General features: G+C 72.0%; 51 protein-coding genes and 1 pseudogene (1 of these 52 running past the window's edge). 28 read left to right on the top strand and 24 right to left on the bottom strand.

All coding sequences use genetic code 11. The features are described from left to right. Window positions 1-375: 375 nt before the first annotated feature. Window positions 376-579 carry a hypothetical protein gene (locus tag ACIBCT_RS22820; protein WP_399191571.1) on the top strand — a complete coding sequence of 68 codons (204 nt, stop codon included), beginning with the start codon at window positions 376-378 and terminating at the stop codon, window positions 577-579. Between the two features lie 31 nt (window positions 580-610). On the opposite strand, the gene ACIBCT_RS22815 is transcribed toward ACIBCT_RS22820, so the two are convergent. Continuing rightward, window positions 611-2,473, bottom strand: a complete 1,863-nt coding sequence (locus ACIBCT_RS22815) for a serine hydrolase domain-containing protein (protein WP_399191570.1) — start codon at window positions 2,471-2,473, stop codon at window positions 611-613. Between the two features lie 167 nt (window positions 2,474-2,640). Here ACIBCT_RS22815 and ACIBCT_RS22810 point away from each other — a divergent pair, with 167 nt between their 5' ends. Both ACIBCT_RS22810 and ACIBCT_RS22805 read left to right on the top strand, forming a co-directional pair. Then, a complete protein-coding gene (locus tag ACIBCT_RS22810) occupies window positions 2,641-3,789 on the top strand; it encodes a sensor histidine kinase (RefSeq protein ID WP_399191568.1) in 1,149 nt (382 codons plus the stop codon). Further along, entirely contained in the window at window positions 3,767-4,420 is a 654-nt protein-coding gene (locus ACIBCT_RS22805) for a response regulator (RefSeq protein ID WP_399191566.1), read from the top strand. The genes ACIBCT_RS22810 and ACIBCT_RS22805 overlap by 23 nt, the downstream gene beginning before the upstream one ends. 70 nt (window positions 4,421-4,490) lie before the next feature. Here the strand turns inward: ACIBCT_RS22805 and ACIBCT_RS22800 are convergent, their stop codons facing one another. Beyond that, the gene (locus tag ACIBCT_RS22800; RefSeq protein ID WP_399191564.1) at window positions 4,491-5,138 is read right to left on the bottom strand and encodes a TetR/AcrR family transcriptional regulator; all 648 of its coding nucleotides are present in this window, start codon (window positions 5,136-5,138) and stop codon (window positions 4,491-4,493) included. A 77-nt stretch (window positions 5,139-5,215) separates the two neighbouring features. Between ACIBCT_RS22800 and ACIBCT_RS22795 the strand changes: the two genes are divergently transcribed. Beyond that, window positions 5,216-6,652, top strand: coding sequence for a DHA2 family efflux MFS transporter permease subunit (locus ACIBCT_RS22795; RefSeq protein WP_399191562.1), 1,437 nt, complete (start codon window positions 5,216-5,218; stop codon window positions 6,650-6,652). Next, window positions 6,652-7,149, top strand: coding sequence for an SDR family NAD(P)-dependent oxidoreductase (locus tag ACIBCT_RS22790; protein WP_399191560.1), 498 nt, complete (start codon window positions 6,652-6,654; stop codon window positions 7,147-7,149). Before ACIBCT_RS22795 ends, ACIBCT_RS22790 begins: the two co-directional genes overlap by 1 nt. 81 nt (window positions 7,150-7,230) lie before the next feature. Here ACIBCT_RS22790 and ACIBCT_RS22785 read toward each other — a convergent pair. After that, window positions 7,231-7,431 (bottom strand): annotated as a pseudogene (locus ACIBCT_RS22785) (permease); the annotation flags it as partial. 46 nt (window positions 7,432-7,477) lie between these two features. Beyond that, window positions 7,478-9,511 (bottom strand): heavy metal translocating P-type ATPase, encoded by a 2,034-nt coding sequence (locus ACIBCT_RS22780; RefSeq protein WP_399191558.1) that lies wholly within the window; start codon window positions 9,509-9,511, stop codon window positions 7,478-7,480. A gap of 66 nt (window positions 9,512-9,577) precedes the next feature. Between ACIBCT_RS22780 and ACIBCT_RS22775 the strand changes: the two genes are divergently transcribed. The 6 genes from ACIBCT_RS22775 (at window position 9,578) to ACIBCT_RS22750 (ending at window position 16,491) form a co-directional block, all read left to right on the top strand. Beyond that, window positions 9,578-9,958: an ArsR/SmtB family transcription factor gene (locus ACIBCT_RS22775; protein WP_399191556.1), complete on the top strand. Its 381-nt coding sequence runs from the start codon at window positions 9,578-9,580 to the stop codon at window positions 9,956-9,958. Window positions 9,959-10,155: 197 nt separating this feature from the next. Further along, a complete protein-coding gene (locus ACIBCT_RS22770) occupies window positions 10,156-11,484 on the top strand; it encodes a YibE/F family protein (protein ID WP_399191554.1) in 1,329 nt (442 codons plus the stop codon). 271 nt (window positions 11,485-11,755) lie between these two features. Beyond that, a complete protein-coding gene (locus ACIBCT_RS22765) occupies window positions 11,756-13,321 on the top strand; it encodes an ABC transporter substrate-binding protein (RefSeq protein ID WP_399191552.1) in 1,566 nt (521 codons plus the stop codon). Next, complete coding sequence (locus tag ACIBCT_RS22760; RefSeq protein ID WP_399191550.1) at window positions 13,311-14,273, top strand: ABC transporter permease; 963 nt, start codon at window positions 13,311-13,313, stop codon at window positions 14,271-14,273. Before ACIBCT_RS22765 ends, ACIBCT_RS22760 begins: the two co-directional genes overlap by 11 nt. Then, window positions 14,270-15,058 carry an ABC transporter permease subunit gene (locus ACIBCT_RS22755; protein ID WP_399191548.1) on the top strand — a complete coding sequence of 263 codons (789 nt, stop codon included), beginning with the start codon at window positions 14,270-14,272 and terminating at the stop codon, window positions 15,056-15,058. The genes ACIBCT_RS22760 and ACIBCT_RS22755 overlap by 4 nt, the downstream gene beginning before the upstream one ends. Beyond that, entirely contained in the window at window positions 15,055-16,491 is a 1,437-nt protein-coding gene (locus tag ACIBCT_RS22750; protein ID WP_399191546.1) for an ABC transporter ATP-binding protein, read from the top strand. The genes ACIBCT_RS22755 and ACIBCT_RS22750 overlap by 4 nt, the downstream gene beginning before the upstream one ends. Before the next feature lie 95 nt (window positions 16,492-16,586). On the opposite strand, the gene ACIBCT_RS22745 is transcribed toward ACIBCT_RS22750, so the two are convergent. Beyond that, the gene (locus ACIBCT_RS22745; protein ID WP_399191544.1) at window positions 16,587-17,306 is read right to left on the bottom strand and encodes a class I SAM-dependent methyltransferase; all 720 of its coding nucleotides are present in this window, start codon (window positions 17,304-17,306) and stop codon (window positions 16,587-16,589) included. A 521-nt stretch (window positions 17,307-17,827) separates the two neighbouring features. Between ACIBCT_RS22745 and ACIBCT_RS22740 the strand changes: the two genes are divergently transcribed. Beyond that, on the top strand, window positions 17,828-18,430 hold the full coding sequence (locus ACIBCT_RS22740; protein ID WP_399191542.1) for a hypothetical protein: 603 nt from the start codon (window positions 17,828-17,830) through the stop codon (window positions 18,428-18,430). 28 nt (window positions 18,431-18,458) lie between these two features. Beyond that, window positions 18,459-18,683, top strand: a complete 225-nt coding sequence (locus ACIBCT_RS22735) for a hypothetical protein (protein ID WP_399191540.1) — start codon at window positions 18,459-18,461, stop codon at window positions 18,681-18,683. Between the two features lie 80 nt (window positions 18,684-18,763). Here ACIBCT_RS22735 and ACIBCT_RS22730 read toward each other — a convergent pair whose 3' ends face one another. Further along, window positions 18,764-19,123 (bottom strand): ArsR/SmtB family transcription factor, encoded by a 360-nt coding sequence (locus ACIBCT_RS22730; protein WP_399191538.1) that lies wholly within the window; start codon window positions 19,121-19,123, stop codon window positions 18,764-18,766. A 48-nt stretch (window positions 19,124-19,171) separates the two neighbouring features. Between ACIBCT_RS22730 and ACIBCT_RS22725 the strand changes: the two genes are divergently transcribed. After that, window positions 19,172-20,320, top strand: a complete 1,149-nt coding sequence (locus tag ACIBCT_RS22725; protein WP_399191536.1) for a cation diffusion facilitator family transporter — start codon at window positions 19,172-19,174, stop codon at window positions 20,318-20,320. A gap of 238 nt (window positions 20,321-20,558) precedes the next feature. Here the strand turns inward: ACIBCT_RS22725 and ACIBCT_RS22720 are convergent, their stop codons facing one another. From ACIBCT_RS22720 to ACIBCT_RS22690, 7 genes are read right to left on the bottom strand one after another with little or no spacing between them, the layout of a single operon-like run. Beyond that, window positions 20,559-21,767: a GTP-binding protein gene (locus ACIBCT_RS22720; RefSeq protein WP_399191534.1), complete on the bottom strand. Its 1,209-nt coding sequence runs from the start codon at window positions 21,765-21,767 to the stop codon at window positions 20,559-20,561. Further along, the gene (locus ACIBCT_RS22715) at window positions 21,764-22,117 is read right to left on the bottom strand and encodes a hypothetical protein (RefSeq protein WP_399191532.1); all 354 of its coding nucleotides are present in this window, start codon (window positions 22,115-22,117) and stop codon (window positions 21,764-21,766) included. Before ACIBCT_RS22715 ends, ACIBCT_RS22720 begins: the two co-directional genes overlap by 4 nt. Beyond that, window positions 22,114-22,944 carry an ABC transporter ATP-binding protein gene (locus ACIBCT_RS22710; RefSeq protein WP_399191530.1) on the bottom strand — a complete coding sequence of 277 codons (831 nt, stop codon included), beginning with the start codon at window positions 22,942-22,944 and terminating at the stop codon, window positions 22,114-22,116. The genes ACIBCT_RS22715 and ACIBCT_RS22710 overlap by 4 nt, the downstream gene beginning before the upstream one ends. Then, window positions 22,941-23,930: a FecCD family ABC transporter permease gene (locus ACIBCT_RS22705; protein WP_399191528.1), complete on the bottom strand. Its 990-nt coding sequence runs from the start codon at window positions 23,928-23,930 to the stop codon at window positions 22,941-22,943. The genes ACIBCT_RS22710 and ACIBCT_RS22705 overlap by 4 nt, the downstream gene beginning before the upstream one ends. Continuing rightward, window positions 23,927-24,934: an iron chelate uptake ABC transporter family permease subunit gene (locus ACIBCT_RS22700; RefSeq protein ID WP_399191526.1), complete on the bottom strand. Its 1,008-nt coding sequence runs from the start codon at window positions 24,932-24,934 to the stop codon at window positions 23,927-23,929. The genes ACIBCT_RS22705 and ACIBCT_RS22700 overlap by 4 nt, the downstream gene beginning before the upstream one ends. Next, window positions 24,931-25,926: an ABC transporter substrate-binding protein gene (locus tag ACIBCT_RS22695; RefSeq protein ID WP_399191839.1), complete on the bottom strand. Its 996-nt coding sequence runs from the start codon at window positions 25,924-25,926 to the stop codon at window positions 24,931-24,933. The genes ACIBCT_RS22700 and ACIBCT_RS22695 overlap by 4 nt, the downstream gene beginning before the upstream one ends. Continuing rightward, a complete protein-coding gene (locus ACIBCT_RS22690; protein WP_399191524.1) occupies window positions 25,926-27,260 on the bottom strand; it encodes a hypothetical protein in 1,335 nt (444 codons plus the stop codon). Before ACIBCT_RS22690 ends, ACIBCT_RS22695 begins: the two co-directional genes overlap by 1 nt. Window positions 27,261-27,626: 366 nt before the next feature. On the opposite strand from ACIBCT_RS22690, the gene ACIBCT_RS22685 reads away from it, so the two are divergent. The 6 genes from ACIBCT_RS22685 to ACIBCT_RS22660 are packed head-to-tail and all read left to right on the top strand — an operon-like array spanning window position 27,627 to window position 35,607. Next, window positions 27,627-28,388, top strand: coding sequence for a hypothetical protein (locus ACIBCT_RS22685; protein WP_399191522.1), 762 nt, complete (start codon window positions 27,627-27,629; stop codon window positions 28,386-28,388). Then, a complete protein-coding gene (locus ACIBCT_RS22680) occupies window positions 28,385-29,764 on the top strand; it encodes a CocE/NonD family hydrolase (RefSeq protein WP_399191520.1) in 1,380 nt (459 codons plus the stop codon). Before ACIBCT_RS22685 ends, ACIBCT_RS22680 begins: the two co-directional genes overlap by 4 nt. Next, window positions 29,761-31,062, top strand: a complete 1,302-nt coding sequence (locus tag ACIBCT_RS22675) for a YcaO-like family protein (protein ID WP_399191518.1) — start codon at window positions 29,761-29,763, stop codon at window positions 31,060-31,062. The genes ACIBCT_RS22680 and ACIBCT_RS22675 overlap by 4 nt, the downstream gene beginning before the upstream one ends. Next, window positions 31,062-32,177, top strand: a complete 1,116-nt coding sequence (locus ACIBCT_RS22670; protein ID WP_399191516.1) for a nitroreductase family protein — start codon at window positions 31,062-31,064, stop codon at window positions 32,175-32,177. The genes ACIBCT_RS22675 and ACIBCT_RS22670 overlap by 1 nt, the downstream gene beginning before the upstream one ends. Then, window positions 32,174-33,874 (top strand): ABC transporter ATP-binding protein/permease, encoded by a 1,701-nt coding sequence (locus ACIBCT_RS22665; protein WP_399191514.1) that lies wholly within the window; start codon window positions 32,174-32,176, stop codon window positions 33,872-33,874. The genes ACIBCT_RS22670 and ACIBCT_RS22665 overlap by 4 nt, the downstream gene beginning before the upstream one ends. Before the next feature lie 56 nt (window positions 33,875-33,930). Then, on the top strand, window positions 33,931-35,607 hold the full coding sequence (locus tag ACIBCT_RS22660) for an ABC transporter ATP-binding protein (protein ID WP_399191837.1): 1,677 nt from the start codon (window positions 33,931-33,933) through the stop codon (window positions 35,605-35,607). 230 nt (window positions 35,608-35,837) lie between these two features. On the opposite strand, the gene ACIBCT_RS22655 is transcribed toward ACIBCT_RS22660, so the two are convergent. Both ACIBCT_RS22655 and ACIBCT_RS22650 read right to left on the bottom strand, forming a co-directional pair. Continuing rightward, complete coding sequence (locus tag ACIBCT_RS22655; protein WP_399191512.1) at window positions 35,838-35,975, bottom strand: hypothetical protein; 138 nt, start codon at window positions 35,973-35,975, stop codon at window positions 35,838-35,840. Then, the gene (locus ACIBCT_RS22650; protein WP_399191510.1) at window positions 35,966-36,967 is read right to left on the bottom strand and encodes a magnesium and cobalt transport protein CorA; all 1,002 of its coding nucleotides are present in this window, start codon (window positions 36,965-36,967) and stop codon (window positions 35,966-35,968) included. The genes ACIBCT_RS22655 and ACIBCT_RS22650 overlap by 10 nt, the downstream gene beginning before the upstream one ends. 185 nt (window positions 36,968-37,152) lie before the next feature. Between ACIBCT_RS22650 and ACIBCT_RS22645 the strand changes: the two genes are divergently transcribed. Continuing rightward, the gene (locus ACIBCT_RS22645) at window positions 37,153-37,422 is read left to right on the top strand and encodes a response regulator transcription factor (RefSeq protein ID WP_399191508.1); all 270 of its coding nucleotides are present in this window, start codon (window positions 37,153-37,155) and stop codon (window positions 37,420-37,422) included. A 259-nt stretch (window positions 37,423-37,681) separates the two neighbouring features. On the opposite strand, the gene ACIBCT_RS22640 is transcribed toward ACIBCT_RS22645, so the two are convergent. From ACIBCT_RS22640 to ACIBCT_RS22620, 5 genes are all read right to left on the bottom strand, one after another. Next, window positions 37,682-38,698, bottom strand: coding sequence for a zinc-dependent alcohol dehydrogenase family protein (locus ACIBCT_RS22640; RefSeq protein ID WP_399191505.1), 1,017 nt, complete (start codon window positions 38,696-38,698; stop codon window positions 37,682-37,684). Between the two features lie 414 nt (window positions 38,699-39,112). Further along, window positions 39,113-40,210 (bottom strand): family 1 glycosylhydrolase, encoded by a 1,098-nt coding sequence (locus ACIBCT_RS22635; RefSeq protein ID WP_399191835.1) that lies wholly within the window; start codon window positions 40,208-40,210, stop codon window positions 39,113-39,115. Between the two features lie 52 nt (window positions 40,211-40,262). Then, entirely contained in the window at window positions 40,263-41,531 is a 1,269-nt protein-coding gene (locus ACIBCT_RS22630; RefSeq protein WP_399191503.1) for an MFS transporter, read from the bottom strand. A gap of 77 nt (window positions 41,532-41,608) precedes the next feature. Further along, window positions 41,609-42,637, bottom strand: coding sequence for an alpha/beta hydrolase (locus tag ACIBCT_RS22625; protein WP_399191501.1), 1,029 nt, complete (start codon window positions 42,635-42,637; stop codon window positions 41,609-41,611). Next, window positions 42,634-43,668: an alpha/beta hydrolase gene (locus ACIBCT_RS22620; protein ID WP_399191500.1), complete on the bottom strand. Its 1,035-nt coding sequence runs from the start codon at window positions 43,666-43,668 to the stop codon at window positions 42,634-42,636. Before ACIBCT_RS22620 ends, ACIBCT_RS22625 begins: the two co-directional genes overlap by 4 nt. 100 nt (window positions 43,669-43,768) lie before the next feature. On the opposite strand from ACIBCT_RS22620, the gene ACIBCT_RS22615 reads away from it, so the two are divergent. Beyond that, window positions 43,769-44,746 (top strand): LacI family DNA-binding transcriptional regulator, encoded by a 978-nt coding sequence (locus tag ACIBCT_RS22615; RefSeq protein ID WP_399191498.1) that lies wholly within the window; start codon window positions 43,769-43,771, stop codon window positions 44,744-44,746. A gap of 144 nt (window positions 44,747-44,890) precedes the next feature. Here the strand turns inward: ACIBCT_RS22615 and ACIBCT_RS22610 are convergent, their stop codons facing one another. Then, complete coding sequence (locus ACIBCT_RS22610) at window positions 44,891-46,225, bottom strand: ricin-type beta-trefoil lectin domain protein (protein ID WP_399191496.1); 1,335 nt, start codon at window positions 46,223-46,225, stop codon at window positions 44,891-44,893. A gap of 1,007 nt (window positions 46,226-47,232) precedes the next feature. Here ACIBCT_RS22610 and ACIBCT_RS22605 point away from each other — a divergent pair. Further along, complete coding sequence (locus ACIBCT_RS22605) at window positions 47,233-47,661, top strand: ATP-binding protein (protein WP_399191494.1); 429 nt, start codon at window positions 47,233-47,235, stop codon at window positions 47,659-47,661. 117 nt (window positions 47,662-47,778) lie between these two features. Here the strand turns inward: ACIBCT_RS22605 and ACIBCT_RS22600 are convergent, their stop codons facing one another. From ACIBCT_RS22600 to ACIBCT_RS22590, 3 genes are all read right to left on the bottom strand, one after another. Then, window positions 47,779-48,195 carry an SgcJ/EcaC family oxidoreductase gene (locus ACIBCT_RS22600; protein WP_399191492.1) on the bottom strand — a complete coding sequence of 139 codons (417 nt, stop codon included), beginning with the start codon at window positions 48,193-48,195 and terminating at the stop codon, window positions 47,779-47,781. 270 nt (window positions 48,196-48,465) lie between these two features. Further along, window positions 48,466-48,756 carry a hypothetical protein gene (locus ACIBCT_RS22595; protein ID WP_399191491.1) on the bottom strand — a complete coding sequence of 97 codons (291 nt, stop codon included), beginning with the start codon at window positions 48,754-48,756 and terminating at the stop codon, window positions 48,466-48,468. Between the two features lie 31 nt (window positions 48,757-48,787). Further along, window positions 48,788-49,240 (bottom strand): carboxymuconolactone decarboxylase family protein, encoded by a 453-nt coding sequence (locus tag ACIBCT_RS22590; protein WP_399191489.1) that lies wholly within the window; start codon window positions 49,238-49,240, stop codon window positions 48,788-48,790. A gap of 95 nt (window positions 49,241-49,335) precedes the next feature. On the opposite strand from ACIBCT_RS22590, the gene ACIBCT_RS22585 reads away from it, so the two are divergent. The 5 genes from ACIBCT_RS22585 to ACIBCT_RS22565 form a co-directional block, all read left to right on the top strand. Continuing rightward, the gene (locus ACIBCT_RS22585) at window positions 49,336-52,176 is read left to right on the top strand and encodes a BTAD domain-containing putative transcriptional regulator (RefSeq protein WP_399191487.1); all 2,841 of its coding nucleotides are present in this window, start codon (window positions 49,336-49,338) and stop codon (window positions 52,174-52,176) included. Between the two features lie 84 nt (window positions 52,177-52,260). Beyond that, a complete protein-coding gene (locus tag ACIBCT_RS22580) occupies window positions 52,261-52,461 on the top strand; it encodes a hypothetical protein (RefSeq protein ID WP_399191485.1) in 201 nt (66 codons plus the stop codon). A 72-nt stretch (window positions 52,462-52,533) separates the two neighbouring features. Continuing rightward, the gene (gene lanL, locus ACIBCT_RS22575) at window positions 52,534-55,380 is read left to right on the top strand and encodes a class IV lanthionine synthetase LanL (protein WP_399191483.1); all 2,847 of its coding nucleotides are present in this window, start codon (window positions 52,534-52,536) and stop codon (window positions 55,378-55,380) included. 77 nt (window positions 55,381-55,457) lie between these two features. After that, window positions 55,458-55,580 (top strand): ALQxL family class IV lanthipeptide, encoded by a 123-nt coding sequence (locus ACIBCT_RS22570; protein WP_399191481.1) that lies wholly within the window; start codon window positions 55,458-55,460, stop codon window positions 55,578-55,580. Window positions 55,581-55,763: 183 nt separating this feature from the next. Then, window positions 55,764-56,185, top strand: the beginning of a protein-coding gene (locus tag ACIBCT_RS22565) for an alpha/beta hydrolase family protein (RefSeq protein WP_399191479.1). Its footprint extends 1,369 nt past the window's final position; the window shows 422 of its 1,791 coding nt (coding positions 1-422); it begins with the start codon at window positions 55,764-55,766; its stop codon lies off the right edge, out of view.

The raw sequence follows: 56,185 nt of genomic DNA, 5'->3' as shown, positions 1-56,185 counted from the left end.
GAGGAGGCCTGATCCACCCCTCCACCCACCGGGTGGCCGCGGGGCAGGGGCAGCGCCCCGGCGTCGACGAGCGCGGGTCGTGGACGAGCGTTTCGACGTCCTGGACTGCAACGACGCCTGTCGCGCCTTCTGGGGCGTCCCGGGGAGCGTGGCGGTCGGACGGCGCAATCTTCCGATCATGTTCGCCTTGGCCGGGGGCCGTCCGGTGGAGGTGGAGCCGGTGCTGCGGGGCTGTACGAGCGGTTCCGCGCCGACACCGGTCACGCCCCCGGCGACCCGAGCGCCGCCGTCGTCGCCGCGGTGTGGCATCCAGGCTCTGGCAACTCGACACATTCCTGCCATGGGTTGTCAGGTACGGGTGCCATGCTGTCGCCCATGACGCGCGTTTATCTGGAGATCGGCCCGAAGAAGGTCTTCGCCTGCTCGGTGGAGTGGCCGGGGTGGTGCCGGATCGGCCGGTCCGAGGAGGAGGCGCTCGAGGCGCTGGCGACGTACGCCCGTTCGGACGCCCCTACCGGGACGATGAGGAGACTTCAGCCTGTTCTCGCAGGTGGGACGGCCGGTGTGGTGGCGGGGTGAGATCACGGAGGTGGATCGTCTGCGGCGGCGGTCAGCCGAACCGCCAGCCGAGCAGGTTCCAGTGCAGGCAGAACCAGACGAGGGCCGACATCCCGGCCAGTACGGTCACCTGGTGACCGCGGGCCAGGACGCCGATGGGCCGGTGTCTCCAGCCGATCACGGTGGTCGCGGTCGCGGCGACGGTGAGGGCGAGGAACAGCGGGGGGAGAAGCAGCAGCATGCGGAGGCTCACCGGCACGCCGTACAGGATGCTCGTGTCACCGGTCAGCATCAGCGCGAACATGACGACGAACGCCAGCCCGACGGCGCCGGCCAGGCCGGAGAGGAGACGGGCGGCGCGCCAGGCGCGAGGCGCTGGAGCGGGACGTCCGCGCAGTCGCCGGAGCGCGGCGGCCGACGGCAGGCCGAGCACGGCCGTCAGGGCGGTGACGGCGAACACCGAGACGACGACGAGGTTGACCGGAGGCGTCTCCCACCAGGGGATGAGCTCGTAGGTGGGCCCGTCGGTGGCCGCGTACGTGACGCCGGCGCTGTTCGTGACGAACGCCAGCCGCTGAGAGCCGCCGTCCTGCTCATAGAGCCCCGGCGCCAGCGGGCTCCAGGTCATGCCCTTGAAGGCGAGTCTTCCGTCGTCGGTGACCCGCAGCCGAAAGGAGCCGGTGAGGGTGAGCACCTTCTCGATGGTCGACTCGACGGTGCGGGCCGGCTTGTAGAAGCCCGCCACGGGCGTGGCCGTCCTGCCGGGCGGGGCGGAGGGCGCGGCGCGGTCGCCGGGGAGGAAACGGTCGAAGAAGGCGGGTACGAGCTTGGAGACGGTGTCGATGCCGCCCGTGCCGTTGGTGGAGACGAACAGGCCGACGCCGGCGCCGGGCACCAGCAGCAGCGCGCTCTGGAAGCCCTCCCAGCTGCCGTCGTGCATGATCACGCGATGCCCGTTGACGGTCTGCTCCTTGAACCCGTGGGCGTACCCGTCGATGCGGGGGTCGGCGGCGAAGGAGCGCCGGTGCATGAGGCGGGCGGTGGGCTCGTCGAGGATGGGCCCGTTCCCCAGGTGGGCGATCATGAAGCGGGCCATGTCGTCCGCGGTGGCGCTGATCGACCCGTCGGGCGGGAGGTTGTCGAAGACGAAGGGCTTGCGCCGGTAGGTCCCGTCCTCGTGGTCATAGCTGCGTGCCTGGCCCGCGGCCAGACGGGCGGGGACGGGCTCGGAGGCCGTGCTGTGCCGCATGCCGAGCGGGTCCAGGATGTGGTCCTGGACGTACCGGTCGTAGGGCTTCCCGCTCACCTGCGACACGATGTGCCCGGCCAGCGCCGCGCCGTAGTTCGAGTAGGCCGACACCTCTCCGGGCGGGCGTATCCGCGCCGGCACGTGCTCGGCGAGATACGTGCCCAGGGGCGGCACGTCGGCCTTGCGCCGCGCGCCCACGCCGATGGCGCTGTCCTCGAACCCGGCGGTGTGGTCCATCAGATGCGCCGGCGTGATCGGCCGGGGGTACGTCGCGGGGATGCGGAACGTGGTGAGGTAGCGGTTCACGTCCGCGTTCAGGTCGAGCCTGCCCCGCTGCACCTGTTGCATCACCGCGGTCCAGGTGAACAGTTTGGTGATGGAGGCGATCCGCACCAGCGAGGTGGCGGGGTCGAACGGCGTCCCGTTCTCGCGGTCGGCCAGGCCGTACCCCTTGCTGAAGAGGGTCTTCCCGGCGCCCACCACCGAGACCACCGCGCCCGGCACGTGGTCGGCCTCCAGCGCCGCCGGCATGGTGGCGTCGAAGAAGTCCGCCAGCCGGCGGGTGTCGGGAACGGCCGCCGAGGCCGCGGCCGCGGAGGGCGGCCAGAGGGCCCCCAGGGACAGGGCGATGATGAGCAGCAGGCGTGGAAGGGGGGCTGGCCACATGGCGTGACTCCTGACGTGGTCGGGGTCATCAACGGTGCCGCCGGTGAGGGCGGGGCCGCATCGCCGTCGCGGTCATGGCCGCATCACACTTAAGCCGGAGATTCTCGGGCGGACGGCATCGACGTTCGTAGGAGGTGACGCGCCGCCGTCCTGGTTACGCTGGGCCGATGGTGACGTACCGGAACACGTCGCGGTGGGTCGTCACGCTCGGCCCGCACGCGGTGAGCGCGGCCTCCGTGGTGTTCTGCCTGGTGCTGACCGTCGTGGCGGTCAAGGTGCCGTGGGCGCCGCTGCCGCGCGTGGTCATCGCGGCCGCCGGGCTGGTCGCCACGGGTGCGGTGTGGTTCCGCGATCGGTGGCCGATCGCGGTCACCGCCGCCGGGGCGGGCGCGTACGCGCTGTCGGGCAACCCCGGGCCGCTGCTGATCGGCCTGTTCTGCGGTGCGGGTGTGCGGCCGGGCCCGCGGTTCGCGGCGCTGGCGGCGATCGGCGTGGCGGGATTCCTGGCGCAGCAGTGGGTCGACGGCGGCGGGTCCGGCACGGACGCGCTGCTCTCCGCGACGGCCGCCACCGCCGCCGTGCTGGTGGCCGGCGGGTACACCGCCACCCGCCGCGAGCTGACCAGGTCACTGCGGGAACGCGCGGAGCGCGCCGAGACCGAACGGCACCTGCGCGACGAACAGGCGAAGGCCGCCGAACGCGGCCGGATCGCACGGGAGATGCACGACGTGCTCGCGCACAAGGTCACCCTCATCTCGCTGCACGCCGGCGGGCTGGAGGTCAACCCCGGCGCGGGACCGGCACGCGTCGAGCGGGAGGCGGCGCTGATCCGGGTCACCGCGCAGGAGGCCCTCGAAGAGCTGCGGACGATCGTGGGCGTGCTGCGGGCCGGACATGACGACGCCTTTCCCGACCTGCGGCGACTGGTGGAGTCCTGGACATCGGCCGGCAACGCCGTCACGCTGCACGGCGACCTCGGCACGTTGCCGGTGGCGACCGCCCGGGCCGCCTATCGGCTCGTGCAGGAAGGGCTGACCAACGCGCACAGGCACGCCGCCGGAGCACCGGTCACCGTCCGCGTGACCGGGAGCCCGGAGGACGGCGTCACGATCACGGTCGTCAACGAGCGGTCGCCCCGGCCCGCCGCGGGCCCTTCCGGCGCCCGGGCGGGTCTCGTGGGCCTGGAAGAACGTTTCCGGTTGATCGGCGGAACGGTGCGCGGCATGCCCGGCGATGCGGGAGGCTGGCGTCTCGAGGGCCGGTTGCCGTGGGACGCGTCCGCGAGGGGCATACATGATCAGGACGCTGCTGGTTGACGACGAACTGCTGATCCGCGCCGGGCTGCGGTTCATCCTCGAATCCGCGCCCGACGTGGAGGTCGCAGGAGAGGCCGCGGACGGGGGCGAGGCGGTCGACGCCGTGCGCCGCCTGAAGCCGGACGTCGTCCTGATGGACATCAGGATGCCGCGGACCGACGGCCTGGCCGCCACCGAGGCCGTCCGCGGGCTTCCCCGTGCGCCCGCGGTCGTGATCCTCACCACGTTCGACACCGACGAGCACGTCTTCACCGCCCTGGAGGCCGGGGCCTGCGGATTCCTCCTCAAGGACACCTCGCCGCACGACCTGATCCGTGCCGTACGCCTCGCGCACAGCGGTGACGCGATACTGTCCCCGCAGGTGACCCGGCGGCTGATCCACCGGGTCACCACCGACGTGCCCGTCCGGCGCCGCCGTGACGCGCTCGCCCGGCTGGAGACCCTCACCGGCCGCGAGCGCGAGGTGCTCGTCGAGGTGGGACTCGGCCGCTCCAACACCGAGATCGCGGCCGGCCTGCACATGAGCGAGGCAACGGTCAAAAGTCACGTGTCCCACCTGTTCGACAAGCTCGCCGTGACCAACCGGGTACAGGTGGCCATCGCCGCCTACCGCGCCGGCCTGGTGGACTGAACGTTCCCTCACGTGGACGCGGGATGGAAGACCCGTCTCGCGCCATGGACGGGACCGCGTCCGGCGGCGATCACGTCGCGGGCTGCCGCGCGTCCGCGTTCTCGGGGCCGAAGGCCTGGAGGAAGGTGTGGACGGCGGCGCGGGCGATCTCCTGCAGTTCGGTGTCGTCGAGCCGGCGGGTGCCCATCTGGGAGCGTGACTCCAGGGGGCCGACGAGCAGGGACAGGAGGTGTTCGGCGGCCTGGTCGGGGTCGGCGGCGCGGAGACGTCCGGTGAGGACGAGCCGCGCCAGCCGGTCGGCCAGCGCCTGGTTGAGACGGTGCGGACCGCTCTCGACGGCGATGTCGAGGATGTCGGGGAAGTGGGTGAGTTCCGCGTAGAGCAGGCGCCGCAGTGCGCAGGAGCGGTCGTCGGCGTGCAGCCGCACCAAGTGGTGGCCGACCTCCTCCAGGGTGGTCCGGAGGTCGGTGCCGGGCTCGGTGAGCGGTTGCAGCGCGGTGAGCCGCTGGTCCAGCACGCTCCGGGCCGCGGCCTGGATCGCGTGCCGGAAGAGGGTCGCCTTGTCGGTGAGGTGGTTGTAGACCGTCGGTTTGGCCACGCCGGCCTCGTCGGCGATCTCCTGCACGCAGGCCTGGGCGTAGCCCTGACGGGCGAACACGGCGAAGGCGCCGTCCAGGATCGCCTGCCGTTTGTCGATGCGTCCGCGTGCGGTGGCCATGGCTTCATTGTACTGGCTGGTTCAACCGAGTGAACGAATCGGTTGCATTGGATTACTCAGATAATTACTTTGAACCCATGAGTTCAATTCCTCCGGACGGCCGTCTCGACCGGCCACTGCTGACCTTGATCGGCGTCGTCCTGCTCGGCGGCCTGCTGGGCATCCTCAACAGCACGATGGCCGCGGTCGCCACCACGACACTGGTGGGCGCCCTGGACGCCTCGCTCAGCACGGTCGGCTGGGCCTCCACCGGCTTCCTGCTCGCCGTCACCACCACCATCCCCTTCACCACCTGGGCCGTCGACAGGTACGGTGGCCGACGGCTGTGGCTGGCCGGCCTGGCGGTGTTCGTCGCAGGATCGCTGGCCGCCGGGCTGGCCTGGAACGCCGGCAGCCTGATCGCCTTCCGTACCCTGCAGGGCTTCGGCGCCGGGGTACTCGACCCGCTCGTGCTGATCCTGCTGGCCCGCGCGGCCGGACCGGCGCGCGCGGGCCGCGTCATGGGCCTGATGGGCGTGGTGCTGTCCCTCGGCCCGGTCCTGGGCCCGATCGTGGGCGGCGCGGTGCTGGGCGGCCTGTCGTGGCGATGGATGTTCCTGCTCAGCGTGCCCGTCGGCCTGATCGCGTACCTGCTGGCCGTACGCGTGCTGCCCACGGACCCCCCGGCCGTACGACGGTCGGCGGTCCGGCTCGACGTCCTGGGACTGGCCCTGCTCGGGCCGGGGTTCTCCGCGATGGTCCTGGCCCTGTCGCAGACGGCCGAGCACGGAGCGTTCACCGTCTGGCAGGCGCTGCTGCCGCTGGCCGCGGGCATCGTGCTGATCACCGGCTACGTCCTGCGTGCGCTCGGCTCCCGCCGCACGCCACCGCTGATCGACGTGCGGCTGTTCGCCGACCGGGGGTTCGCCGCCGGCGTCACCATCATGGGCCTGGGCGGGCTGGCCACCTTCGCGACCCTGTTCACGCTTCCGCTGTACCACCAGCAGGCACACGGCCACGGAGTGCTCGCCGCCGGGCTGCTGATGGCTCCGGCGGGTCTGGGCAGCGCCGTCGCCATGCCGCTGGCCGGACGGCTGTCCGACAGGATCGGCACCCGCGGCCTGGCCGCCGGGGGCGCGCTCGTGGCCGGGCTCAGCGCCCTGGCCTTCACCCGGATCACCGCCGACACCGGCCAGGGGTGGCCGGTACTGGCGGCGCTGACCATCGGCTTGGGCATGGGCTGTTTCAGCGCGCCGACGATGGGCTCGCTCTACCGGAGCCTGCCCGGCCCGCTGGTCGCGCAGGGAAGTTCGGTCCTCTACATGCTCAACCAGCTCGGCGCCGCACTCGGCATCGCCCTGGTCACCCTCATCCTGCAGACCTCCGCAGACGTGATCACCGGCCTCCACGGTGTCTTCTGGCTCGTCACCGTGCTCATCGTGGCCGTGCTCGCCGCGATCCCGCTGCTGCCCGGCCGCACCCACGCGCCGTCCACCCACCCCGAACCCGCCACCACCGGAGCAAAGGAGTCCTGATGACCGGTACCGCGAAGACCATCGTGATCAGCGGCGGCACCGACGGCATGGGCCGGGCCCTGGCCTCGACCTACCTGGGCCGGGGTGACACCGTGGTGATCATCGGCCGTGATGCCGCCAAAGCGGCCACGCTGCCCGGGGCCCACTTCATCCCCGCGGACCTGAGCCTGGTCGGCGAGAACAGAAGAGTTCTCAGGGAGATCAACGCCCGCCACCCCGCCGTGGACGCGCTGGTGCTGTGCGCCCGCTACTTCCGGTCGAGCCGGTTCGTCACCACCGAGGGCGTCGAGGGCGTCTTCGCGCTGGAGTACCTGAGCCGGTTCGTCCTCAGCCACGGCCTGGACCGGCCACGCGTCATCGTCAACGTCTCCGGGCCCGCACCCGGCGTCCCCGTCGCGCCACCTACCACCCGTTCGCCCTGCGGACCGGCTACGAGCGGGAGCGGACGATCCCGGGGGAGGGGCCGTCGTCGATCTCGCGATGACGGTCGCCACTGACGACGAGAACGAGCCGGCGGGGCACCGGCACCACGCGCAGCGTCGATCCTCAACCCGCTCCCGGCAGGGACCGTAGGAACACAGGACGAAGGTGAGCGGGACGAACCTGAGCGCGAAGGCCCGGCCGAACGTGCCGGTCTGCAGCGCGATCAGTTTGAGGTCGACCATCGGGCCGACCACCAGGAAGGCCGGCTTCGCGGTCGGGGAGAACGCGGTCATCGAGGCCGCCACGAACGCGTCGGCCTCCGAGCAGATCGACAGCAGCACCGCCAGCAGCGCCATGGGCGGGCAGGTGACGGGAGACGGTACCCGACGGCTCCGGGGGCGTTCACTTCTGAACGCGGGTGGGGTCGGCGGCGCGGCGCCAGGCGGCATCGCGAAGCAGGCGCAGCCCGTTGAGGGCGACGATGACGGTGGAGCCTTCGTGACCGGCCACGCCGAGCGGCAGCGGCAGGTCGCCGAACAGGTCCCAGGCGACCAGGACGGCGATGAAGGTGGCGGCGATGACGAGATTGGCGATCATGATGCGGCGGGCGCGCCGGGCCAGCGCGATGACGGCGGGAACGGTGGCCAACTCGTCGCGGGTGATGACCGCGTCAGCGGTGTCCAGGGCGAGGTCGGACCCGGCGCGGCCCATCGCGATACCGACGTGGGCGGACGCCAGCGCGGGGGCGTCGTTGACGCCGTCGCCGACCAGCGCCACCCGGGCACCGCGGCGCTGCAGTTCGGCCACGGCGCTCACCTTGTCCTCGGGCAGCAGCCCGGCGCGCACGTCGGCGATACCGGCCTGGCCGGCCAGCCGGGTGGCGGCCGGTGCGTTGTCGCCGGTCAGCAGCACCGGCGCGGCACCGGTCAGGGTGGTCAGATGGGCGACGGCGTCGGCGGCGCCGGGGCGGATCCGGTCGGCCAGCGCCAGCACGCCGACCGCCGTGCCGTCGATGCGGACCACGACGGCGGTGTGGCCGCCGTCCTGCAGGTCGGCGACCGCCCGGCGGGCGGCCCGATCGCGGTCGCCGGGCAGCAGGCAGGCGGGACCTGCGACCTCGACGAGCATGCCCTCGACGCGGGCGCGCACGCCCCGGCCGGGCTCGGAGGCGAACTCGTCCGCCGGTGCGATCACCAGACCGGCCGTGCGGGCGGCCCGCACCACGGCGCGGCCCAGGGGATGCTCCGAGGACTGCTCGGCGGCGGCCGCCAGTGCCAGCAGCCGCTCCCTGCCCGGATCCCTGCCCGGATCCGCGGCCGGATCCCTGAGGCCGCCGGGCAGCAGGCGGACCTCGGCCAGGTAGGGACGGCCCTCGGTCAGCGTGCCGGTCTTGTCGAAGGCCACCCGGGTGGCGGTGCCGAGGCGCTCCATCACCACCGCGGACTTGACCAGCACCCCGTGACGGCCGGCGGTGGCGATCGCGGCCAGCAGCGGCGGCATGGTGGCCAGGACCACCGCGCACGGCGAAGCGACGATCATGAAGGTCATCGCGCGCAGCAGGCTGTCCTGCACGTCCGTGCCCCACAGCAGCGGCAGCGTGAACAGCGCCACCGTGGCGGCGACCATGACGACGGAGTAGCGCTGCTCGACCTTCTCGATGAACAGCTGGGTGCGCGCCTTGGTGGCGCTGGCCTGCTCCACCAGGGCCACGATCCGGGCGATCACGCTCTCGGCGGCCGGACGCGTCACCTGCACGCGCAGTACGCCGGTGCCGTTCAGGGTTCCGGCGAACACCTCGTCGCCGGCCTGCTTGTCGACCGGCAGGCCCTCGCCGGTGATGCTCGCCTGGTCGACGTCGCTGTGCCCGGCGACGACGCGGCCGTCGGCGCCGATCCGCTCACCCGGCCGTACCAGGATCACCTCGCCGGCCCGCAGGGCGGACGCCTCCACCACCTCCTCCCTGTTGCGGCCGCCATCGACGGTGAGCCGGGTGGCCCGCTCGGGGGCCAGGTGCAGCAGGCCGCGTACCGAGTCGGCGGTGCGTTTGGTGGCCACCGCCTCCAGCGCGCCGGAGGTGGCGAAGATGACGATCAGCAAGGCGCCGTCGAGGACCTGCCCGATCGCGGCGGCGCCGATCGCGGCGGCGACCATCAGCAGGTCCACGTCCAGCGTGCGCTCGCGCAGCGCCCGCACTCCGGCCAGGCCCGGTTCCCAGCCACCGGCGGCGTAGCAGGCCAGGTACAGGCCCCACCACAGCCACGGTGGAGTCCCGGCCAGCTGGCACAGGCCACCGGCGGCGAACAGCGCGGTGGCGGCCACCGCCCAGCGCACCTCGGGCAGCGACCAGATGTCCGATCGCCAGGAGGCCGCCCCCGGCGTCGTCGCGGTGGCGGTGGTCTCGGCGGCGGGAGAGGTGGAGGTTCTCAGCTCGGTCACCGAAGTATCGTATATGCGCATTCACGCAAGTAAGCAAGTAGGTGGGGTGAAGGTTATGCTGGCGCCATGCACAGCTCGCTGCCCGACTTCGAGATGCCCACCGAGGAGCAGGTGCACCTGGCCGCCGAGTCGTTTCGGCTGCTGTGCGACCCCACCCGCATCAAGATCCTCTGGGCGTTGCTGCAGGGAGAGTCGTCCGTGGCCTGCCTGGCCGAGCTCGCCGACGCCGCCCCCGCCGCGGTCAGCCAGCACCTGGCCAAGCTCCGCCTCGCGGGGCTGGTCAAGGGCCGCCGCGAGGGCACCTTCGTCTACTACAGCGCCGCCGACGAGCACGTGCGCCGACTGCTCACCCAGGGCCTCTACCACGCCGACCACCTCGACCGGGAGGACGCGCCCGCCGCCCCCGGCCACGCGAACGGCACCCGGCCGGTCCACCGCACCTCCTGAACCTCCGCCCCCGCAAGGATCGCCTCCTGATGCCCGGCTCCTCGTGCGGCCCGCGGAAGGAGGCCGGGTGAGGGTTCGACCGGCTCGGCGCCGCCGGGCCCTCGCCTCCGGCGGCCGGTGGCCACGACCGCCTGCCCGGCCCGCGTCACCGCGTGGCACCTCGTCCCGTCCGCACGTGCCTCAGGAGAGTCCCGCCCATGGGCGCCAACCATTCCCACGGCCCGCACGCTCCCGCCCCGGCCGGCTCGCGAGCGGCGCTGTGGGCCATCCTGGCCGTGATCGTCCCGCTGGCGGTCGTCACCGTGGCGGCACTGGTCCATCTGTGGCCGGGAGAACCGGTCTCCACCGCCCAGCAGGGGGCACTGCAGCGGGTGAACGGGACCATCACCGCCATCACCCTCACCCCCTGCCCGAAGGAACCCCCGCTCGAAGGGGAGGCGCAGGCGGCCCCGCCGCCACCGGACCCGGCCACCTGCGGTGACGCCCGCATCCAGCTGACCGGCGGCCCGCAGGCCGGCCGGCACGTCACCTCCGCGCTGCCCAGCGGCCCGGGTGCGCAGCGCTTCACCACGGGCGACGACGTGGTGCTCATCCATTCCCCCGGCGGTGAGCCGGAGGTGGCGCCGTACCAGATCTCCGATCACGACCGGTCCTCACCGTTGTCGCTGGCCGGTGCCGCCTTCGCGCTGGCGGTGATCGCCTTCGGCCGCTGGCGCGGGCTGATGGCCTTGATCGGCCTGGGCATCACCTTCGTGCTGCTGCTGACCTTCGTCATCCCGGCGATCCTGGCCGGGAGCCCGCCGCTGCCGGTGGCCGTCGTCGGCGCCGCGGCGATCATGCTGACCGTGCTGTATCTCACCCACGGATTCACCCTCACCACCTCGGTGGCGATCGTGGGCACCGTGGCCAGCCTGAGCCTGACCGGCGCGCTGGCCTACGCCGCGATCGACCTGGTGCGGCTGAACGGCATCACCGACGAGAGCTCCTTCTACCTCGACACCAGCCATCGCATCAACACCCAGGGGCTGCTGCTGGCCAGCATCATCATCGGGTCCCTGGGTGTGCTGGACGACGTCACCGTCACCCAGGCCGCCACCGTCGGCGAGCTGGCCCGCGCCAATCCCGGCTACGGGTTCGGCCGGCTGTACCGGGCCGCGGCCCGGGTCGGGCGCTCCCACATCGCCTCGGTGATCAACACGATCGTGCTGGCCTATGCCGGCGCGTCGCTGCCGCTGCTGTTGCTGATCAGTGTGGGGGAGCAGCCCCTGGGGGACACGGTGACCAACCCGGTGCTCGCCCAGGAGATCGTCCGAAGCGTGGTGGGCACCCTGGGACTGATCGCGGCCGTGCCGATCACGACCGCGCTGGCCGCACTGGCCGTCACCCGCCGTACCGGGCCCGACCACGACCGCGACCACGACCGCGGCAGTGATCACGGCGGTGGTTCCGGCGATGGCCGCGGGATCCCGCGGCGCCGGGCCCGCCACCGGCGTCCGTCGCAGGCGCTGCCCGACCCGGCCGTCTGAAACGCCGTCGTCGCCGCCCCCGGCGCCGGCGCCGGCGCGCGTTCCGGCGCCCGGCACCCGCTACCGAGGGCGGCGGCCGTCGTCGGGCCGGACGGGAACAACGTGATCATTTTCAGCGATTGGACATGTCCGAAACTTACTGCAAAAATGAAAACCGTTTTCTCGGTTGGAGGGACTCGGCGCCGGGCGACGGCCGGTCTCCACCCATCGATCATCGGCCCGCCCGACCGGCCCACGACGAGCTCGACCGAGTGCTCCCCTGAGAAAGGTCATGATGTTCCCCCGACTCTCCCGCCGGATCACCGTGGCGGCCGCGGCCGCGACGCTGCTGACCGGTTGTTCTTCCGGCGGTACGGGCACGGCCGCATCACCGGCCGCATCCTCGCCCGCCGGGTCCGGCACCGCGTCCGGCGCGGCATCGGACACGGTCCGCTACGCCGCCCCCGGTTCCCCGTCCAACGCCACAGGCGACCCGCACGGCCTGCTGCCGGGGGAGAGCGATCTGGTGCGGATGGCCTTGACCTACGACGTGCTGACCCTGCCCGGGCCCGACGGGCGCACGCTGCCCAGGCTCGCGACCGCCTGGAAGCCCGACACGTCCCTCACCCGCTGGAAGATCACGATCCGCGGTGATGCGGCGTTCCCCGACGGACGGGCCGTCACGGCGGCGGACGCGCTGTTCTCCCTGCGGCGGATGGGGGAGAAGACGGCCGAGAACTTCGGCCGGATGGAGATGTTCGACCTGGGCGCCTCCAAGGTGCTCGATGACACCACCTTCGAACTGGTCACCAAGAAGCCCTACGCCGAGGTCGGCAAGGCCCTGGAGGGCGCGACGTTCGTCGTTCCCGCCGGCAGCACCGACTTCACCAGGCCCGTCCCCGGTTCCGGGCCGTTCCGCCCCGCCGGTGGTGACGCGCAGGCCACGACGTTCGAGCGCAACGACGACTGGTGGGGGCCGAAGCCGCCGAGCCGCCGCATCGAGGTCCGCGCGGTTCCCGACCCCCAGGCGCGCGGTGAGGCGCTGCTGTCGGGCCAGGTGGACCTGGCCGCGGCGGTACCGGCCGCGCTGGTGAAGCAGCACGCCGGCAACCCCGCGGTGAAGCTGGTCCGCAGGCCCGGGGCGACCCTCTACCCGCTGGTCATGCGCACCGACACCAAGCCCTTCGACGACCGGCGCGTGCGCGAGGCCGTACGGCTGACGCTCGACCGCGAGCAGCTGCTGCAGGTCGCCTTCCTCGGGTTCGGCGAGGTGGGCAACGACCTGCTCACCCCCAAGGACCCCACCAGCCCCGGCGGGCTGGCGCAGCGCACCCGCGACGTCGAACGCGCCAGGAGGCTGATGACCGAGGCCGGATACGCCGACGGCGTCGACCTCACCCTTCACAGCACCACCGCCTACCCGGGAATGGACTCCGCCGCGACGCTGATCGCCCAGCAGCTGGCGGAGGTCGGAATCCGGGCGAAGGTCAAACTCGCCCCCGCCGACACCTACTTCTCGACGGTATGGGGCAAGGAGCCCTTCTACGTCGGCTACCTGGGAGGCATCCCCTTCCTCGACGTGGTCCGGGTCGCGCTGAAGCCGGGCTCTCCCACCAACGAGACGGCCTGGGAGGATGAGACCTGGCACGCCGGCCTGGAAGCGGCCCTGGCCGAGGCGGACGAACCTGAGCGCCGTACCCGCCTGGGCGAGCTGCAGTCCCGGCTGCGCGACGAGGGCGGGTACGCCGTGTGGGCGCTCAGCGACAGGCTCGACCTGGCCAGGCCCGGCCTGACGGGAGTCCCCGAGGGGATCGGTTTCTCGGCGGGCTTCATCGACCAGGTGGCTCTTGGCGGCTGACCGGGCGCGGCTCGGCGGCGTCCTGCGGCTGATCGTCCGAGCCGGGGCACTGCTGACCTGCGCCTCCATGGCGATCTTCCTGCTCACCGAGGCGCTTCCGGGAGACGCCGCCGTCGTGCTGGGCGGCGGACGGGCCGACGCCGAGCAGCTGGCGCGGTTGCGCGCCGCCGCCGGGCTGGACCGGCCCCTCGCCGAACGCTACGTGAGCTGGCTCGCCGGGATGCTGTCCGGCGAGCCGGGACACTCCCTTCTCACCGGCCGGCCGGTCGCCGAGCTGATCGGCCCGCGCATCCCGGTGACCCTCACCCTGGCCGTGGCAGCGCTGGCGCTCACCGTACCGCTCATGGCGGCCCTGGCCTGGTCGGCCGTACGGGGGCCGAAGCCGTTGCGGCCGGTGATCACGGGGCTCGTCGTGGGCGGAGCGGCGCTGCCCCAGGTCGCCGTGGCGGCGTTGCTGGTGGCGGCACTGTCGGCGGGCTGGAGGCTCGTGCCGCCCGTCTCGTTGCTTCCCGTCGGCGAGCCCGCGTGGAGCCGTCCCGAGCTGCTGGTGCTGCCGGTGCTGACCCTCGCCCTGCCGGCCGCCGCCTACGGTGCCGCCCTGCTGCGCGGTGCGATCGCCGACGCCGTCGCCCGGCCCTTCGTGCGCGACGCCGAGCTGCGGGGGATGTCCACGGCGGCCGTCGCGCTCCGGTACGTGCTCCCCGTCGTCGCGCCCGCCGTCGCCCGGCTGCTCGCCGTGGTCGGGGGCGGGCTGGTCGCCGGGACGGCCGTGGTGGAGACGCTGTTCGGCCTGGCGGGGCTGGGGGAGCTGCTGGTCTCGGCGATCGGCGGCCGGGACCTGCCCGTGGTACAGGCCACGGCCATGCTCGCCGGCGTGGTGGTCGGGGCCGGCCTGACGGCCGCCGACACCGTCGCGTGGGCCGTGGACCCCCGGGGCGGAGCGGTCCGGTGAGAGCCGTCCGCGCACGTACGGCCGTGGCCGCGGTCGCCGCCGGCTGCGTGCTGGTGGTCGCCCTGGGGGGAGAGGCGCTGGCCGGCCAGGACCCGATCCGCACCGTGGCCGTGCCGTGGGCGGCCCCGGGGCCGGGCCTGCCACTGGGCGCCGACACCCTGGGCCGTGACGTCCTCTCCCGGGTGCTGGCCGGTGGCCGCGAACTGACCCTGGTCGCGCTGGCCGCGGCCGCCGCCGCCTGCGCCCTGGGAGTGGCGGGCGGGCTGTGGGCGGGGTGGAGCCGAAGCCGTGCCACCCGCGTGGTCGCGGCCCTGTCGGATCTGCTGCTGGTGCTTCCCCTGCTCCTGGTGGCGATGCTGGCGGTGGTGGTGCTGCCCGGCCCGGCGGCGGTCGTCGCCGGGACGGTGCTCGGCGGAGCCCCGCTCACCGTGCGGGTGGTGGCCGACGCCACCGCGCAGGCCCGGCACGCCGGGTATGTCGAAGCCGCGTTGTCCAGGGGGGAGCGCGGCCTGTCGGTCCTGTGCAGGGAGGTGCTGCCCGCGCACGCCGGGCTGATCGGCGCCGATCTCGGCCAGCGGACGGTGCTCGCGGTGCAGCTGGCCGCCGCGCTGAACGTCCTCGGTTTCGGGCCGGCTCCACCGGCTCCCGACTGGGCGGCGATGCTCCGGGAGAACCTGCCGGGAATCGGTCTCAACCCGGCCGCGCTGCTCGCTCCCGCCGTGGCGCTGGCCCTGCTGGCCGCCACCGTGGCAGGGCTCTCGCACGTCCTGGCGGGACGCTCGTGAGCGGGCTGGTCGTGAGCGGGCTGACCGTCGTCGGTCCCGCCGGGGTCCTCGTCGCCGACGATGTCGCCCTAAGCGCCGCGCGTGGCGAGGTGCTCGCCCTGACGGGCCCTTCCGGCGCGGGCAAGACTACGGTCCTGCGTGCCGTCCTGGGAGAGCTGCCGCCCGGCCTGACCCGGGTCGCGGGTCGCGTCGAATGGGATCGCGCGCCCCTGCACGCCACCCGGCGCTGGCGTCGCCGGCACGTCGGCTACCTCGGACAGGACCCCGCCTCCGCCCTGCATCCGCTGCTGAGCGCGCGGGCCGCGGTGCTCGAACCCCTGCGGGCGATCGGGTGGCCCCGCGCCGGACGGCAGGCGCGTGCCGAGCGGATGCTCGCCGAGGTCGGGCTGGATCCGGCGGAGTTCGCCGAGCGTCTGCCGCACCAGCTCTCCGGCGGGCAGGCGCAACGGGTCGCCCTGGCCAGGGCGCTCGTCACCGATCCCGACCTGCTCGTCCTCGACGAACCCACCAGCGCGCTCGACCCGCAGGCACTGGAGACCGCCGTCGCCCTGATACGCCGCCGCCGGGCCGAAGGCCGTTCGGTGACGCTGATCGTCTCGCACGACGACGCCGTGGTGACCGGGCTGGCCGACCGGGTCGTACGGCTGGGCGCGCTCCCCGCGCCGAGGTCCCCCGGGAGCGCCGGTGGCAGGGCCGGGACGCGGGCGGCCGGCGCGGTGCTCGCGGTGGACGGCCTGAGCCTCGACCGGCCGGACGGCACCCCCCTGCTCGGCGGGGTCGAGGTGACGATCGCACCGGGGGAGTTCGTCGCCGTGCTCGGCCCCTCCGGGTGCGGCAAGAGCACGCTTCTGCGGGCCCTGGCCGGGCTCCATCCGGTCCGGGCGGGCAGCGCCACGCTGCTGGGTGAACCACTGCCCTGGCCGGTACGCGACAGGAACGTCCGCGCCCTGCGCGCCCTGGCCCTGGTCGGGCAGGACCCGCTGGCCGCGCTCAACCCGGCGCGGCCGGTCGCGGCCGCGCTGCGGCGTCCCCTGCGCCTGCTCGGAGGGCTCGGCCGCGCGGCGGCCACCATCGAGGCGGAGCGCCTGCTCGCCGCAGTGGGACTGCCCGCCGGCACGGCGCACCGCTACCCCGCGGCCCTGTCCGGCGGACAGCGGCAGCGGGTCGCCCTGGCCAGAGCGCTGGCGGCCGGCCCGGCACTGCTGCTGGCCGACGAGATCACCGCCGCCCTCGACACCGAGACCGCCGAGCGGGTGCTCGACCTGCTCGACAGGCTGCGCCAGGACGGCCGGGGCGGCCAGGGCGGCCAGGACACGGCCCTGGCCGTCCTGGCGGTCACCCATGACGCGACGGTGGCGGCCCGGGCCGACCGCGTCCTGCGGATCGACCACTCCATGATCGATGATCGGAGGAAGGTCACCGATGTCCGGTGAACGGGTCGGGCAACGCTGCTCGCTCACGTGACCTGCCCGACATCGGTGATCCGCTCCCTTCCGGGCCGCCTCGGCCCGGAAGGGAGCGGATCACCTCACACGTGCGTGCCCTCCTCGATGACGTACATCCCGAGGTCGCTCGGCCCGGCGGCGGTCAGGCCCAGTCCGTGCCCGGCGAGTTCCTCGCGCAGCGTCCGCTCCTGCAGCACCCGCCAGGGGTAGCCGGTCTCGACCTCACGGACGAGCCGCTCTCCCTCGTAGACCCGGTAGGACATGTGCCAGGTGACGCTGTCGGGTCCCGCGGGTTCGGCCCTGCCCCACCCTTCGTAGCGGAGGCGTCCCAGCCGCAGGTCGGTGAAGCGGGTCAGCGGCATCGCGACCGGTTCGGCGGGGGGTTGCAGGTTCAGCACCGCCCTGCCGCCGGGCACCAGCAGATCCCACAGCCCGTGCCGTTCGGCGGGGGTGAGGTGGCCGATGACGTTCATCGCGACCACCGTACCCAGGTCGGAGGGGAGCGTGGCCTGCAGCAGCCCGTCGGGCAGCACGGTCACCCGGTCACGCAGGCCGGGGCGTTCGAACACGCGGGCCGTCAGCACCGACCGCAGCGCGAGGGAGGGTTCGATGGCGATGATCTCGGCGTCCGGCAGCGCCTCGGCGATCACCAGGGTGCCCAGCCCGCCGCCCGCGCCCAGGTCGACGACAGGGCCCGGGCGGCCCTGCTGCAGCGCCTTCGTGAGCACGGGGCCCAAGACGTCCCAGTGGGGGGCCATCATGGCGTCGACGAACTCGGCCGACCACTCGTACGGATCAGTCACGCGCACACGTCCTCACTGAGTTTGATAATGGTTCCTATTTCCATTCGGTGTCGAGCGTAGCGTCAAGTGAAGCCATGAGGAAAATGAGGGCCGGTCCGACGAGGGTCACGTCGAGCCCGTCAGCGGGTGAGTGGGTGGCGTGGCTCGCCGCGGTGGCCGTTACTCAGGATCGTGGCCCGGCGCTCAGGTCCGGCGCGAAAGGACCGGCGGGCATGCGACAGCGGACCCCGGCTCGTCGCAGGAGACCGGTAGGAATTTCATGAATCGACATTTTCGAGGTGATCAATGATTGAAAATCGACCAAGGCGAGAAACGACTAAAGGCAACGCAGGAGAACGAAAGGATGAGCCGAGCCGAAACGGAGCGCGTGGACGTAGATCGTTGAAAGCGGTAACGTCGGTCACACGACCGCACTCGGGGTTGTAAGGGTGAACGGGAGCCGCTGGATGTCCTCGAAAACGGCCAGGCCATCCCCCCTGGCTCGGCCGAGCACTCGTTCGTCCGGCAGGGTGCGCCACATCGTGACCATCCTCGTCGCCGTCGCGATAGCCGGATCACTGGGTTACCTTTTCGCTCTCCCCGATGCCGGCCAGGCCGCCATCGCCGACATGCGGGAGGCGGAGGCGAAACGGGATGTCCGGCAAATCAGCGAGTTGACCACCACGGCGCGTGTGACCGCCGTTGATCTGAACGGGGTGCTGTCCGGCCTCACCAAGGCGCTTCCTCAGGACAGAACCCTCACCGCGCAACCGGCGCAGCCGGCGGAGATCGATGGGTGGCAGCGTGTTCTGCGGCAGGCTGTCGACAGGCATGCGGAGACTCCCTCCGGGACGACCGCGACCAACGTGGCTCGCATGGGGTTTCGTAACGCGGTGAACGCCGTGGCGATCGCGGTCGATGCGTACGCGGCCGGACAGCGGCTTCCCGTAGATCTTCGCCGGGACTTCCTCGATCTGGCGGCCCGCCAACGGTCCGCCGCTGTCGCGACGTGGTCTGTCGCGGCGACACAACTCGACCAGATCAATGTCAGCGCCGGCAACGGCCACCAACATGTCTACCTGACGAGTGCTCCAGGAGAAGGGGCGATGTCCGCGGACACCGTTCCGGAAGGTGCGCCCGGTTAATTCCGCCGGGGGTTCTTCTGGGTGAGCGGTGTGGGTCGTTCACGAGGCCGGGGCCGACGAACTGAGGCTCGGGAGTGGCGTGGGTGCCGGCTGGATGGAATGGCCTTCCCGTTCTGAGGCCACCGTTCGCATCTCCAAAACCGACAAGGACGGCCGCGGTGAGAGCATTGCGGTCGTGCCCGCTCTGCTGGCCGAACAGGGGGTCGACTCGGTCGACGTCACGTCGCTGGTCGGGATCGGCACGGTGACCTGACCCGGCGCGGACCGGCACCGGAGTCACCGCCACCCGCGGCCCTGGACCGGGGTGGCCGCAGCGAGATCTACGCGCTGTGGTCAGTCGGGGTGGCGAGGGATGCCGGAGACCTCGTGATCGGCGTGGAAGAGAGCCTCGCCGATGAGGGTGCGGACATGGACGTCGCGGGCCCGATACAGCACGCGGCGGCCGTCCCGGCGAGTGCTGACCAGACCGGCCAGGCGCAGTTTGGCCAGATGCTGGGAGACCGAGGGGCGCGCGACCGCGACGGCCTCGGCCAGGGAGCCGACGTCGTACTCCCCGGAGGCCAGCAGCCACATCAGGCGCAGCCGGGTGGCGTCGCTGAGCATCCGGAAGGCCCCGACGGCGGCCTCCACCTGGGCGCCGGTGGGTTGCTCCTGCGAAGGGTTGGTATCTGAGACGTTGTCGCGTGCGCACATGGATACATATGCTGTGTGACATGGCCGTCGTTCGCAAGTGAGGTAGCGATGTCTGAACAGCCCAAGGACGGTTCTTTGTCCTCCCAGGAGCCTGACGACCACGACCACCAGCACGACCACGACCACGGACGCGACCACGGGCACGGCCACGGACGCGACCACGGGCACGGCCACGGGCATGGGCACGGGCGCCAAGGAAAATCCGCGCGCGGCCGACTCGGGCGCCTGATCGGGCGCGTCGGCCACGCTTTCACCCCGCACAGCCATGACAGCGCCGACAAGAGCGACGCGGCGCTGGAGTCCAGCGACCAGGGGATGCGGGTGGTGGCGATCTCTTTCGCCGCCCTCATGGTGACCGCCGTCGTCCAGATGGTCGTCGTGGCCTTCTCCGGGTCGGTCGCCCTGCTGGGCGACACCCTGCACAACGTCGCCGACGCGCTGACCGCGATCCCGCTGGCGATCGCGTTCTCCCTCGGGCGCCGGGCGGCCACCCGCCGTTTCACCTACGGGTACGGCAGGGCCGAGGACCTGGCGGGCATCGCCATCGTGATGATCATCGCCGCCTCCGCCGCGTTCGCCGGGTATGAGGCCTTGCAGCGCTTGATCGCTCCCCAGCAGGTGCAGGCACTGGGCTGGGTGGCCGGTGCCGGGCTGATCGGGTTCCTCGGCAACGAGTGGGTGGCCCGTTACCGGATCAGAGTCGGCAGGGAGATCGGCTCGGCCGCTCTGGTCGCCGACGGGCTGCACGCCCGCACCGACGGCTTCACCTCACTGGCCGTGCTGCTGAGCGCGGGCGGCGCGGCGCTGGGGTACCCGATCGCCGACCCGATCGTCGGCCTGGCCATCACGGTGGCCATCTGCTTCGTGCTGCGCCAGGCGGCCCGGGAGATCTACCACCGGCTGATGGACGCGGTCGACCCGGCCCTTCTGGCCCGGGGCGAGCAGATCCTCACCGCCACTCCGGGCGTACGGCGGGTCGGGTCGATGCGACTGCGCTGGGTCGGTCACACACTGCGCGCCGAGGTCGACATCGTCGTCGACCCCGCCCTGTCGCTGCTGCAGGCGCACGCCGTGGCGGTGCAGGCCGAGCACCGGCTGATCCACCATCTGCCCCGCCTGGGCGCCGCCACCGTCCACGCCGACCCCGATCATCTCGACGGCGCCGACCATCACGCCCTGCTGGCCACCCACCGCTGACCGGACGGAGTCGCCGGCACGATCCGGCCGGCACCACCGGCCTATCACCTGCACACACCCTTCGGCCTGGACAGGCCACTCGTCCTGCGCGCGGCCGCGCACGCGCTGCGCTCGGGCGGCCGGTTGCTGGTCGTCGACCACCGCTCGACCGCGCCGTGGTCGTGGAATCAGGATCCCGACGCCCGGTACCCGACGCCGCGCGAGGTCGTCGCGGGCAACCGGCAGGCGGGGTGGTTCCTCAGTGGGCCGGAGCGTGCGAGTGGAGGTCGCCGGTGTCCCACTCGGGGAAGGGGTCGACCAGGTGCGCGGGACCGGGAGCGAGTTCGGCGTCGGTGCACAGGCAGGCGTCCAGGTCCGCGAACAACCCTGCCCGGTCCAGATCGATCCCGATGAAGGCGATCTCCTGGAGGGCGGACCTGTCCAGGGACGCCGCGTCGGCGAACGGCTCGAAGGACGCGACGGGACCGGCCTGCGACCACAGCCCTGTCACCGAGGGGCGGCTGGCCAGCAGGAAGAACCCCTTGGAGCGCAGCAGGGTCCCGTCGGCGACGATGCCGCGCTCCACCAGGTCCCACAGGCGCGCCGGGTGGAACGGGCGGTCCGCCCGGTAGACCATGCTCGCGATGCCGTACTCCTCGGTCTCCGGGACGTGTTCTCCATTGATCTCCTTGACCCAGCCCGGCGCCTGCTGGGCGCGCTCCAGATCGAACAGGCCCGTTCCCACCAGTTCCGCGACGGGGACGCGCCCGAAGGTGGCCCGCAGCACGCGCGCCTGGGGATTGAGCCCGCGCAGCGCCGCCTCGATCCTGCCGGCCTGTGCCGCGGTGACCGTGTCGGTCTTGTTGACGACGATGACATCGGCGAACTCGATCTGATCCACCAGCAGGTCGGTGACCGTGCGCTCGTCGTCGTCGAAGGCCGCGATACCGCGGGCCGCGAGCTCGTCGCCGGCCTGCAGTTCGGTGAGCAGGCCGCCGGCGTCGACGACGGTGACCATCGTGTCCAGCCGGGTGATGTCCGCCAGCATCTGCCCGCCCTGCTCACCGAACGCGAACGTCGCCGCCACGGGCATCGGCTCGGAGATGCCGCTGGACTCGATCAGCAGGTAGTCGAATCGTCCCTCGCGCGCCAGGCGGCCCACCTCCTCCAGCAGGTCGTCGCGCAGCGTGCAGCAGATGCATCCGTTGGTCATCTCCACCAGCCGCTCGTCGGTGCGGGCGAGCGCTCCTCCGCGGACGAGTTCGGCGTCGATGTTGATCTCGCTCATGTCGTTGACGATGACCGCGACCCTGAGCCCTTCGACGTTGCCCAGCACGTGGTTCAGCAGGGTGCTCTTGCCCGCGCCGAGGAATCCCGACAGGACGGTCACCGGCAGTGGCGCGGCCGGAATCCGGTCGGCTTGGGAAACGGACAACACGACCTCCTGGAGCAGGGACGTCTTCTTCATGGGATGGTGCGCAGTCTCGGGGCGAGACCTTCGGCGTCCAGGACGCTGCCGGCCAGCCAGGACGTCACGGCCCGGGCGTCCTGGGGGGTGAGGATCGGGCCGACCGGGATCGCCGTGCCGCGAGGCCTGCGGTTCACGTCACAGGGCTGCACCACCAGGTGGCATCCGCTGTCGTGCGCTGCGCCCGTCCGGCAACGCGGTGCGTTCAACAGGCATCCGGTACGGACGAGGACGCCGTGCGGACTGTGCCGCACGGTGGCGGCGAGCCGTGTCAGGACGTCCAGGCCCGGCTCCCCGGAGCGGCACGGGCCGGCCTGGCAGACGAGCACGGTGAAAGGCCTGCCGGTCACGACACGCTCCCCACCGGTCCGGGACGGGCGCCGGCCGGGCCGGTGGGGAGAGGGTCGTCGGGGATGCAGCGGGGATGGTGGCGCACCTCGTCGAGGACGACCCTGCCGGTCACGCCGAAGACCTCGCTCAGCAGGTCCGGGGTGAGCACGTCGATCGGCCGGCCGTCGGCGTGAACCGTTCCCCGGTGAAGGGCGACGATGCGGTCGGTGAAACGTGCGGCATGGTCGAGTTCGTGCAGCACGGTGACGACGGTCAGCCCGCGGGCGGTGCGCACCTCCCGGACGAGTTCGAGGACCTCCAGCTGGTGGCGGATGTCGAGGTGCGCGGTGGGCTCGTCGAGCAGGAGGACGTCGCTCTCCTGGGCGAGGGCGAGCGCGAGGCGGGCGCGTTGCCGTTCTCCGCCGGACAGGGTGTCCAGGACCCGATCGGCCAGAGCGGCCAGGCCGGTGAGGGCGAGGGCCTCCTCGGTGGCGGGGTCGTGTCCGGTGGTGCGGAGCATCCCGAGCGGGCCCTGGCCCGGATAACGGCCCTGGTGAACGAGCTGGCGGACGGTGAGACCGGGGACCGGGGGAAGCGTCTGGTGCATGATGGCCACGCGGCGGGCGATCTGCCTGCGCGACATTCGGGCCAGGGGACGGCCGTCGAGCTCGACGGTGCCGGCGTGCGGGGTCAGGATCCCCGAGAGCAGCCTCAACAGCGTGCTCTTCCCGCTGCCGTTGACTCCGACCAGCGCGACCGACTCGCCTTTTCCGACGGTCAGGTCGATTCCGCGGAGAAGGCGGCGGCCGTCGTGCCCGAAGCTCAGGCCGAGGGTTCTCAGAGTCACGGGTGCTTCTCCCTGGAGACGATGACGACGAGGATCACTGCTCCGGCCAGTGCGGTGACGACACCGGTCGGCAGACCCAGGCGGTGGCCGAGCTCGGTGCCGGCGATGAGGCGGGTGAGGGACTGGGCGGCGGCGTCGGTCGCGACGAGGACCGCGGCTCCCAGCAGGGCCGCCGCGGGCACGTGGCGGCGGGGGCCGGTGCCGGGCAGGCGCCGTGCGGCGTGCGGGATGACCAGCCCGACGAACGCCAGGGCTCCGGCGAGGCTCGCCGCGCAGGCGGTGAGGGCGACGGCGATGCCGAGGACCGTGAGGCGGGCACGCCGCGGCGCCAGCCCGAGGGAGGCGGCGTGCTGGTCCCCGCCCTGCAGGATGGTGGTGACGGCGGTCGCCGCCCACGCGGCGCAGATCCACAGGGGGATCCACCACACGGCGATGACCAGGTGGTCCCAGACCCGGCCTTCGACGGATCCGACGAGCCAGCGCAGGACGTTGCCGAACCGGCTGGGCTGGTAGGCGAGCAGCAGCGTGGTGACCCCGCCCATGAGCGCCGATCCGAGCAGGCCGGCGATCACCGCGCGGCCGGGTCCTCCGCCCGCCGCGAGCAGCCAGGTCACCACCCCTCCCACAACGCCGCCGACGAGCGCCGCTCCCAGGCCGCCGAGTGCCGAGTCCGCGGGCGCCAGCCCGAAGGTGGCGGCGGCGAGCACGCCGAGGACCGCTCCCGGGTTGACGGCGGTGAGCTCGGGGGCGGCCAGCTCGTTGCCCAGTGAGGTCTGCAGAAGGTGACCGGCGACGCCGAGCGCCGAACCCGCGAGCGCCGCCGTGACGAGACGGGGCAGGCCCAGTTCCCACAGGATGCGCTCCTCCAGCGTCCGCGGCCGGGCGACGGCGAGCAGGTCGTCGACGGAGGCCCCTCCCGCCCACAGGTGAAGGCATGCCGCCAGCGCCACCAGCGCCGCCAGAAGCGGAAGCAGTGCCCTTCTCATCGCGCACCCCGGCGCAGCAGGGCGGTCCCGGCGAGGACGCCGATGAGGACGGTCCAGGCGCCGAGCGGCGTCTCGACGGGGGCGAGGGCCAGCCGGGCGACCTGGTCGGCGGCCACGGTGATCGTCGCGCCGAGAACGGCCGTCCAGCACGTCCAGGAACGGGCGTCGCCGTCCGGCCGGATCCTGCGGGCCAGGAGGGGGGCGACGAATCCGACCCAGGCGATCGGGCCGCAGGGGCCGGTGACCGCTCCGACCAGCAGTGCCGCGACGGCCAGGACACCGGTGCGCGCGGCGGTGACCCCGGCACCGAGGGAGGTCGCGGCCTCGTCCCCGAGGCGGAGCAGCCCGAGCGCGGGTACGGCCAGCACGACGAGGGGGACGGCCAGGACGAGCCACGGGAGGGTGCGGGAGACCTGCTCCCACAGGATGCCGTTGAGACTGCCCACGAGGTAGCGGAAGAGCAGGTCGTACTGGAGCCGGTCGGCCGTCGCCATGATGGCCAGCAGGAGGGCCTGGATGGCCGCGGTGACCGCGGATCCGATGAGCAGGACCCCACCGGCGGTACGGGCCGTGCGGGCGGCGGCGAGGGTGATCCCGCCTCCGGCGGCGGCGCCCGCGAGGCCGACGAGCGGATGGAGCGAGGGGGAGACGGGCAGCGCCCAGATGACGCAGGCGGCGACGGCGACGGCCGCGCCGGAGGAGACGCCGAGGAGCTCGGGGACGGCGAGCGGGTTGCGCAGCGCCTCCTGGAGCAACAACCCGGCCACGGCGACGGCGGCGCCGCCGAGCAGCCCGAGCAGGAGGCGGGGCAGCCGCAGTTCCCAGAGCACCACGTACTCCAGGGAGGCGTGGTCGGCCAGGACCGCGGGGAGGTGATGGGGCGCGATCACCGGGGTGCCCAGGCACAGACCGCACAGGGCCAGCAGCGCCAGCACGGCTGCCGGAAGGACGAAGCGGAGCGGGGGCACGGCCGAGCCGTGCCCCCTGACGTGCGAGGAGGTCACCCGGTGGCCTTCGCCAGGGCCTCTTCGAGGATGATGCCGAACGCGCGGGTGCCGCGACCGGACGCCCACAGCTCGGGCTGGACCTCGTAGATCTTGCCCGTGGTGACCGCCGGGATCCGCTTCCACACGGGGTTGTCCCGGTAGGTCTCGGTGACGGGCTTGGCGTTGCCGAAGGAGAACGACTGCACGAAGATCACCTGTGGTGCCTTGGCCAGGATCTCCTCGATGCTGTAGGCCTGCGCGGTCTCGAACCCGCCGCCCTTGCTCGGCCACGGGTAGCCGAAGTACTGCGACAGGAAGTTGCCGAGCACGTCGTCGGTGGTGTTGACGCCGATGGAGCTGCCGCCGTACATGGCCAGGACGGTCTTGTCCTTCAGCCCCGCGGCCTGGGCCCTGGTGGCGCCGTCGGCGAGTTTGGCGGTGAAGGCGTTCTCCGCCTTCGTCTGCTGCTCGCCCCGGCCGGTGAGCGCGGCCATGTTGCGGAGGTAGCCGATGGAGTCCCTGTAGGACTTCACCTGGACGTTCCACAGCGGCGCGAACTTCTCCACCGCGGGGGCCAGACCCTCGTGCACGCCGGCCAGGCCGATCACCAGGTCGGGCTTCGCCCTGGCGATGGCGGCGACGTCCTCGCCGCCGAAGCTACCGGGGATGACGGGGACGTCCTTTCCGGCGGGACCGAGGTAGTCGGGCCGGGTCAGCAGCTTGGGAGTGGTGGTGCCGACGGGGACCAGGCCGAGTTCGACGAGCATGTCGTCGCAGATCCCGGTCAGGCAGACGACGCGTTCGGGGACCTTCTTCAGCGTGAGGGTCTTGCCGGTGGGGTCGGTGACGGTCAGGGACGCCGCGACCGCGGTGGCGGAGGCGACCGGGGCCGCGGAGGCGACCGGGGCCGCCGGGGCGGAGGCGGCGGCGGGCTCCTTGGCGTCCGAGCCGCCGCACCCGGTGGCGGTGGTGAGCGCGAGGAGCACGGTCGCGGCGATCAGCTTTCTCATCAACGACCGATCTTGTCCACGGAGTCGGCACCGGGGGTGACGACGGTGACGGCTCCGCCGCCGTCGAGCGAGGTCGGGACGTTGATGGTCCCGACGACCCGTCCGAGGTCGGGCGAGATGACGGTGATCTTGCCGGTGCCTCCGCCCGTCACGTAGGCGAGGGAGCCGTTCGGCTGCAGGGCGATGCGCCTGAACTGGGCGCTCCAGGGCGACGTGCCGACGACGGGGCCGCCGGGCAGGCGCGGCAGGGTGACGGTCGAGCTGACCGTTCCGTAACCGGGAACGCCGGGACGCACCTTGACGAAGGAGACGATGTCGTTGGCCGGACGCTGCATCACGTATCCGGCGTGCCGGTCGGACAGGCCGTGCCGGAAGAGGAAGCCGGTGCCCAGCGGCGCCGTCACCGAGCTCCCGGTGACCGGGTCGACGAGGAACGACTCGTGCCGCCAGTTCTGCCAGTCGTCGCCGGACTCGTCGGAGGAGTAGGCCGCCAGGCGGCGGCCGTCGGCGCTGACCCGCAGGTAGTAGGCGCGTCCGGTCGCGGGCCAGGCGACGGTCCGGACCGGGGACAGGACGCCGCCGGTCAGGCGCGCGGTGTCGAGCCCGGCGTTCGTCGCGCTCAGGACGAGGCCGCCGGTGTAGGCCTCACCGTGGCCGCCGGCGCCGATCGGGACCGTGCTGGTCGGCTCGACCTCGCCGCCGCCCGCCGCGACGATGTCGGCGATCGGATAGGTCTCGAAGGTGTTGTCGGCGTCGTTGCGGTGGACGACGGTGCCCTCACCGAAGGCCACGCCCGGGTGACCGGTGTGGATCTCGGCGGTCCAGGCGCCGTAGGTGCGCAGGTCGACGACGGTCAGCGTGCCGTGGCCGTCCTCCTCCTCGGCCTCCTCGGCCTTCGTGGCCTTCGCGGCCTCCTGGCGCTCCTTGGACGCCTCTTCCTCCTCATGGTCGTGTTCCTCGGCCGCGGCGACGACCGCGTGCCGGCCGGACGGATCGGCGGCCAGGTGGGTGAACTCACCCTCGGGCAGGGGAGCCGTCCCGACGATCCGCGGGGAGCCGCTGGTCTGCAGGGCGACGAGCTGCCGGTTCGCCTCGTCGACGAACAGGACCCGGCCGTCCTTCAGCGGGAGCATCCCGGTGTGGTCGGCGAAGGTCCGGCCGGTGAAGGTCGCCAGCAGCCGGTGGGAGGGGACGGCGTACACGTACAGCCGGTCGGCGGCCGCGTCCGCGACGACCAGCCGGGAGCCGGAACTCGCGGCAGTGGCCGGAAGGGCCGGGACCAGGCCGAGGGCCAGGACGGCGGCCGTACCGAGGGAGAGCGCTGCTAAACGCACGAAGCCTCCAAAATGATGATCGTTGTCAACTCGTGGACATTGATAATGATTACCATTACCCTGATCGCTGTGCCAAGGGGCGTTATGTGAAGGATGCGCAACTTCGCCGGCGCGCCGTGTTCGGCACACCTCACCGAACGAAGGAGTCACCATGTCCGAGAGCAACGAGCTGCCCGTGTTCAGCCCGGCGGTCGAGCAGCGTCCCGTCGCGGCCGCGCACCCGACCTGCAACCACGCCCTCGTCGCCGACCTGTTCGACGACGAGGCCTGATGTCCCCGGTGCCGCGCGGTCCTCCGGGCCGCGCGGCACCACCCCTCCCTCCAGGACACACGAGCTTCCAGGACACACGAGCAAAGGCGACCGGCGTGCCAGGCATTGACGAACAGGAGCGCGGGCTCGCGGCGGGCACCGCGATCTACACCAAAGACGGCCACCCTGTCCTGCGGACCTCCTCGGGAGAGTTCCTGGACCTGAACATCGACCTCAAGGGGGGCCTCGGGGACCTCCCCGAACGCGCCGTCCTGGCGTTCGAGGAACGTGGCCTGCTGGCGGCCCCCGCCGGGGCGCCGGAGCGGACGGTACTCGTCGTCGGCGACGGCCTGATCGCCACCGCCCTGCACGACCTGCTCCGGCAGGCGGGGTTCGTGACGCGGACGGCGCGGCCGGACGAGGCGCTCACGAACGTCGTTCCGGGCCGCACGGTGCTGACCTGGTGCTGCGACGACCTGCCGCCCCCTGACTGGGAACCGTTCGGCGTCGCGGCGGTGCAGGCCGGAGCCGTCTGGCAGCGCTGCTCCGTCGAGGGTGCGACGGCGGTGCTGGAACCGCTGACCCTGACCGGCGCCGACCTGTCTCACTCGCACGTACGCGCCCGCAGGCTCGCCGCCTCCGAGAGCCCCGACCACCTGGCCGCCTACTGGACGGCCCGGCCCGAGCACGCCTCCACGGCCGTCGGGACGATCGAGGCGCACCTGGTCGCGGGGTTGCTCGCCGCGGACCTGGCGGTGCTCGAGGCCGGCCGTCCCCGGACCCGTACGCTGCGGATGGTCGACCTGCTCACCCAGAGGGTCTCCGACCACCCGATCCTGCCGTTGCCGGCCTTTCATCCCCGCCCGGAACGCCGGTGACGGCCCTGCTCACCGATCTGGCCGCGCCGGACGGCCTGGCCTGCGACGTCGTCCTCCCGCACGCCTCGGGGCGGCATCCGCTGCTGGTGATCCGCACCCCCTACGGCAAGGCACGGCATCTGGCCGAGGCGCACGGCTGGGCGCGCCGCGGGATCGGCGTGGTCGTGCAGGACGTCCGCGGACGGCACGAGTCGCCGGGGACGTGGCGGCCCTACGAGACGGAACGGGCCGACGGCCTCGCACTGGCCGCCTGGCTGCCCGGGCAGCCGTGGTGCGACGGCCGCCTCATCGGCTACGGGTCGTCCTACGCCGCGTTCTGCGCCCTCCAGATCGCCGACTCCCTCACCGGCGTCATCGCCGCCGTCCCGGCGCTCGGCCTGCGCGAGACGACCCGGGAGCCCGCGGGGCCTGCCAAGCTGTACTCCCACGCCTGGTGGTGGAGCACGTATGCGGCCTGCCGCACCGAACGCACCGGGCTGCTCGATCTGCGACTGGCCGACGATCCGCAAGCCCTCACGCACCTGCCCGTCACCGGGATCCCGGAACGCCTCGGTATCGCGCTGCCCGGCTGGGAGGCCGCCTGGAACGCGGCGCCCGAGCCCGCACCCGTCTCGCGCACGCCGCTGCTCGCGGTCGCCGGGTTGTACGATCCGTTCCTCGATGCCGCGATCGACCTGTGGCGAGGATGGCAGGGGCCGGCCGAGCTGCTCGTCGGGCCCTGGCAGCACGACCTCGGCCTCATCCACCGCGACCGCAACGGCGCTCGCCCGCTCCTGCACCCCGAGCGCGCGTCCGGATTCCTCACCGCCTGGACGACCGCGGTACTGTCGGGCGAACCGCCCAGGTCCGGCGCGCGACTTGCCGTGGAGTCGACCCGGGACTGGATCGAGGGGTTCGGCGAAGGCCGCCTGGAACTCGAACTGAAGGGCTCGGGCGCCTTCACCGCCGATCCGCGTGACCCCTTCCCCTCCCGCATGGGCCCGGTCGACGTGGCGGGCGACGCGGACCGGACCGACGTCGTCGTCGCGGTGAGCGAGCCGCTGGCCGGGGATCTGACCGTCGCGGGCCGTCCGCGCATCCGGTTCGCCGGCACCAAGGACGGCCCGGGGGACTGGGTGGCCAGACTGTCGGAGGAACGCCCCGACGGCACCGCGATCCAGCTCGGGCACGCCCTGTGCGAACAGGCCGACCTGACGCTCCCGACCGTGGTCCACCGGTTCCCGGCCGGGACCCGGCTGCGCGCGGAGATCGCCGCGCACCACTTCCCCCTGCACGTCCGCCACCCCCACACCGACACCGACCCGCTGATCGCGACCGTGCTCCGCCCTTCCCGCCGCGAGGTGTCGGACGTGCGGCTGACCTTGGAGACCGCATGAACAGGCTCGTCGATCCCGTCTGCGGGGTGATCCGGCAGATCACTCCGTATCCGCATCTCGACGGCATGCCGGACCGCTACCGGTGCATGATCGCCGACGTCGGCGACACCCGCCGGTTCGGCCTCTGGCTCGCCGACCTCATCGCCGCGGGAACGTCCTTCGGCGACGAGGAGTCCGCCCGGGTCGGTGCCATCGGCGAGGCCGTGGAACGCTACTGCGGCAACAACATCCCCGACACGCTCCTGCGCGCCCGCGCCTCCGAGCTGACGACCGCCCACCAGGGCCCCGACGACCTGCCCGGTTTCTCCGACGAGCAGTACGGCCGGCCGGGATTCCCCTACCGGCCCTGGCGTCACGACGACCCGATCCTGTGGGCCGAGGGCCGCACGCACGAGGGAGAGAAGGTACTGGTCCCCGGTTCGTGGACGTACCTGAACTGGCATCAGGGCCCGCGCCGCGGCGAGGTGCGCCACCACCACCTCAACTACGCGGGGGTGGCCTGCGGGCAAGGTCTGGAGGATGCGTCCCACCGGGCGCTGCTGGAGGTCGTCGAGCGCGACGCGGTCACCGTGTGGTGGGGACTCGGCCTGCCCGCGCGAGGCATCGACGTCGCCTCCGTCCCCGGCCTCGCCGACGCCTGGCGAGGCAGCCGGCTCACCCTCCACCTGGTCGAGGTGCCGAGCGAGTTCGGCACCCCGGTGGTCGCGGCCCTGGCCTTCGACCCGGAGAAGAGGATCGCGGCGGCCGGGTTCGCGTGCCGCGCCGATCCGGCCGAGGCCTGCATGAAGGCCGCGCAGGAAGCGGTCCAGGTATGGATCGCCGCGCTGGGCCTCATCGACGAGGACGGCGCCGCCTACGACGCGATCCGCCGCGGAGTCCTGGCCCGGCACTCCTACCTGCCATGGCGCGCCGACCGCGCCTATCTGGACTCCGCCGGAACCGACTTCCGCGCGGTCAAGGACCTCGCGGCCCAGGCCCAGGTCTGGCTCGACGAGCGCATGCATCCCCTGCTCGCCCGGTTCACCGACCCCGGTGTGGTCGTGGACGTCGCCGACGTCGCCCGGGGAGGGGACCTCGTCGGTGAGATCACCGCCACGGGCAGACGGGTCATCACCGTCGACCTCACCACCTCCGACATCCGGGAGACCGGCCTGCGGGTGGCCAGGACGTCCGTGGACGGCCTGATCCCCAACAGTCCCGCCGCCTACCCCTACCTGGGCTCGCCCCGGTGGAAGCACCTGGCCGACCTGTACGGAGTCGACGGGAACATCACCCTGGCCCCGCCACCCCACCTGTGATGACGTCCATGATGCCGCCCGCCGTCCGGCGCGCCGACGACGCCGCCCGCGGCCCCTACGACGGCCACCTCCCCGCCCCCGGCACCCAGCCGCCCACCCACCACGACGACCGGGGCACGCCCCTGCCGCGCCACCCCGGTCAGGGACGGATCGGCCCGCTGCTGGACCTCGCCCTGGCGGCGGTCCCCGGCAGGGTCCGCCCACGGCGGGTCCCGTCGGCCGGCGCCCTCTACCCCGTGGACGCCTACGTCGTGCACCGCGGCCGGGCCCACCGCTACGACCCGGTCGACCACGCCCTCGCCGGCTGGACCGAGGGGTCCGACCCCGCGGACTTCGCCATCGTGCTGTCCCTCACGCCGGAACGGACCCTGTGGAAGTACGGCGCGCGCAGCCTCCCCAGCCTGCTTCTGGACACCGGTCACGCCATCGGCGCCATCGCCGCGGCGGCGTCCGCCCTCGGCCTCGACTGCCACCTCCAGCGGGAGGCGGACGCCGCGACGCTGAACGGGCTCACCGGCGGGCGCTACGGCCTGGCGGCGCTGGCGATCGGCGAACCCCCCGGCTGGCCGGCGACACCCGGCGCCTTCCCCAGGCCCGGCGACCTCGTCCTGGACGCGCTCGCCGAACTGCTGTCGGTCGTCCGCGTGCCCACCTGGGCGCCTCTCACGACACCGCGTCACCCTGCCGAGCTGCTCCTGGGACGGCGTAGCGGCGACGACTTCTCCGGTGTCCCCGCCGCTGCGGACCTGCGGCGGCTGCTGGACGGCACCGGCCTCATGGCCGCCACAGAAACGGGGATCCTCAGCGCCGCCGGACCCGTGGCCCGGGGCGACGCGCGCCCGGTCCTCGCCTCCTGGGCCGCGGGTCAGGACCTGCTGTCCAGTGCCGCCGCCGTGCTCCTGTACACGGCGCCGCGGCGCGACTACCTCACCGAGCACCTCCATGCCGGACTCACCGTGCATCTGGCCCTGCTGGAAGCCGCGGCCCGCGGCCTGCCCGCCCGCGCGATCGGCAGCTGGGGCCCGGCGGACCTCGGGGCGGCCCTCGGCCAGGAGGCCGGCACGGCCGTGATCGTGCACGGAGCCGTCATCGGCGCCAGAAAGGAAGCATCATGATCGTCCATCGTCGCCTCCTGCAACTGTCCGGCGCCGTCAAGGCCCCCCTGGCCGCGTGCGTCGGCCTCGGCCTGGCGGTCTCGGCCGCCTACGTCGGGCAGGCGCTCCTGCTCGCGGGGGCGCTGGCCGCCCTGGCCCGGGGCGACCACGACACCACCGTCACGCTTCTGGTCTGGGCGTTCGTGGTCATCGCCGGCCGGGCCGTGCTGCTGTGGGCGCGCGAGACCGTCACCGTCTGGGCAGGGGCCCACATCCGCGCCCGGCTGCGCGACCGCCTGGTCGAACGGCTCGAACTGCTCGGCCCGGCCCACCTCACCGAGGCCCGCACCGGTTCGGTGCAGACCACCGTCGTGGACGGTGTCGAGGGCCTGGACGCCTACTTCAGCCGCTACCTGCCACAGGTCGTCGTCACGATCTGCGTCCCCGTCGCGCTCGTCGGCTGGTTGTTCTCCGTGAACGCGGCGGCCGCGACGGTCCTCGCCGCCGCCGTCGCCGGCGTGCTGGTGATCCCGAGGCTGTGGGACGCGACGCTGCTGCGCCGCGGCCGGACGCGCTGGAAGGCCTTCGCCGACCTGGCCGCCGACTACCTGGAGGCCATGCAGGGCGTCGCGACCCTGCGCGCGTTCGGCGCAGTCGGCCGCCTCGGGGGCAGGCTCGCCGGCCGGGCCCACGAGCTGTACACCACCACGATGCGCCAGCTCAAGGTGTCGCTGATCGAGACCGGGGTCAGCGCCCTCCTCGTCCAGGCGGGCACCGCCGCCGCCGTCCTCGCCGCCGTCTCGGCCACCTCCCCCAGCGCCTGGTCGGTGTTCGTCGTCCTCATGATCACCGTCGAGTGCTTCCGCCCGGTCCGCCAGCTGTCGGAGTACTGGCACGCCGGCTACCTCGGGATCACCGCCGTCGACGGGCTCGAGGACCTGCTGTCGGCCGAGCCCGTAGTCTCCGACACCGGCACGAGAACGGCCTTACCGGACCGTCCCGAGATCGTTTTCGACCGCGTCACGTTCACCTACCCGGGCGCGTCCGTCGAGGCCGTGCGCGACGTGACGTTCACCATCGCCGCCGGCGAGAGCGTCGCGCTCATCGGACCGTCGGGAGCGGGCAAGAGCACCATCGCCGCACTCCTGCAACGGCACTACGACCCCGGCTCGGGGAACATCACGATCAACGGTTCCCCGCTCGCCGACTTCACCCTGAGCACCCTGCGCGCCGGGATCGCCGTGGTCGCCCAGGACACCTACCTCTTCCACGGAACGATCGCCGACAACCTGCGGCTGGCCCGCCCCGACGCGTCCGACGCCGACCTCGAACAGGCCGCGCGGGACGCCGACGCGCACGCCTTCATCACCGACCTCCCCGACGGATACGCCACCGTCCTCAGCGAGCGCGGCGCGACCCTGTCGGGCGGGCAGCGCCAGCGCATCGCCATCGCCCGCGCCCTGCTCGCCGACGCGCCCGTCCTCCTTCTGGACGAGGCGACCTCACACGTCGACGTCCGCGGCGAGCAGGCCCTGGCCCGCCTCAAGCGGGGTCGTACCTGCCTGCTCATCGCCCATCGGCTCTCGACCGTCCGCGACGCCGACCGCATCGTCGTCCTCGAACACGGGCAGGTGGCCGAGACCGGCGACCACGACGCCCTGCACGCAGCCGGCGGCTCCTACCACCGCCTTCTCGCACTTCAGGAGACCCACGCATGACCGCGCCCTCAGTGCCCTCAGCGCCCTCAGCGCCCTCAGCGTCCTCCGTGTCCCCGATGTGGTGGCTGGCCCGCACGGTCGGCGAGCACCGCCGCGCGTTCGCCGCGACCCTCGCCTCGCACCTGTTCGGCCAGCTCGCCACACTCGGCATCGCCGTCATCGCGGCCTGGCTCGTCGGCCACACCGTCGCGGGACGTCCGACACCCCTGAACGTGTTCGCCGGGACCCTCGCCGCGCTCGTCCTGGTCGCCACCCTCGCGACCTGGTGGGAGATGTACGTCGCACACGACCTCGCCTACCTCGTGCTCGCCCGGCTCCGCGGCAAGGTCTACGACGCCATCGCCCGCACCATCCCTTCCCGCCGGCTCGGCAGGCGCAGCGGAGACCTGTCCACGACCGTGCTCTCCGACGTCGAGACCCTCGAGTGGCTCTTCGCCCACACCCTCGCCCAGTCCCTCACCGCCGGTACCGTCCTCACCCTCGGCACGGTGCTCACCGCGATCCTGGACCCCCGGCTCCTGCTCGTGTCACTGCCCGTCACCGTGTGCGTCCTGACCCTCCCGCTGTGGCTGCGCCGGATGTCGCGGCGGCACGGCGAGGAACTACGCGAGGCCACCGCGGAACTGACCGCCGACGTCATCGACACCGTGCAGGGAATGCGGGAGCTCACCGCGTTCGGCGCCCTCGGGCGGCGCCGGGAGGCGCTCACCGAACGCACCCGGCACCTGGCCCGCGTCCAGGCCGCCAACGCCGGACGCGGCGGCCTCGAAGCCGCCCTGCTCGACATGCTCGTCGCCGTCGCCGCGGCCGGGACGCTCCTGGTCGTCGCCGCGCTCGTCCGCTCCGGCGATCTGCCGCTCGCGCACGGGCCCGCCGCCATGGTCCTGGCCGCCAGCGCGCTCGGCCCCGCCACCCAGGTGGCCCTGCTGCTCAAGGAGTACGGCACGCTCCGCGCGGCGGCGGCCCGCGTCCACGGCCTGGTCACCGCTCCGGCCGAGGTGCTCGCGCCCACCGCCGGTCCCGCACCCGCGCCGGGCCCGGACGTGGTCTTCGAGGACGTGCACTTCCGGTACTCCTCCGACGGGCCCGAGGTGTTGCGCGGCGTCTCCTTCACGATCCCGCACGGCAGGACCGTCGCCCTCGTCGGCCGGTCCGGCGCCGGGAAGACGACCTGTGTCTCCCTGCTGCTGCGCTACTGGGACCCCGACCGCGGACGCATCCTCCTCGGCGGCACCCCCCTCGACCAGGTCGCGGACCTTCCCTCCCACGTCACCGTCGTCCCCCAGGACGTCCACCTCTTCGCCGGGACGATCGGGGACAACGTCCGCCTCGGCGCACCCTCCGCCGATCCGGTGCCCGCGCTGGCCCAGGCCCGGCTGAGTCTCGACCCGGACACGACGGCCGGAGAACGCGGTGCCATGCTCTCCGGCGGTCAACGCGCCCGTGTCGCCATCGCCCGCGCCCTGGCCGTCGACGCCCCCGTCCTCATCCTCGACGAGGCCATCGCGAACCTGGACCCCGAGAACGAGGCCCGCCTCGCCGACACCCTCCAGGCCGCCGCCCGCGACCGCGCCACCTTGGTGATCGCCCATCGTCTGTCCACCATCCGCCGCGCCGACCACATCGTCGTCCTCCACGACGGCCGTGTCGCCGAACAGGGCTCCTTCGACGATCTCATCGCGGATCCCGAAGGCCATCTGTCCCGCCTGTTCGAGATCCAGCCGTCGCAATGACATGGGGCCGGTCTAGCGGATCGGGCGGGGGAGCAGGCGTCCTTCGTGCCCGGGCCACACGCCGACGCCGGAGAGCCGATCTTCGTTTCGGTTCGGCGCCCCCTCTCCGGGGGCTCCGGCGGAACCCACCGACTTCGAGCCGGGCGCCTTGTCGCGTCACCGCAGGCCGTGACCGTCCTTGCCGGGTGGCCGGCCGGAGGTCCGGGGGGTCCGGAGGTCGTCGGCGGAGGTCAGTGGACGGGGGCCGAGGCGGCCGGGTCGAGCAGGATGATGACGGTCAGCAGGACGATCCAGGCGATGATCGCGGCGAGCAGGAGATGGCCGACGGAGAGCTTGCGGGGGCGGGGGCCGGGGGGTTTCACAGCCATCCGCTCCTGCGCAGCAGCCGGTGGACGATGAGGACGGCGACGACCATGACGCTCAGGCTGAGCGGGTAGCCCAGCAGCCAGTGCAGTTCGGGCATGTAGTCGAAGTTCATGCCGTAGATGCCGGCGATCATGGTGGGGACGGCGATGAGGGCCGCCCATGAGGAGATCTTGCGCATGTCGGCGTTCTGCTGCATCGCCACCAGGTTCTGCTCACGGCCCATCAGGGCCAGGTGCGCGCTCAGGGCGCTGGTGAGCAGCTCGTTGTGCTCGTCGACCTGGGCGTCGACGCGCAGCAGGTGGTCGAGGACGTCGCGGAACTGCTCCCGGTTGGCCGTGCACGGTTCCACCCGGCCTTTGACGATCTCTTCCAGGACCGGGATCAGCGGGTCCTGGGCGGTGCGGAATTCCAGTACCTCGCGTTTGAGGGAGTAGATGTCGGCGGTGACGTCGGCCTGCTCGCCGCTGAAGACGCGGTGCTCCAGCGCGATGAGGTCGGCTTCGACCTCGTGGGAGACGCGCGAGTAGGTGTCGACGACCTCGTCGCAGATCGCGTACAGCACACCGGCCGGGCCGGCGGCCAGCAGCTCGGGGTCGGACTCGATGCGGTCGCGCACCCCGTTGAGGGGGTTGGCGCGGCCGTGACGGACGCTGATGACGAAGTCGCGGCCCAGGAACAGGTTGATCTCGCCGACCTCGATGTCGGAGGTCTCCTCCAGGTACACCAGCGGCTTGAGCACGATGAACAAGGTGTCGTCATAGCGTTCGAGCTTGGCTCGCTGGTGGGCGTGGATGGCGTCCTCCACGGCCAGCGGATGCAGCTTCACCTCGCTGGTGATCAGATCGAACTCCTGCCGGGTGGGCTCGTGCAGGCCGATCCACAAAAAGCACTCCCCCCGCTCCCGGGCGGTGGTGACCGCATCGCTGATGTCACCGCTGATGGTCTCGCGCACGCCGCCGCAGTAGATGGCCTTGTCTACGATCACATCGGGCATTCTCCCGTATCCGGAAACCCGAAAAAACCGTACCTGTGCTGGCAAGCGCCGTGAAAGGCGCACGAAGCCCGTGAAGACGGGCCATGCGACCCTCGATCGTTGTCTCGCGACGGCTCTGGCCCGGGGCGGCGCCGCGACGGCGGCCGAGAGCGATCGGTCCACAGGATCGGGATGGCGGATGCGTCGTGGACGGTGCCGAACCCGTCACCCAGGTGGCGTGCGCGCGGCGGGCGGGCAGCTCCGACAAGATCGAGGCCCTGGACGCCGGCGCCGACGACCACGTCACCAAGCCGTTCGACATCGAGGAACTCCTGGCCCGCCTGCGCGCGGTGACCCGCCGGCACGGCCCCCCGGAGACCGGGACGGCGCACGTCCCCGTCGGCGACCACCTGGTCGACATTCACGAACAGGCAGACCCTCAAGCTCGGACGATGTCGAATCCGCACCTGCCATGAGGACGTGGACCCGCCGGCCGGCGGACGGAGCGGACCCGGGGATCCTGGAGGGCCGGTCAGGGGCGGGGGTCAGGTGGTGGGCGGGGCTGCGGCGTACTCGGCGTCGGTGACGGGGGTCAGCCGGTGCACGACGTCGTGGCCGGCGTCGCCTTCGTTGATGGCCAGGTGGACCGTCAGCCGGTTCGGCGCGGCGCCGTGCCAGTGCTCCTCCTCCGCCTCGAACAGGACGCGGTCGCCGGGCCGGATGACCTCGACCGGACTAGGGACGCAGGAGGGTCTTGACGGCGCGGCGCTCGTCCATCGCGGCGTAGCCCTCGGCGACCTGGTCCAGGGGAAGGGTGAGGTCGAAGACCTTGCCCGGGTCGATCCGGCCGGTCAGGACGCGGCCGATGAGATCGGGCAGATAGCGGCGCACGGGAGCCGGGCCGCCGCGCAGGCCGACGTGGGAGAAGAAGAGCTCCTGGCCGTCGACGGCGACGTCGTGGGGGACGCCGACGAAGCCGACGTTGCCGCCCGGCCGTGCCGAGTGCAGAGCCTGCTGCATGGACTGGGCGGTGCCGACGCACTCCAGCACGCTGTCGGCGCCGATCCCGCCGGTCAGTTCCTTGATCCGTGCCACTCCCTCCTGGCCGCGCTCGGTGACGATGTCGGTCGTGCCGAACTCGCGGGCCAGGGCCTGGCGGGGTTCGTGCCGGGACATGACGATGATCCGCTCCGCGCCCAGCTCCTTGGCGGCGATCACCGCGCACAGGCCGACCGCGCCGTCGCCGACGACCACCGCGGTGGAGCCGGGCCTGACCTCGGCGGCGTCGGCCGCCCACCACCCGGTGCCCATCACGTCCGAGACGGCCAGCAGCCCCGGCCACAGCTTCGCGTCCGGTACGCCGTCGGTGGCGACCAGAGTGCCCTGGGCGTTGGGGATGCGGACGTGGTCGGCCTGGCAGGTGCTCATGAACTCCCGGTTCACGCAGTTCGACTGGAAGCCGTTGCGGCAGTTCGCGCAGGTGTTGTCCGAGGTGGCGAACGACCCGACGACGAACTGCCCCGGCTTCACCGAGGTCACCCCGGATCCGACCTCCTCCACGAAACCGACGTACTCATGACCCATCGGATGCGGCGCCTCGGTCGGTTCGACACCGCGGTAGGGCCACAGGTCCGAGCCGCAGACGCAGGTCACCGCCGTGCGGATGATCGCATCGGTGGGGTGCAGGATCCTCGGGTCCTCCAGGGTCTCGAGGCGGATGTCTCCGGCGGCGTGGATCACTGTTCCGCGCATGAGTGAGCTTCCTCTGCTTCCATGGCGTGCCGCCTCGATGGACGGGTACGGGCGGCGCTCTGTGGCGGGTATGTGCCCGGAGCGTCAGGCGATGCACCACCCCGGGCCGGGTGCGGGGCCTCTGCCGCGACTGTCTTTACCTGCGGCAGGAGAAGTACCACGCCTTCCAGGCAACCGCCCGCCGGCACGCGGAGCCGGACACCGTCAAGGGGTGTACCGGCACTACACCCCTGCGGTCGCGGAAGGGACGTACCGTCGGGGTGTGGACAACCGTGAACAGGTCCGCGAGTTCCTGACCTCGCGGCGCGCGAAGATCGACCCCGAGCGGGCCGGGCTCCCCTCAGGATCACGTCGCCGGGTGCCCGGGCTGCGCCGCAGCGAGGTCGCGGCCCTGGCCGACGTGAGCGTGGAGTACTACGCCAAACTCGAACGCGGTAACCTCGCGGGCGTCTCGCCGTCCGTCCTGGAGGCCCTGCCGCGCTCTCCGGCTGGACGACGCCGAACGTGCTCACCTGCTGCACCTGGCCCAGGCACCGCCGAACCCGGATCTCCCTCCGAGGAAGGGCTCCGCCTGCTCGCCTCCTGGGCCGCCGGCCCCTCACCCGCACCCCACACCGGCACGGGAGGTCTGCGGGAGGGGCGACGGTGAGGCCGCGGGCCTCCGACCCCTGCGGCCGATACGGTGGGGTGCCGGGTCATGCGGGTTTCTCGGGGTGTGCGGGGGACCGAGCGGGTGCGGATGATCTGCCGGTAGGCGTGCGCGCTGTCCTTGAGGGTGCGTCGCTGGGTGGTGTGGTCGACGTGGACGAGTCCGAAGCGCCGGTCGTGTCCGTACAGGTCGCCGGGCAGAGGCCAGCAGGACCGGCCGCCGCGGGCGGTGGGGGCGTCGCCGCTGGGCGGTGGTGTCGCCGCGGGTGCCGCGCTGACGTGGGCGCCCTGGTAGTAGTTGACGCCCAGCGCGTCGACGGGGGTGGCGACGGTGCGCAGGTCGCCGGCGTGGATCGCGGCGGTGAGGGCGTTCGCCGCGTCGGGCACGGCCGAGGCGAGGTCCCGCAGGATGTCGGCGGGGTAGGCGCCGCGGAAGAGGGGGTCGAGGAACCAGCGGTTGAACTGCCCGTCGAGGCGGCGTGCCGCGTCCCGGTCCCGGTCGTCGCCGGGGTCGACCGGGTCGACGGGGGCGAGGTTGAGGGTGATCCCGAGGGTGAGACCGCCGTCGCGGGCGCGCAGCTCCCGGATCGCCTGGCCGTGGGCGAGGAGGAGGTGATGGGCGGCGAGGAGGCCCTCCGTGACGGAGGTGTGCCCGGGGGCGTGCTGTCCGGCGATGTGCCCGACGAACGCGGAGCACTGCGGTTCGTTCAGCGTGGTCCAGATGGGCACCCGGTCCCCGAGCGCGTCGTGCACGGCCAGGGCGTACTCGGTGAACCGGTGGGCGGTGTCGCGGTGCGGCCACCCGCGGGTGTCCTGGACCGCCTGCGGAAGGTCCCAGTGGTACAGCGTCAGCCACGGGGTGATGCCGTGTGCGACCGGCGTTCGGTGGGCATCGTGGTTCCTTCCGGTCCGGGGGTCAGCGGACGGTGCGGATGGGGAGGACGGCGAGTCCGCCGAGGACGGCGAAGACGATCGCGGCGACGAAGAACACGTCGTAGCCGCCGCCTCCCGCGGCCAGCAGCGGCACGGCGAGGATCGGGACGAGGAGTTGCGGGACCTGGTAGGACAGGGCGACGATGCCGAGGTCCTTGCCCGCCTCGTCGAAGGTGGGCAGGACCTCGGTCATGAGCGCGACGTCGACCGACACGTACGCTCCCTGCGCGGCGCCGACGATTCCGATCCCGGCGAGGAAGACGCCGACGTCGGGGGCGATCATGGCGACCAGGAGGCCGACGGCGCTGAGCAGACCGGCGGTCAGGACGATCGTCTTGCGGCGGCCGGTGCGATCGGAGATCCACCCGAACACCACGGCGGTGACGATGTTGCCGGCCGTGAAGGTCAGCAGCGCGAGCGCCTGGACACCGGACGCTTCCGCGAGAGGGATGTCGAGGCGGTCCAGGATGATGAACAGCAGGTAGGTCGAGATGGCGGTGATCGACATGGTGACCAGGAACCGGCAGGTGAACGCCCAGAAGAAGTCGCGGTAGCGCAGCGGGTTCAGCCAGTACGTCGACACGATGTCCGCGAGGCGGAACCGGGGCGCGGGGGTGTGACGGACGATGTCGTGGAAGCGGAACACCAGCGCGGTGCTGAGCACGGCACCCGCGACGCCGGGGATCACGAACCACGCCCACCGTGCGTCGTTGGGCAGCATCGCCATCACCTGGGCGCCCACGATGAGCCCCAGCCCGGTGGCCACTCCGGTGGCGGCGGCGATGCGGGCGCGGATGCGGGCGGGGATCTGTTCGGCCAGGAGCGCGTGGACGGCCATGTTCGTCGCACCGAACCCGGTCTGCACGATCGCCCATCCGGCGACTGTCCACCCGAGCCCCTGCGTGGTGGCGAGGATCGCGACGCCCACCAGGCCGAGGCCCGCACCGCCGATCAGCCACGGCCGGCGCATCCCGAACCGGGACACCGTCCGGTCCGAGAGCCTTCCGAACAGCGGGGTGATGACGATGATCACCACTCCGCCCACCCCGGCGATGATCGACAGGTTCGTCGTCTTCGACGCGTCGTCGAGAAACGCCAGCGCTTTCGGGATGGACGCGCCGCTGATCGTTCCCAACGCGAGGGTGATGCCGAACCACGCCAGCACGTACGACGGCAGGAACCCGCGCGGCTGTTCGCCTCCGGGGATCTCCTCCGTCGCGGCGGATGCCGGGTTGCGATCGTCGCCGGGCATGGTGGCGGGTGTGAGGGGGGTGGAAGAAAACATCATCGTCTCCGGGGGAGGTCGTGCTGTCGGATCAGGTGGAGGTGTCAGGCCGGGCGGGCCGCGGCGCCCGGGGCCCCAGGGGCTCCAGGGGCTCCAGGGGCTCCAGGGGCGTGGTAGACGTCGCGCAGTGCCGCCGCGACGCGGTGCTGCCAGGTGCGGGCGGGTTCGAAGGTCGCGGTCAGGCCCGGGGAGCCGTGCACGTGCCCGCGGCCGATCTCGGTGATCGTCGGCACGCCGGCGGCGATCAGGCGGGCGCCGTACGCGAGAGCGGCGTCGCGGAGCGGGTCGTGCTCGGCGACCTGGATCAGCGTGGGAGGGAGCCCGGTCAGGTCCGCGGCGTCCAGTGGTGCCGCGAACGGTGTGGTCGTCCCGTCCGGTCCCAGGTACAGCGCGGCGAGTCGTTCGTACCCGTCGAGGCCGAACCCGCGCGCGTACTCGACGGCGGACGCGCCGAACGGGGTCAGGGCGAGCGCCGGCACCTCGAGGGCCTGGTGGACGAGCGCGTGATCACCGCGCTCGCGCAGATGCAGGACGGTGCTGGCGGCGATGCCACCGCCGGCCGACGCGCCACCGATCCCGATCCGCGACGCGTCCACCCCGTACCGGCCCGGGTGCGTACGCAATGCGTCGAGCACCGCGATCGCGTCCTCGACCGCGGCGGGGTAGGGATGTTCCGGCGCCAGCCGGTAGTCGAGGGAGATCACCTGGATGCCGGCGTCGGCGGCGCGCGCGGCGAGGAGCCGGTCGTTGACGAGCTCGTCGATCGATCCGGAGACGAACCCGCCCCCGTGCAGGAACAGCTGGGTCGGCATCGTCCCCTCCGTTGCGTCCGGCCGGTATCGGCGCACCCGTCGCGGGCCGATCGGGGTGCCGACGGTCTCCGTCGCGATGTGCACGCGCGTGGGCGCTTCCGCGGTGAACTCACGTGCGAGGGCGTCGGAGAGAGATCGTTCGGCCGCCCGGCGCAGGGGGAGGTCGGTGCCGGTCAGGTCGGGGAGCTCCGCGGAGAGGGACGCGATCCGTGCCGCCCAGGCGTGAACGGCCGGCGGCAGGCGTGCCTGGGCGGCGTTCATCGGTGGTCCCCGGCGGGGCGGGCGGGTGCGGGGTAGTCGGTGGCGGGCTCGTGCAGGGTGCGGAGGCCTGCGATGATGTCGCGGTGCAGGTGGTCGGCCGCCGCGGTGTGGTGCCGGTAGCCGCCCGAGCCGTGGGTCTGCCCGACGTACCGCACGCAGGTCGTGGGCACGCCCGCGGCCGCGAGCGCCCTCGCGTACGCCTCTCCGTCGCCGCGCAGCACGTCCTTCTCCGCGGTGAAGATCAGCGCGGGAGGAAGCCCCGCGTGGGTGCTCGCGAGCAGCGGTGACGCGTACGCCTCGCGCCTTATCGCCCGCCGGGGGCCGAGATAGTCACGCACGATCGGTTCCGCCGAGCGCCGGAGAACGAGACGCGGCAGCACCGGGGAGGTCGCCCACGGGTCGAGATGCCCGAACGTCAGATCCAGGACGGGCGCCTCCAGGATCTGCATGCGGACGGGACGATCGCCGCGATCCCGGTTCATCAGCGTGACGGCCGCGGCGAGGTTGCCGCCCGCGGAGGCTCCTCCGACGGCGATGCGGGAGGCGTCCCCTCCCAGTTCGGCGGCGTGCCCGGCGGCCCACTCGAACACGCTCCAGCACTGTTCGGGCTGGGCCGGATACCGCACCTCCGGGGCCAGCGAGTACTCACCGGCGACCACGATGATCCCCGCGTCGGCCGCGCGCGCCCGGAACATCGCGTCCCACCCGCGCCAGTCCAGACCACCCATCGTGAACGACCCGCCGAAGAAGTACACCAGGATGGGGACGCCTGCGGCCCGTACGGGTTCGCTGCGTCGCTCGCCGGGCCAGAACACCCGCAGCCGCACCCGCGGGTGATCCGCCACGTCGACGATGTGGTCCTCCGTCGCGACCGGGGCGGGAACGAGTCCGAGCAGGTCCGCGGCGGCCGCGTCCATCGCCTTCACGTGCTCGCGACGGGCGACGGGATCGGTGGGCATGCGTCCGGCGCCGGCACCGAGCCGGCGATCGACGGCGACGACGAACGGGTCCACACTGGAGCGCTTCCACATGATCAATAACCTTTCCGAATCTCACTATGTACAATCGAAGAACTTCGATACAAGTTTTTTATCGCGGACGTGCACGACAGCGAGAAGGTGAAGGACGGGTATGCCGAAGCGGGCCACGATCTACGATGTCGCGAAAGAGGCGGGTGTGAGCATCTCGACCGTGTCGCTGGCGATCAACCATCCGCAGCGGGTGAACGAGGCCACCCGGCGCGTGGTCATCGACACCGCGGTCCGGCTCGGGTACCGGGGGGCCACCCCCGCGTCGGCCGGCAGAAGGGTCGCGGTCGCGGCCCCGTTCTCGGCCTACCCCTCGTACTACACGCGGCTCACGGGCATCCTCGCCGCGAGCGTGACGGCCGGAATCGAGGTCATCGTCCACGACCTCCCGTCGACCGCGGCGGAGGACGCGCCGGTGCTCGACGCCCTCCCGGTGAAAGCGAACATCGACGGCATCATCGTGATGGGCGCCCCGCTGTCCGGGCAGGCGACGAGGACGGAATCACTGCCGGGGCCGCCGGTCGTGCTCGTCGACGTGCCGGACGGTGCGCGGCATCACCCCGGCGTCCCGAGCGTCCTCATCGACGACCGTCGAGGCGGAGCCCTGATCGGCGAGCACCTCGCCGGCCGGGGACACCGCAAGGTCGCGTTCGTGCACGAGACTCAGCGCTCCACCGACTACCTCTCCGCCGGGATGCTCCGGGCGCAGGGGCTCGCCGACCATCTCACCTGCGTGGACGTTCCCGTGAACGACCCCACCGCCCCGTGGCCGGAACTGAGCTCGGCGATGGAGGACGAGAGGATCACGGCGGTCGTCGCCAACCACGACCGGCTCGCCGCCGCCCTGCACGGCCCTCTCTCGACGATCGCCGAGCGGCCGATGGCGCTCGCCGGCTACGACGGCAGCGAGCTCGCCGCCGCGCTCGGGCTCACGACCGTGTGGCAGCCGTTCGAGGAATCCGGGCGCGCGGCCATGGGCCTCCTCACCCAGCTCATCAACGGTGAGCACGCGCACCTGAACTCGATGAGCCTCACCCCGCGGCTCGTCGCTCGTGCCAGCACGGCCGGCGCGGTCCACTGAGAGCGTGACTCGTCCGGTGAGCCGGTGGTGGCAGGCAGGGGCATCGGCGATGCCGACGAAGGACGCGAAGTGGCCGGCGCGGCGTCGGTGGGTCAGGTCCAGGCGAAGTCACCTGGACCTGACCCACCGTCGGCTAGCAGGTGGTCATGCCCTGGTCCATCGCTGGGTGGCCTGGCCGTTGCACGTGGCGACGGTCACCGTGGAGGTGTTGCCGGTGCCGGTGACGTTGAGGCAGAGGTCGTTCGCGCCGCTGGTCACGGTGCCGTTGGAGTTGAAGGTCCACTGCTGGTTGCCGTTGGTGTGGCAGTCCCACAGTTGCACGCGGGTGCCGGAGCCGGCGTTCGTGGGGGAGTCCAGGCATTTGCCGAGTAGCCGGAGCCTGCCGGAGTCGTGGGTGAAGAGCTGGTTGGCGTTGGTGTGGCAGTCGTAGATCTGCAACTGGGTGCCGTTGGCGCCGGCGCCGTTGGGGGAGTCGACACAGCGCCCGGCGCCCTCGTTGCGCAGGCGGAAGCTGGTCGTGGGGGTCGGGGTGACGGTCGGGGTGGGCGTGGAGGTGCTCTGGAACTGGGAGATGAACTTCCACACCTCTCCCTTGGCCCAGGTCTGGGCGCCGTTCTCGGTGTAGGTCCCGTCCACCGGGGCGGGCGTGTGGCCGTTGTCGTACGCGGCCCAGACGACGGGGTACCCGGCGCGGCACCCCGAGTAGGCGGTGACGATGTGCGTCCGGCTGCCCGAGGCCGGTTCGGGCGGGTTCTGTGCGGTACAGCCGTTGTTGCGGACGAACCTGTCCCGCAGTGTCCGTCCCTGCGAGATGTTGAGGACGCTGTCGGTGATGCCGTGCAGCCCCATGTAGGCGATGGGCTGGGTGCCGCCGCTGCATCCGCTGAGCTGCGCGCCGGCGAACACCGCGACCGCACGGAAGACCGTGGCGCGGCTGCACGCGAGGGAGAAGCTCATGCCGCCGCCGTAGCTGAACCCCATGGCGAAACGTAGCGAGGAATCGACGCAGAGATCCGCCTCCACCCGCCGCATGATGTCGTCGAAGAGGACGACGTCCTCGCCGTTGGAGTTGGCCCAGCCGTTGTTGAGACCCTGCGGCGCGATGAAGATCGCGGTGTTGTTCGCCAGCTGCCGCTGTCCGTAGTAGGACCATGAGGCCCCGCTGCTTCCGCCGGAGTCGACGTCGTTCATGGTGCCGTTCAGCCAGTGGATGCCGAAGATCAGGCGATAGGGGGTGTTGTTGTTGTAGTTCGCGGGAATTCGCAGGATGAAGCTGCGATTCTTTCCGCTGGACTGAATGGTGTGTGTCCCGCTGCTCAGCGTCGGGTTCTTCCCACATCCTGCGGTTCCCGCGAGCGCGACGGTGGTGGACGCCGAGGTTCCCGTGCCGCTTCCGCTGCTCATCGCCGCGTGTCCTGTCAGCAGGACGAAGGCCGCCGCGAGCGCCACGACCCCGAGGACGGACCTATGCTTCAGCATTTGCGATTCCCTCTGGTCGTGAGGACCGGACCGACGACAAAGACATGTTCTGCCTTCCTCTCCATCAGTGGCATCGAATTCCCGGAACTGCGAAACAGAAATGTGTGAGCGTTAACATCGAACAGCGCTCATTGATGTGCCGCTTGTCGCTGCAGGGGTGTGATGCAAGGGAGCAAATATGGCCTGACCGTGGGTGTCAAGTGACGTGCTCCGCGGCCCCGGACGCCGGGCCCGCGGGGTGCGCCCCCGTGCGTGCCGACCAGGGAAGGTTCGTGACCGCTTTCGGTACGCGGAATGAAAGTTTCGTGTCGAAGGGGTCGACGTTCGCCGGGCAGAGGGTGGCGACTCTGTCGATGTGATCATGGAATGGCGTCGTAATTCACATCATTCCTCACCTATAGTTTTCGTCAAAATTACGATACTTTCGGTGCGGATCGGTCGACTCCGGCTATGTCCGGCCGCGCATCCTGGCCGACATCGGCCTTGGTGGCGTGTGCGAGGAAGGACGCCGGCAGATACGACGGTCCGAACCGGATCGCGCATCGCGACGGGCCGCAACGGCGACGCGGCGGCGCGATGGACGGTCACGATCCGCTGCCGCTCTCCTGCCGTATGAATCTACATTGTAAAGGCAATCGAATTTTTCAAGATTAAAAACATAAGAGGACTGAAGACCCGACAACAAAGAACAGGGCTCGCGCAGGCCGTCTCGATGCTTCCCGGATCACAGCCCGGCCGACGGTACGGGCGGAGATCCGGTTGCCGAGGGTCACTCCGGGGCCGGGCCGTCCGGACGGGTGGCTGTGACCGTCCGCGATCTTCGGTCCTTCGCCGAAGCGCGGCTGCAGCCGGTCGAGATGCTCCACCCAGGGTTCATACGGGCAGGCGGCGGCGAGGCCGGGTGGCTATTCTTGTGTCGTCCATCGTCACAATGACCTGGTTCTGACAGGCGCGTCGGTCAGCCTTCCGGTGAGGTCACAGACGGCGTTCATCGGGAGGAACGAGGCGTGCACACCCAGCAGCGTTACCGCTGGCCCATCAGCAATGACCTGAGCGGTTTACGCCGACACCTGTACCACCACACCGACCGGGCCGGGCTGGTCGGGACACGGCGTGTCGACCTGGTACTGGCGGCCAACGAGGCCGTCATCAACGTGCTCGAACACGGTGACGCGACGGGTACCGTGATCATCCAGTACGACGCCCAGGTGCTGACCGTTGACATCATCGACGCCGCGGGACGCCTGCGGGCCGAGCACGCTCCTGGCGAGTGCCCGGGGCCAGGTGCGACCCGCGGGCTCGGACTGTGGCTGATGGGGTATCTGTGCGATGAGTTCACCATCGACCAGGTCGACGCAGGCTCCCGCGTCCGGCTTCGGATGTACCTCCATTCCACCGGTCCTCTGCCTCGGCCTGGTGACCGTCGCCGATTCTGAGCGACGGGGCGTCCTGAGTTTCGAGTCGCCGATTCTGAGCGACGGGGCGTCCTGAGTTTCGAGAGGCCGAGCGGTGGTGAACCGGGGTCGTCGGAGGCGTGTCGTCGTGGAGTGTGGTCAGTCGTCGCCGAGCACGCTGGTGTTCTGGCAGGCGGTCAGGCGCCACTGCCCGTCCTCTTTCGCCATGACGAACAGGGGGGTGCCCACCTCCTGTGTCCCGTCGGGGTTCCGGTAGACCTGGTGCACCTTCACGGCGGCGACGTCGGGGCGGATGAACAGTATGTGTTCCACTTCGAAGGTGACCGTCGTGCCCTGCATGGCGCCGGGAAGCACCCGGTGGGTGAACGTCGAGATCGCGTCGCGGCCGAAGAGGCGCTTGCCGCCGCCGGTCGTCCAGATCGCGTCAGTCCGGAACAGGGCGACGAACTCGTCGGGGAGTTCGTTGTTCTGGGAGTGCTCGACAACGGCCACCACCTTCTTGATGGCTTCGATGTCGGTCTGGTTCGTCCGGTCGGCGGTGTTCGTTGTGCTCATGGCATGGACGGTAGGACCTTGAGTTGACTTGAGGTCAAGGGTGCCGATCGTACGGTCGCGCACTCCGCCTGGATCGCCGTGAGCAGCGCGTCGGCCGGCCTTGGCGGTGGCGGGGGCTCGTGGTGCACTCCCTCCGGGTTTCCGGGGCTCCGGACGCCCGCTCCCGGAGGGGGTGCGTCCGGAGCCCTCGACGGCGCCGGACCGTGCAGATCTCGGCGATCGGCGGCCTCGGCGATCTCGTGTCCCCGGCCGGCCCGGAGGCTCCGGATCTCAGCGCTCGTCGACGACCCGGCCGTTCAGAGCGGTGCCGTCCCTGGTGAGGGCCATGGTCAGCGGCGCCTCCGGGAAGGTGGGCAGGGCGTCGAACGCGGCACCCATCTGCCCGGCGGTCTCCCAGTGCCAGGTGTCGGTGTAGGTGCCGTCCTCGAGCCGGATCAGCACGGCGCGGGTGAGGCCGGGGTGCCCCTCCCGTACGGTCGCGATCAGCGAGCTCCGGCGGGCCAGGAACTCCTCCAGGTCGGCGTCGGTGACGGAGTAGCGGTGTGAGCGGACGGCGGACATGCCGGTGTCTCCTTTGCGTGGGGTTCGACGATCACCAGGTGCCGGCGATCTGCCGGATCGGGGCGTTCAGGCGGTTGAAGAGGTTGGTGACGGCGGTCATCAGCAGGATCGAGGCGAGCTGCCGCTCGTCGAAGTGGTCGGCGGCGTTGTTCCAGACCTCGTCGGGGACGGCGTCGGCGCGGTCGGCCAGCCGGGTCGCGGCCTCGGCGAGCTCCAGCGCGGCCCGCTCGGTGTCGGTGTAGTACGGGGCTTCGCGCCAGGCGACGACCAGGCCGATGCGCTCCTCGCTCTCGCCGAGCTTGCGCAGGCTCTTCAGGCCGGCGTCGACGCAGAAGGCGCACCCGTTGATCTGGCTGACCCGCAGGTGGATCATCTCCATGAGCTCCTCGGGGAGTCCTTGCGACCGGGCGGCCCCGATCAGCGCCTGGATCGGCTGTATCGCGGCGGGGATGATCGTGGCGGGGTTCTTCATCCGGGCTTCCATGGTGTTTCCTTCGTCTCGGTTCGTGTGAGATCAGATTGGCCGCCCGGATTGATACATTCGCTATGCGCCCGCGATGTGACGGTGATGGGGGAACGATGCTGCGCCTCACCCTTCTCGGTCCGGTCCAGGTGATCGTCGACGGCGCGCCCCTGACCGGCATCGCCCCCCGTCACCGGGCCGTTCTGGCCTATCTTCTGCTGAACGCGGGCCGGGTGGTCGGCATCGAGCGGCTGATCGAGGCGATGTGGGGCCATGACCGGCCCGAGACCGCCCGGTCGCAGATCCATGCCTCGATCACCGCGATCCGCAAGGTGCTGCGCGCCGCGGGGGCCGCGGAGCTTCTCGAGACCCGTGCGGGCGGTTACGTCGCGCGGCCCGGGGCCGGGCAGCTGGACGCGCGGGAGTTCACCGAGCTGGTGGCCGCCGGTGAGCTGCGGGCGGCCCTGGATCTGTGGAGCGGTGAGGCGCTGGAGGACGTGCAGGCGTATTACGTCGGTGGCGCCCGGGAGCTGTGGAAGGACCGGCGGCTGTCGGCGTACGAGCGCCTGGTGGAGGCGGAGCTCGCCGCGGGGCGGCACGAGGAGCTGCTCGACCGGCTCGCCGCCCAGGTGGCGGCCGCCCCGCTTCGTGAGAGGCTCAACGGTCACCTCGTCCTGGCCCTGCACCGGGCGGGGCGGCAGGCCGACGCCCTGGCGGCGGCGCGTTCCTACCGTGCGGTTCTCGCGGACGAGCAGGGTCTCGACCCCGGGCGGGCCTTCATCGAGCTGGAACGGGCGGTCCTGGTGGACGATCCGGCGTTGCGTCCGGTCGGCGCGGCACCGGTGGTTCCGGATCCACCGCGCCGTTCCACCTTCCTGCCGTACGACATTCCCGATTTCTCCGGACGGGCCGCCGAGCTGGAACGGCTCATGGGCGAGGGCCGCGGGGCGGCGGTCGTCGCGATCGACGGCATGGCGGGGGTGGGTAAGACCACGCTCGCCGTCCACGCGGCTCACCGGCTGGCCTCCCGCTACCCGGACGGCCGGCTCTTCATCGACCTGCGGGCCCACACCGCGGGGCGCGAGCCGATCGACGCCGCCGCCGCGCTGGAGGCCCTGCTGCGCCAGCTGGGGGTGCCCGCCGACCGCATCCCGGTCCCACCGGTCGAGCGGGGCGCCCTCTGGCGCGCCGAGCTGGCCGGTCGCCGTGTGCTGGTCGTGCTCGACAACGCCCTCGACGCCGGGCACGTACGTCCCCTGCTGCCGGGACACTCCGACACCCTGATGCTGATCACCAGCAGGCGGCGGCTCGTCGCCCTGGACGGCGCGCACGCGCTCTCGGTGGACCCGCCGGGTGAGGAGGACGCCGCCGGGCTGTTCGAGCGGATCGTGGGTGAACGGGCACGTCGCGAGCCCGACGCCGTACGCGAGGTGCTGCGGCTGTGCGGGCACCTTCCGCTCGCCATCCGGATCTCGGCCGCCCGCCTCCAGCACCGGCCGCGCTGGAGCGTGGCCTATCTGGCGGGCCGGTTGCGGGACCATCGCCGGCTCCTGGACGGGGTGTCGGCGGCCTTCGCGCTGTCCTACGAGCATCTGTGCGAGGCCGAGCGGCGCATGTTCCGCCTGCTCGGGCTGGTGCCCGGCCGCGACATCGACACCGGTGGTGCCGCCGCGCTGGCGGGCGTCTGTGAGGAGGAGGCGGAGGAGCTCCTCGAGGGGCTCCTCGACGCCCACATGCTCCTGCAGCTCGAACCGGGGCGGTACACCTTTCACGACCTGCTGCGTGAGCACGCCCGTTCGATCGCCGAGGACGACGGCGCCGTCATGCGGCTGCTCGCCTACTACCTGCACCGCTCCCGGGCGGCGATGGACCGGCTCTTTCCCGACAGTGTCGGCCAGCGGGAGGGCATTCCCCGGCCGGTCGCCCCGATCGCGCCCGTCCGTGACGCCGCGGAGGCGAGCGCCTGGCTCGACGCCGAGCGTTCCAACATCATCGCGACCGCGGTTCACGGGCCCGAGATCTGCCTGGGCCTCCTGGCCCTGGCGATGCGTCCCTTCCTCGACCGGCAGGCGCACCACGACGACGCGCTCACGCTCCACTCCCTGGTGCTCCAGCGCAGCCGTATGCTCGGTGACCGCGAGGTCCAGGGGCGTGCACTTGCCGACCTGGCGTGGACCTACTGGCGGGTCGGTGAGTACGAGCGGGCGGAGGAACACGCCCACCAGGCCCTCGACGTGTGCGAGGAGGCCTCGGAACGGGCCCGGGCACTGCTCACGCTGGGCAATGTGGCTCTGCGTCGGCGGCGGGACGCGCAGGCGAGGCGGTACCTCGGGCAGGCACTCGATCTGACCCGGATCGGCGCCGACACCTGGGGTGAGGCGCAGGTGCTCGGCATCCTCGCCCTCGTCCTGGATCGGGACGGCCGTCCGGAGGAGGCCCGGCGTCATCTCGATCTGGCCCTGGCGCTCCATCGTAAGGTCGGCAACCCGGCGGGGGAGGCGGTGACCCTCGACCATCTCGGTGTCGTCCTGCGGCACCAGGGGGAGCTCGCTCAGGCGCGTGCCCGCCACGAGCAGGCCGCGGCCCTCTACCGCAGGCTCGGCAACGTCACCGACGAGGCGGTGGCGCTGAACGGGCTGGCCGAGGCGGCGGACGATCCGGTCCGGGCGGCCGAGGAGCACGAGGCCGCGCTCGCGCTCGCCGACCTGGCGCGCAACCGGCCGGAGCGGGCCCGTGCCCATGCCGGGCTGGCGCGCGCCCACCTCGCGCTCGGCCGTGCGGAGCGGGCGTGTGAGCACGGGCGGCTGGCCCTCGGCCTCTACGGGGAGCTCGGCGTTCCGGAGGCCGAGGAGGTCCGCGCCTTCCTGGAGCACGCCGGACGGTCCGCGGGGCGGGACCGGGCGGCCTCGCCCCGCCGTCATGACGCGGACGGGCCGGACACCTCACCGAGGTCGTGATCCACCCGGCGGGACGCGAGGACGATCGCGAGGCCTGAACGTCGAGGTTCTCGCCGTCCCCGCCGTCCGGTCCGGGCCTCACCGGTGCTGCCCGGTGTCGTTCCCGACCTGCCCGCCGCCCGTCCCGTCGGCTTCGTCGGTGTTTCGACCAGAGCCGCGATCGTGCGGGCGATCCTCATCCTGGAGGCCGTGGAAATCACTGGCTGCTCGGGGTGGAAAGTGCTCAGTGTGCAAAATGCCGCAGACCCGGCCGTGAATGGCCGATTACAACTGGTGCTCCAGTAGTTCGTCACGCCACCGCGGCTTTCTTTTCCGGCCTGCGCGGCCTGATCACGACCAGCCTCGAAGGGAGCCGTCATGCGCGTCCACGCTGCCGCTCAGCTCGTCGGCGCCCCTGGCCGCCGGCGGGACGCCGACGAGAGCGAGCCGTGGCAGGAGAGATCGAATCGGTCGGATCGTTGTCTCGTCACCGACGGAAGAAAAAGCATGACCACACCACGTGCACAGAGCATGGCAGTCGAAGACACGCTTTTGGAGGATTGCGTACGTGCCATTGTCGGCCGCCACGAGGCCGTCGACTGGCGGGTGGAGCCGGGCGATTTCTGGTGCAGTGTGCGCCCCGGTCGGCAGCCGAGACGGCGGGCCGTGCAGGGATGGAAGCTGCACCTGTCGGCGACGGTCCTGTCCGCTCCTCACGTACTGGCCCGGGCCGCCGACGTGCTGGTCCGGCACGGATGCGAATTCAAGTTCGCGCACACCCTCGGCGTCGTGCGGCAGCTGACGTCGGCGCGCTACGACCGAGGTGGCGGCGGCAAGTTCATCACGGCGTACCCGCAGGGCGACGAGGAGCGGCTGCGCCTGCTGGCCGAGGAGCTGCACGAGTCGACGGCGGGGCTGCCGGGCCCGGGAATCCTGTCGGATCGGCGTTACCGTGAGGGCAGCCTGGTGCACTACCGGTTCGGCGTGTTCCACGGGCTGCCGATGCTCGGCAACGACGGGTCGTACGAGGCGATGCTGGTAGACCCCGGGGGCGAGCCGGTTCTCGACCAGCGCAAGGCATGGTTCACCCCGCCGGCCTGGGCGCCACGCGATCCCTTCCGGTCCGCGCCGGCCGGCGCCACCGGCCAGGCCGCCGCACCCGCGGCGGTCCTGCTGGACGGACGGTACGCGGTCAGTGTCGCGGTCAGGCACGCCTTCAGGGGCGGTGTCTACCGGGCCACGGATCAGGTGACCGGCGAGCAGGTGATCGTCAAGCAGGCCAGAGCCCATGTGAACGGCGACCTGACCGGGAGGGACGCCCGTGACGCGCTCAGGCATGAGGCGTCCTTGCTGGAGAGGCTGGGCACGTCGACGGTGACGCCTCGCCTGGTCGGTCTGTTCGACCAGCAGGGGGACCTGTTCCTGGTGCAGGAGGCGGTCGCCGGTGTCACCCTGCGGGAGTCGGTGTGGACGCGGCTGCGGTTCGCCGACGACGCCGCCTGGGGGCCTCCGGCCGGCGAGACGGCCCGGCTGGCCTCGCGGCTGATCGACCTGCTGGAGGCGGTGCACGGGCGCGGGCTGGTCTTTCAGGACTTCACTCCCGACAATGTGATGGTCACGCCCGAAGGCGACCTGCGCCTGATCGACGTGGAGCTCGCCGCCCGCCCCGGTGAGACCACGGTGCGGGCGTTCACTCCCGGCTACGGCGCTCCCGAGCAGTTGGCGGTGTCTGGTCGGGGCCCCGCCCCCGACCAGAGGGTCGACCTGTACGGCCTGGGTGCGACGCTGTTCTACCTGGCCAGCGGGGTCGATCCGTTGCTCGCGCCCGAGCGGCCGCAGGCGCGTACGACGCACGAGCGCCTGCGGGCCTGGCTGGCGCACATGTCGGTCGGCAATCCGGTCGTGCGTCGCCTGGCGGCCGTCATCCTCGGGCTCATGGACGAGGATCCCGGGCGGCGTCCCGGCCTGGCGGCCGTACGCGACCTCCTGAAGGAAGCCCCTGCCGTTTCGCGTGGTGTCTCTGCCGAACCCGAGCAGATCGGTGACGCGGCCGTCGATGGGCTGATCGCCGACGGGATCGATCATCTGATCGCGACCATGGAGCCGGAGAACGAGGCACGACTGTGGCCGGCGACGCCCATGGACCGGTCGACCGATCCGCTCAACGTGCAGCACGGTGCCGCCGGGGTGCTGGGGGTGCTCACCCGTGCCTACGAGGTCCGGCCGAGCGCGGCGCTGGGAGAGGCCGTCGCCGTCGCGGCGAACTGGATCCGCCGTGCCGTGCCGTGTGAGCCCCGCCTGCTGCCCGGTCTGCAGTTCGGCCGGTCGGGCACGGCATGGGCGCTGCTGGAAGCGGGCCGGCTGCTCGACGACCGGGGGCTGGTCGACGTCGCGGCCGATCTCGCGCTGCGCGTGCCCCTTTCCTGGCCCAACCCCGACGTCTGTCACGGCACCGCGGGGGCCGGTCTCACCCAGCTGCGATTCTGGGAGAGGACCGGGAACGAGGAGTTCCTCGCCCGGACGCGGACGGCGGCCGACGCTCTGCTGGCGGCGGCCGAACGTCGAGACGGCCAGATCCTGTGGCCGGTCCCGCAGGATTTCAACTCTTCCCTGGCCGGTGTCGTCCACTACGGCTTCGCCCATGGGGTGGCGGGGGTCGGAGCCTTCCTGCTCGCCGCCGGACGGGCACTCGGCGACGGTTCCTACGTCGACCTGGCGGGGGAGGCGGCCGACACGCTCGTGTCGGCCGCGCGGCTGAAGGACGGCGCCGCCTACTGGGGTGCCGGGCCCGGCGACGAAACCCTGCACACGCGTTGGTGCAGCGGATCAAGCGGGGTGGGAGCCTTCCTGCTCCAGATGTGGCGCCAGACCGGTGACGAACGCCTCTGCCCGCTGCTCGATCAGGCCGCCACCGCGATCCGCCGGTCCCGATGGTCCACGATGCTCGGCCAGTGCTGTGGCCTGGCCGGCGGCGGTGAGTTCTTGATCGACATGGCCGACGCCACCGGAAGCCCGCGCTGTCGCCGATGGGCGTGGGAGCTCGTCCGGGCCGCCTGTCTGCGGCGTTTTCACCGAGACGGCCGCCAGCTGATTCCCGATGCGTCCGGCACCGACAGCTTCGCGTACTTCGGTAATGGCCTGTCTGGGATCCTGGCCTTCCTCATCCGGCTGCGGCACGGTGGCCCGCGGCCATGGCTGCCCGAGGCGTTCGCCCCGGGGGCGTGAACACCGGTTTTCCCTTGGACCACCGTGCACGCTTCCGCGGCACGGAGAGAGCCTCAGCATGGAGGGAGGTGATTCTTGTGGAGATCGACATCATGGCGCTGGACACGCTGCCCGCCGAAGACCCCGCGGTCGTGGGACTTTACCCGTGCTTCGCGACGTGTCTCATCATTACCTGCGAATACCAGGGCTCGACGATCTAGTCGAGACCGTCGTTTCCCTGATTCCCGTTCGATCGTCCGACGGGTCTCAGATGAATGACACGTGCCGGCCTCTCCCGAGGCTCTGCCCGGGAGGGGCCGGCATCTCACCGGGCCGCCTGGATGGAATGGGACGGCGTTTGCCCGGCGGGTTCGTCCGTTGACGAAAACCGGATGGAGGGGATCGTGGTGAATGTGGCGCCGGGCGACCCGGTTCGTCGAGTCGGCCTCCGATTTTCCGCGCGGGGGGAACACGCCGCCTGCCTGGCCGTCGACGGGGACGGCCGGACCGCCATCGAGGCGTGGTCGTTCGAGCGGGGGCACGCGGACGTCCGGCGGATCGGCACGGCGGCCGCCGTCGTGGTACCGGCACAGGTGATTCCGGCGGAGGACGGAAGGATCGTCCTGCTACGGCCTGGATCCGGCACCCATGAGGTGACCGTCATGACCCCGTCCGGTTCCGGCGGCCATGTCGAGCATCGGGTGGCCACCGTGCGAGCCGAGGGGTTGCGCGCCTTTGCGAGCCCCGATCCCGCCGTGCCGGCCATGCTGGTGTCCTGCACGGACGGCCGCACGGTCATCCAGCGGCTCACCGACGAGGGCCTCGA

Source organism: Streptosporangium sp. NPDC050855 (assembly GCF_044456585.1).
GTDB classification, from domain to species: domain Bacteria; phylum Actinomycetota; class Actinomycetes; order Streptosporangiales; family Streptosporangiaceae; genus Streptosporangium; species Streptosporangium longisporum.
Note: the sequence above shows the minus strand (reverse complement) of the source record. Positions and strands in the feature narration are given on the sequence as shown.

Coding starts and splice junctions, on each gene's coding strand:
- ACIBCT_RS22820 (WP_399191571.1), top strand. CDS start 376: ATGACGCGCGTTTATCTGGAGATCGGCCCGAAGAAGGTCTTCGCCTGC.
- ACIBCT_RS22815 (WP_399191570.1), bottom strand. CDS start 2,473: ATGTGGCCAGCCCCCCTTCCACGCCTGCTGCTCATCATCGCCCTGTCC.
- ACIBCT_RS22810 (WP_399191568.1), top strand. CDS start 2,641: ATGGTGACGTACCGGAACACGTCGCGGTGGGTCGTCACGCTCGGCCCG.
- ACIBCT_RS22805 (WP_399191566.1), top strand. CDS start 3,767: ATGATCAGGACGCTGCTGGTTGACGACGAACTGCTGATCCGCGCCGGG.
- ACIBCT_RS22800 (WP_399191564.1), bottom strand. CDS start 5,138: ATGGCCACCGCACGCGGACGCATCGACAAACGGCAGGCGATCCTGGAC.
- ACIBCT_RS22795 (WP_399191562.1), top strand. CDS start 5,216: ATGAGTTCAATTCCTCCGGACGGCCGTCTCGACCGGCCACTGCTGACC.
- ACIBCT_RS22790 (WP_399191560.1), top strand. CDS start 6,652: ATGACCGGTACCGCGAAGACCATCGTGATCAGCGGCGGCACCGACGGC.
- ACIBCT_RS22775 (WP_399191556.1), top strand. CDS start 9,578: ATGCACAGCTCGCTGCCCGACTTCGAGATGCCCACCGAGGAGCAGGTG.
- ACIBCT_RS22770 (WP_399191554.1), top strand. CDS start 10,156: ATGGGCGCCAACCATTCCCACGGCCCGCACGCTCCCGCCCCGGCCGGC.
- ACIBCT_RS22765 (WP_399191552.1), top strand. CDS start 11,756: ATGATGTTCCCCCGACTCTCCCGCCGGATCACCGTGGCGGCCGCGGCC.
- ACIBCT_RS22730 (WP_399191538.1), bottom strand. CDS start 19,123: ATGTGCGCACGCGACAACGTCTCAGATACCAACCCTTCGCAGGAGCAA.
- ACIBCT_RS22725 (WP_399191536.1), top strand. CDS start 19,172: ATGTCTGAACAGCCCAAGGACGGTTCTTTGTCCTCCCAGGAGCCTGAC.
- ACIBCT_RS22720 (WP_399191534.1), bottom strand. CDS start 21,767: ATGAAGAAGACGTCCCTGCTCCAGGAGGTCGTGTTGTCCGTTTCCCAA.
- ACIBCT_RS22705 (WP_399191528.1), bottom strand. CDS start 23,930: ATGAGAAGGGCACTGCTTCCGCTTCTGGCGGCGCTGGTGGCGCTGGCG.
- ACIBCT_RS22695 (WP_399191839.1), bottom strand. CDS start 25,926: ATGAGAAAGCTGATCGCCGCGACCGTGCTCCTCGCGCTCACCACCGCC.
- ACIBCT_RS22675 (WP_399191518.1), top strand. CDS start 29,761: ATGAACAGGCTCGTCGATCCCGTCTGCGGGGTGATCCGGCAGATCACT.
- ACIBCT_RS22670 (WP_399191516.1), top strand. CDS start 31,062: ATGACGTCCATGATGCCGCCCGCCGTCCGGCGCGCCGACGACGCCGCC.
- ACIBCT_RS22665 (WP_399191514.1), top strand. CDS start 32,174: ATGATCGTCCATCGTCGCCTCCTGCAACTGTCCGGCGCCGTCAAGGCC.
- ACIBCT_RS22660 (WP_399191837.1), top strand. CDS start 33,931: ATGTGGTGGCTGGCCCGCACGGTCGGCGAGCACCGCCGCGCGTTCGCC.
- ACIBCT_RS22655 (WP_399191512.1), bottom strand. CDS start 35,975: ATGGCTGTGAAACCCCCCGGCCCCCGCCCCCGCAAGCTCTCCGTCGGC.
- ACIBCT_RS22650 (WP_399191510.1), bottom strand. CDS start 36,967: ATGCCCGATGTGATCGTAGACAAGGCCATCTACTGCGGCGGCGTGCGC.
- ACIBCT_RS22640 (WP_399191505.1), bottom strand. CDS start 38,698: ATGCGCGGAACAGTGATCCACGCCGCCGGAGACATCCGCCTCGAGACC.
- ACIBCT_RS22630 (WP_399191503.1), bottom strand. CDS start 41,531: ATGCCCGGCGACGATCGCAACCCGGCATCCGCCGCGACGGAGGAGATC.
- ACIBCT_RS22625 (WP_399191501.1), bottom strand. CDS start 42,637: ATGAACGCCGCCCAGGCACGCCTGCCGCCGGCCGTTCACGCCTGGGCG.
- ACIBCT_RS22620 (WP_399191500.1), bottom strand. CDS start 43,668: ATGTGGAAGCGCTCCAGTGTGGACCCGTTCGTCGTCGCCGTCGATCGC.
- ACIBCT_RS22615 (WP_399191498.1), top strand. CDS start 43,769: ATGCCGAAGCGGGCCACGATCTACGATGTCGCGAAAGAGGCGGGTGTG.
- ACIBCT_RS22610 (WP_399191496.1), bottom strand. CDS start 46,225: ATGCTGAAGCATAGGTCCGTCCTCGGGGTCGTGGCGCTCGCGGCGGCC.
- ACIBCT_RS22600 (WP_399191492.1), bottom strand. CDS start 48,195: ATGAGCACAACGAACACCGCCGACCGGACGAACCAGACCGACATCGAA.
- ACIBCT_RS22595 (WP_399191491.1), bottom strand. CDS start 48,756: ATGTCCGCCGTCCGCTCACACCGCTACTCCGTCACCGACGCCGACCTG.
- ACIBCT_RS22590 (WP_399191489.1), bottom strand. CDS start 49,240: ATGGAAGCCCGGATGAAGAACCCCGCCACGATCATCCCCGCCGCGATA.
- ACIBCT_RS22585 (WP_399191487.1), top strand. CDS start 49,336: ATGCTGCGCCTCACCCTTCTCGGTCCGGTCCAGGTGATCGTCGACGGC.
- lanL (WP_399191483.1), top strand. CDS start 52,534: ATGCGCGTCCACGCTGCCGCTCAGCTCGTCGGCGCCCCTGGCCGCCGG.